General features: G+C 39.8%; 57 protein-coding genes, 1 tRNA gene and 2 pseudogenes (1 of these 60 running past the window's edge). 25 read left to right on the top strand and 35 right to left on the bottom strand.

Going from position 1 to position 57,671, the window contains the following annotated elements:
- The 20 genes from UNSWCS_RS00795 to obgE form a co-directional block, all read right to left on the bottom strand.
- Positions 1-808, bottom strand: the 5' portion of a protein-coding gene (locus UNSWCS_RS00795; protein ID WP_021086867.1) for a tetratricopeptide repeat protein. Its footprint begins 35 nt before the window's first position; 808 of the gene's 843 nt are visible here — the first part of the coding sequence; it begins with the start codon at positions 806-808; its stop codon lies beyond the left edge, outside the window.
- A gap of 13 nt (positions 809-821) precedes the next feature.
- Entirely contained in the window at positions 822-1,328 is a 507-nt protein-coding gene (locus UNSWCS_RS00790; RefSeq protein WP_002939415.1) for an OmpA family protein, read from the bottom strand.
- A gap of 64 nt (positions 1,329-1,392) precedes the next feature.
- Positions 1,393-2,649, bottom strand: coding sequence for a Tol-Pal system protein TolB (gene tolB / locus UNSWCS_RS00785; RefSeq protein ID WP_021086864.1), 1,257 nt, complete (start codon positions 2,647-2,649; stop codon positions 1,393-1,395).
- A gap of 25 nt (positions 2,650-2,674) precedes the next feature.
- The gene (locus tag UNSWCS_RS00780; RefSeq protein WP_021086874.1) at positions 2,675-3,619 is read right to left on the bottom strand and encodes a TonB C-terminal domain-containing protein; all 945 of its coding nucleotides are present in this window, start codon (positions 3,617-3,619) and stop codon (positions 2,675-2,677) included.
- 1 nt (position 3,620) lies between these two features.
- A complete protein-coding gene (locus UNSWCS_RS00775) occupies positions 3,621-4,019 on the bottom strand; it encodes a biopolymer transporter ExbD (RefSeq protein ID WP_002939405.1) in 399 nt (132 codons plus the stop codon).
- Complete coding sequence (locus UNSWCS_RS00770; RefSeq protein WP_009294341.1) at positions 4,020-4,604, bottom strand: MotA/TolQ/ExbB proton channel family protein; 585 nt, start codon at positions 4,602-4,604, stop codon at positions 4,020-4,022. It abuts the gene before it with no gap.
- On the bottom strand, positions 4,605-4,994 hold the full coding sequence (atpC, locus tag UNSWCS_RS00765; protein WP_002939398.1) for an ATP synthase F1 subunit epsilon: 390 nt from the start codon (positions 4,992-4,994) through the stop codon (positions 4,605-4,607).
- Between the two features lie 18 nt (positions 4,995-5,012).
- On the bottom strand, positions 5,013-6,410 hold the full coding sequence (gene atpD, locus UNSWCS_RS00760; RefSeq protein ID WP_002939420.1) for a F0F1 ATP synthase subunit beta: 1,398 nt from the start codon (positions 6,408-6,410) through the stop codon (positions 5,013-5,015).
- Between the two features lie 11 nt (positions 6,411-6,421).
- On the bottom strand, positions 6,422-7,309 hold the full coding sequence (atpG, locus tag UNSWCS_RS00755; protein ID WP_021086861.1) for an ATP synthase F1 subunit gamma: 888 nt from the start codon (positions 7,307-7,309) through the stop codon (positions 6,422-6,424).
- Positions 7,310-7,318: 9 nt separating this feature from the next.
- Positions 7,319-8,836 carry a F0F1 ATP synthase subunit alpha gene (gene atpA / locus UNSWCS_RS00750; protein ID WP_021086865.1) on the bottom strand — a complete coding sequence of 506 codons (1,518 nt, stop codon included), beginning with the start codon at positions 8,834-8,836 and terminating at the stop codon, positions 7,319-7,321.
- A gap of 14 nt (positions 8,837-8,850) precedes the next feature.
- Positions 8,851-9,381 (bottom strand): F0F1 ATP synthase subunit delta, encoded by a 531-nt coding sequence (locus UNSWCS_RS00745; protein WP_021086853.1) that lies wholly within the window; start codon positions 9,379-9,381, stop codon positions 8,851-8,853.
- Positions 9,381-9,893 carry a F0F1 ATP synthase subunit B gene (locus tag UNSWCS_RS00740; protein WP_021086879.1) on the bottom strand — a complete coding sequence of 171 codons (513 nt, stop codon included), beginning with the start codon at positions 9,891-9,893 and terminating at the stop codon, positions 9,381-9,383. Before UNSWCS_RS00740 ends, UNSWCS_RS00745 begins: the two co-directional genes overlap by 1 nt.
- A 9-nt stretch (positions 9,894-9,902) precedes the next feature.
- The gene (locus UNSWCS_RS00735; protein WP_009294346.1) at positions 9,903-10,325 is read right to left on the bottom strand and encodes a FoF1 ATP synthase subunit B'; all 423 of its coding nucleotides are present in this window, start codon (positions 10,323-10,325) and stop codon (positions 9,903-9,905) included.
- A gap of 95 nt (positions 10,326-10,420) precedes the next feature.
- Positions 10,421-11,281, bottom strand: a complete 861-nt coding sequence (locus UNSWCS_RS00730; protein ID WP_021086870.1) for a ParB/RepB/Spo0J family partition protein — start codon at positions 11,279-11,281, stop codon at positions 10,421-10,423.
- A gap of 15 nt (positions 11,282-11,296) precedes the next feature.
- Positions 11,297-12,079, bottom strand: coding sequence for a ParA family protein (locus tag UNSWCS_RS00725; protein WP_002939402.1), 783 nt, complete (start codon positions 12,077-12,079; stop codon positions 11,297-11,299).
- Positions 12,076-12,711 carry a biotin--[acetyl-CoA-carboxylase] ligase gene (locus UNSWCS_RS00720; RefSeq protein WP_021086856.1) on the bottom strand — a complete coding sequence of 212 codons (636 nt, stop codon included), beginning with the start codon at positions 12,709-12,711 and terminating at the stop codon, positions 12,076-12,078. Before UNSWCS_RS00720 ends, UNSWCS_RS00725 begins: the two co-directional genes overlap by 4 nt.
- Before the next feature lies 1 nt (position 12,712).
- Complete coding sequence (gene thiD, locus UNSWCS_RS00715; RefSeq protein ID WP_021086868.1) at positions 12,713-13,501, bottom strand: bifunctional hydroxymethylpyrimidine kinase/phosphomethylpyrimidine kinase; 789 nt, start codon at positions 13,499-13,501, stop codon at positions 12,713-12,715.
- Between the two features lie 24 nt (positions 13,502-13,525).
- Positions 13,526-14,431 (bottom strand): methionyl-tRNA formyltransferase, encoded by a 906-nt coding sequence (fmt, locus tag UNSWCS_RS00710; protein ID WP_021086885.1) that lies wholly within the window; start codon positions 14,429-14,431, stop codon positions 13,526-13,528.
- Positions 14,432-14,447: 16 nt separating this feature from the next.
- The gene (locus UNSWCS_RS00705; protein ID WP_035143312.1) at positions 14,448-14,783 is read right to left on the bottom strand and encodes a GDP-mannose dehydrogenase; all 336 of its coding nucleotides are present in this window, start codon (positions 14,781-14,783) and stop codon (positions 14,448-14,450) included.
- Positions 14,784-14,806: 23 nt separating this feature from the next.
- Positions 14,807-15,865, bottom strand: coding sequence for a GTPase ObgE (obgE, locus tag UNSWCS_RS00700; RefSeq protein WP_021086876.1), 1,059 nt, complete (start codon positions 15,863-15,865; stop codon positions 14,807-14,809).
- Between the two features lie 175 nt (positions 15,866-16,040).
- On the opposite strand from obgE, the gene polA reads away from it, so the two are divergent.
- Entirely contained in the window at positions 16,041-18,677 is a 2,637-nt protein-coding gene (polA, locus tag UNSWCS_RS00695; protein WP_021086872.1) for a DNA polymerase I, read from the top strand.
- A gap of 88 nt (positions 18,678-18,765) precedes the next feature.
- On the opposite strand, the gene UNSWCS_RS00690 is transcribed toward polA, so the two are convergent.
- Positions 18,766-19,200: a DUF2809 domain-containing protein gene (locus tag UNSWCS_RS00690; protein WP_021086883.1), complete on the bottom strand. Its 435-nt coding sequence runs from the start codon at positions 19,198-19,200 to the stop codon at positions 18,766-18,768.
- Positions 19,201-19,532: 332 nt separating this feature from the next.
- Here UNSWCS_RS00690 and UNSWCS_RS00685 point away from each other — a divergent pair, with 332 nt between their 5' ends.
- Complete coding sequence (locus UNSWCS_RS00685) at positions 19,533-21,200, top strand: anaerobic C4-dicarboxylate transporter (RefSeq protein ID WP_035143311.1); 1,668 nt, start codon at positions 19,533-19,535, stop codon at positions 21,198-21,200.
- Between the two features lie 44 nt (positions 21,201-21,244).
- Here the strand turns inward: UNSWCS_RS00685 and flhB are convergent, their stop codons facing one another.
- On the bottom strand, positions 21,245-22,318 hold the full coding sequence (flhB, locus tag UNSWCS_RS00680; protein ID WP_035143308.1) for a flagellar biosynthesis protein FlhB: 1,074 nt from the start codon (positions 22,316-22,318) through the stop codon (positions 21,245-21,247).
- A 145-nt stretch (positions 22,319-22,463) separates the two neighbouring features.
- Here flhB and UNSWCS_RS00675 point away from each other — a divergent pair, with 145 nt between their 5' ends.
- From UNSWCS_RS00675 to rpmA, 3 genes are all read left to right on the top strand, one after another.
- Positions 22,464-23,426, top strand: a complete 963-nt coding sequence (locus UNSWCS_RS00675; RefSeq protein WP_021086847.1) for a hypothetical protein — start codon at positions 22,464-22,466, stop codon at positions 23,424-23,426.
- A gap of 107 nt (positions 23,427-23,533) precedes the next feature.
- Positions 23,534-23,848 (top strand): 50S ribosomal protein L21, encoded by a 315-nt coding sequence (gene rplU / locus UNSWCS_RS00670; protein WP_002942523.1) that lies wholly within the window; start codon positions 23,534-23,536, stop codon positions 23,846-23,848.
- Between the two features lie 11 nt (positions 23,849-23,859).
- A complete protein-coding gene (gene rpmA / locus UNSWCS_RS00665; RefSeq protein WP_002942569.1) occupies positions 23,860-24,117 on the top strand; it encodes a 50S ribosomal protein L27 in 258 nt (85 codons plus the stop codon).
- Between the two features lie 120 nt (positions 24,118-24,237).
- On the opposite strand, the gene uvrA is transcribed toward rpmA, so the two are convergent.
- Positions 24,238-27,066 (bottom strand): excinuclease ABC subunit UvrA, encoded by a 2,829-nt coding sequence (gene uvrA, locus UNSWCS_RS00660; RefSeq protein ID WP_021086843.1) that lies wholly within the window; start codon positions 27,064-27,066, stop codon positions 24,238-24,240.
- Between the two features lie 173 nt (positions 27,067-27,239).
- Here uvrA and UNSWCS_RS00655 point away from each other — a divergent pair, with 173 nt between their 5' ends.
- From UNSWCS_RS00655 to UNSWCS_RS00590, 14 genes are all read left to right on the top strand, one after another.
- Positions 27,240-27,524: an NADH-quinone oxidoreductase subunit I gene (locus UNSWCS_RS00655; protein ID WP_002942606.1), complete on the top strand. Its 285-nt coding sequence runs from the start codon at positions 27,240-27,242 to the stop codon at positions 27,522-27,524.
- A gap of 102 nt (positions 27,525-27,626) precedes the next feature.
- Positions 27,627-28,040 carry a nucleoside-diphosphate kinase gene (gene ndk, locus UNSWCS_RS00650; RefSeq protein WP_002942517.1) on the top strand — a complete coding sequence of 138 codons (414 nt, stop codon included), beginning with the start codon at positions 27,627-27,629 and terminating at the stop codon, positions 28,038-28,040.
- 14 nt (positions 28,041-28,054) lie between these two features.
- Positions 28,055-28,414: a hypothetical protein gene (locus UNSWCS_RS00645; RefSeq protein WP_002942543.1), complete on the top strand. Its 360-nt coding sequence runs from the start codon at positions 28,055-28,057 to the stop codon at positions 28,412-28,414.
- Between the two features lie 11 nt (positions 28,415-28,425).
- Complete coding sequence (rpmF, locus tag UNSWCS_RS00640) at positions 28,426-28,572, top strand: 50S ribosomal protein L32 (RefSeq protein ID WP_002942540.1); 147 nt, start codon at positions 28,426-28,428, stop codon at positions 28,570-28,572.
- Positions 28,573-28,575: 3 nt separating this feature from the next.
- Complete coding sequence (gene plsX, locus UNSWCS_RS00635) at positions 28,576-29,565, top strand: phosphate acyltransferase PlsX (RefSeq protein WP_021086880.1); 990 nt, start codon at positions 28,576-28,578, stop codon at positions 29,563-29,565.
- Positions 29,566-29,568: 3 nt separating this feature from the next.
- Complete coding sequence (locus UNSWCS_RS00630; protein WP_021086846.1) at positions 29,569-30,573, top strand: beta-ketoacyl-ACP synthase III; 1,005 nt, start codon at positions 29,569-29,571, stop codon at positions 30,571-30,573.
- A 174-nt stretch (positions 30,574-30,747) separates the two neighbouring features.
- Complete coding sequence (locus UNSWCS_RS00625) at positions 30,748-31,347, top strand: peroxiredoxin (protein WP_021086863.1); 600 nt, start codon at positions 30,748-30,750, stop codon at positions 31,345-31,347.
- Positions 31,348-31,469: 122 nt separating this feature from the next.
- On the top strand, positions 31,470-32,552 hold the full coding sequence (locus UNSWCS_RS00620) for a PilZ domain-containing protein (RefSeq protein WP_021086858.1): 1,083 nt from the start codon (positions 31,470-31,472) through the stop codon (positions 32,550-32,552).
- Positions 32,553-32,560: 8 nt separating this feature from the next.
- Positions 32,561-34,849, top strand: coding sequence for an ATP-binding protein (locus UNSWCS_RS00615; RefSeq protein WP_021086844.1), 2,289 nt, complete (start codon positions 32,561-32,563; stop codon positions 34,847-34,849).
- A 59-nt stretch (positions 34,850-34,908) separates the two neighbouring features.
- Positions 34,909-35,520 (top strand): glycerol-3-phosphate 1-O-acyltransferase PlsY, encoded by a 612-nt coding sequence (gene plsY, locus UNSWCS_RS00610; RefSeq protein ID WP_021086848.1) that lies wholly within the window; start codon positions 34,909-34,911, stop codon positions 35,518-35,520.
- Positions 35,517-35,843, top strand: a complete 327-nt coding sequence (locus tag UNSWCS_RS00605; RefSeq protein ID WP_021086851.1) for a dihydroneopterin aldolase — start codon at positions 35,517-35,519, stop codon at positions 35,841-35,843. The genes plsY and UNSWCS_RS00605 overlap by 4 nt, the downstream gene beginning before the upstream one ends.
- Positions 35,844-35,919: 76 nt before the next feature.
- Positions 35,920-36,591, top strand: a complete 672-nt coding sequence (gene hsrA / locus UNSWCS_RS00600) for a homeostatic response regulator transcription factor HsrA (RefSeq protein WP_002942555.1) — start codon at positions 35,920-35,922, stop codon at positions 36,589-36,591.
- Between the two features lie 35 nt (positions 36,592-36,626).
- Positions 36,627-37,847: a sensor histidine kinase gene (locus UNSWCS_RS00595; RefSeq protein ID WP_021086866.1), complete on the top strand. Its 1,221-nt coding sequence runs from the start codon at positions 36,627-36,629 to the stop codon at positions 37,845-37,847.
- Between the two features lie 3 nt (positions 37,848-37,850).
- The gene (locus UNSWCS_RS00590) at positions 37,851-39,299 is read left to right on the top strand and encodes a Ppx/GppA phosphatase family protein (RefSeq protein ID WP_021086875.1); all 1,449 of its coding nucleotides are present in this window, start codon (positions 37,851-37,853) and stop codon (positions 39,297-39,299) included.
- Between the two features lie 1,124 nt (positions 39,300-40,423).
- Here the strand turns inward: UNSWCS_RS00590 and UNSWCS_RS00585 are convergent.
- The 10 genes from UNSWCS_RS00585 to UNSWCS_RS00540 form a co-directional block, all read right to left on the bottom strand.
- Positions 40,424-41,302 carry a hypothetical protein gene (locus tag UNSWCS_RS00585; RefSeq protein ID WP_021086871.1) on the bottom strand — a complete coding sequence of 293 codons (879 nt, stop codon included), beginning with the start codon at positions 41,300-41,302 and terminating at the stop codon, positions 40,424-40,426.
- Complete coding sequence (fliN, locus tag UNSWCS_RS00580; RefSeq protein ID WP_002942551.1) at positions 41,299-41,616, bottom strand: flagellar motor switch protein FliN; 318 nt, start codon at positions 41,614-41,616, stop codon at positions 41,299-41,301. Before fliN ends, UNSWCS_RS00585 begins: the two co-directional genes overlap by 4 nt.
- Positions 41,613-42,032, bottom strand: coding sequence for a chemotaxis protein CheX (locus tag UNSWCS_RS00575; protein ID WP_002942548.1), 420 nt, complete (start codon positions 42,030-42,032; stop codon positions 41,613-41,615). Before UNSWCS_RS00575 ends, fliN begins: the two co-directional genes overlap by 4 nt.
- 77 nt (positions 42,033-42,109) lie before the next feature.
- The gene (trpA, locus tag UNSWCS_RS00570; RefSeq protein ID WP_021086862.1) at positions 42,110-42,859 is read right to left on the bottom strand and encodes a tryptophan synthase subunit alpha; all 750 of its coding nucleotides are present in this window, start codon (positions 42,857-42,859) and stop codon (positions 42,110-42,112) included.
- On the bottom strand, positions 42,852-44,033 hold the full coding sequence (trpB, locus tag UNSWCS_RS00565) for a tryptophan synthase subunit beta (RefSeq protein WP_021086845.1): 1,182 nt from the start codon (positions 44,031-44,033) through the stop codon (positions 42,852-42,854). The genes trpA and trpB overlap by 8 nt, the downstream gene beginning before the upstream one ends.
- Positions 44,023-44,637, bottom strand: a complete 615-nt coding sequence (locus UNSWCS_RS00560; protein ID WP_021086859.1) for a phosphoribosylanthranilate isomerase — start codon at positions 44,635-44,637, stop codon at positions 44,023-44,025. The genes trpB and UNSWCS_RS00560 overlap by 11 nt, the downstream gene beginning before the upstream one ends.
- Positions 44,624-46,240, bottom strand: a complete 1,617-nt coding sequence (gene trpD, locus UNSWCS_RS00555; protein WP_021086850.1) for an anthranilate phosphoribosyltransferase — start codon at positions 46,238-46,240, stop codon at positions 44,624-44,626. The genes UNSWCS_RS00560 and trpD overlap by 14 nt, the downstream gene beginning before the upstream one ends.
- 83 nt (positions 46,241-46,323) lie before the next feature.
- On the bottom strand, positions 46,324-46,896 hold the full coding sequence (gene recR, locus UNSWCS_RS00550) for a recombination mediator RecR (RefSeq protein WP_021086860.1): 573 nt from the start codon (positions 46,894-46,896) through the stop codon (positions 46,324-46,326).
- Positions 46,893-48,149, bottom strand: a complete 1,257-nt coding sequence (locus UNSWCS_RS00545) for an ArsS family sensor histidine kinase (RefSeq protein ID WP_021086841.1) — start codon at positions 48,147-48,149, stop codon at positions 46,893-46,895. Before UNSWCS_RS00545 ends, recR begins: the two co-directional genes overlap by 4 nt.
- Positions 48,146-48,817: a response regulator transcription factor gene (locus UNSWCS_RS00540; RefSeq protein ID WP_009294394.1), complete on the bottom strand. Its 672-nt coding sequence runs from the start codon at positions 48,815-48,817 to the stop codon at positions 48,146-48,148. The genes UNSWCS_RS00545 and UNSWCS_RS00540 overlap by 4 nt, the downstream gene beginning before the upstream one ends.
- A gap of 123 nt (positions 48,818-48,940) precedes the next feature.
- On the opposite strand from UNSWCS_RS00540, the gene dnaJ reads away from it, so the two are divergent.
- From dnaJ to UNSWCS_RS12705, 3 genes and pseudogenes are all read left to right on the top strand, one after another.
- A complete protein-coding gene (dnaJ, locus tag UNSWCS_RS00535) occupies positions 48,941-50,083 on the top strand; it encodes a molecular chaperone DnaJ (RefSeq protein WP_021086869.1) in 1,143 nt (380 codons plus the stop codon).
- 160 nt (positions 50,084-50,243) lie between these two features.
- A pseudogene (locus UNSWCS_RS12710) lies at positions 50,244-50,978 on the top strand (HAMP domain-containing protein); the annotation flags it as partial.
- A gap of 348 nt (positions 50,979-51,326) precedes the next feature.
- Positions 51,327-51,836: pseudogene (locus UNSWCS_RS12705) on the top strand (methyl-accepting chemotaxis protein); the annotation flags it as partial.
- 272 nt (positions 51,837-52,108) lie between these two features.
- On the opposite strand, the gene pyk reads toward UNSWCS_RS12705, so the two are convergent.
- Positions 52,109-53,560 (bottom strand): pyruvate kinase, encoded by a 1,452-nt coding sequence (gene pyk / locus UNSWCS_RS00525; protein WP_021086840.1) that lies wholly within the window; start codon positions 53,558-53,560, stop codon positions 52,109-52,111.
- A 92-nt stretch (positions 53,561-53,652) separates the two neighbouring features.
- Here pyk and UNSWCS_RS00520 point away from each other — a divergent pair, with 92 nt between their 5' ends.
- Entirely contained in the window at positions 53,653-54,714 is a 1,062-nt protein-coding gene (locus tag UNSWCS_RS00520; protein ID WP_021086852.1) for a TRAP transporter substrate-binding protein, read from the top strand.
- 76 nt (positions 54,715-54,790) lie between these two features.
- On the opposite strand, the gene UNSWCS_RS00515 is transcribed toward UNSWCS_RS00520, so the two are convergent.
- A complete protein-coding gene (locus UNSWCS_RS00515; protein ID WP_021086842.1) occupies positions 54,791-55,990 on the bottom strand; it encodes a molybdopterin molybdotransferase MoeA in 1,200 nt (399 codons plus the stop codon).
- A gap of 136 nt (positions 55,991-56,126) precedes the next feature.
- On the opposite strand from UNSWCS_RS00515, the gene yedE reads away from it, so the two are divergent.
- Positions 56,127-57,185, top strand: coding sequence for a YedE family putative selenium transporter (gene yedE / locus UNSWCS_RS00510; RefSeq protein ID WP_021086855.1), 1,059 nt, complete (start codon positions 56,127-56,129; stop codon positions 57,183-57,185).
- Positions 57,186-57,300: 115 nt separating this feature from the next.
- Positions 57,301-57,377: transfer RNA gene (locus tag UNSWCS_RS00505), tRNA-Met, on the top strand.
- Positions 57,378-57,671 lie beyond the last annotated feature (294 nt).

Raw genomic sequence — 57,671 nt, 5'->3', positions numbered from 1 at the left:
TATCTGGATAGCCTACTTTTAAAGCCTTATAAAACCTGTTGGCACTTTGAGTATCACCGATCTTATCAAAGCTTATAGCTGTGTGATACAAAAGTTTTGGAGTGTAGTCAGCTTTATCTTCACTTTGTATACTTTTTTTATAGTATTGTATGGCTGTACTGTATGATTTTTGACTATAAGCAACTTCACCTAGATAATAATTTGAAGCACCAGTTTTATAGCCTTTTTTATTTAAATATTCAAAATATTCAGCTGCTTCTGTGCTATTGCCAGAATTTAAAAGTTTAATGCCATCAGCTAAAACATCTTTGTCGCTTTTGCCACTAAAATTTGAAGTTGGCTTATTTTGTTGTTTTGGATTTGCATTTTGCTTTGGTTGAGCAGCATTTTTATCCATTATTGCACCTAATTTATTTAAGGCTGCAGTAATATTTTTATAGTTTTTATCTTGTATATCTCTAGTCTCATCAACATAAGCTTTTAATGATGTCAAACTTACACCAGAATCGCTTATACCGCCATTGACTTTGGTTTCGATATCGTTCATTCTTTGCTCAAGCTTGTTCATCCTAGCACTCATGCTCTCGATCAAGCTTTGCAAACCTTGAAGTTGTTCTGAAACATTATCCATGTTTTCTTCAATATTTTGAACGCTTCTTTTGTTGCTTAGAGTTGCCTTTTCATCATCTGTTAGTCCGTATGGATTTGCGCTATCCATATTACCTGCGTCAAATGCTGAAACTTCTTGAGCTGAACCTATAGAGAAAGCGGCTCCAAGAAGAGCCGCAATGATTATTTTTTTATTCATTATTACTTACAGATTAAGGAAGTACTTTGAAATCTGCACGTCTGTTTTGAGCGTCGCAAGCTTTTGTTTTGTCTGTACAAACTGGGTTGCTTTCGCCAAAGCTTACTACAGCGATTCTATCAGCGCTAACGCCATTTCTTACAAGAGCGTCTTTAGCACTTTTAGCACGTTTTAGACCAAGAGCATAGTTATACTCATCTGTACCCCACTCGTCGCAGTTACCTTCTACTTTTATAGAAAGAGCTTGAGCGTCAGCTTGGTTAAATACTGATGCATTTGAGCTAACAACACCTTGTTGGTCAGCTTTGATATTAAATTTATCAAAGTCAAAGTATACACTTTTAACTTGGCTCTCGATGTTAGCGATAAGAGCTGCTAATCTATCAGCATCACTCATGCTACCTGAGTTATCTGCAGATTGATTTGAATTTGCATTCATATCAACTTCAGGGTTTTTAGAGCTACAACCGCTCAACAATAAAGTTGCAACTGCAACACTTGCTAGAACTACTTTTTTCATTCCTTATCCTTTTTGAAAAATTTGGTCGAATTATAACATATTTTTTTTAAATATTACCATAATATTACCAATCAATAGATTGAATTTTACCTACTTTTAGTGGAAATTGGAAACTTCTGTTCTCATTTAATCTAACAACGCCAAGCGAGCTTTGACCGCCAAGTTCTTTGATAAAAACAACACTTTGACCATCACTTGAAAATCTTGGATAGTTATTTTTACCATTTGCTGTAAGCTGGCGAATAAAATCTGTTTGAGTTGAGATTAGATAGATATTAAAGCCACCACTAGCCTCTCTGCTTGAATAAACTACATAGTTTTCAAAAGTGCTTACTGAGTTGTTGTTTTTGCCATGAAATACCATTTGCTCAACACTTCCGCCTGAAGTTGCAGGTGTTGCAAAGATGTTTGGATATCCAAGTCTATCTGAGACAAAAACTATTCTGCTGTCATTATCTACGAAATTTCCATTTACATCAATGCCTGGATAGTTTGTGATCTGAGTTAATTTTTTGCTACCTGTATTATAGATGAAAATATCTGGCTGATCTTTTGGAGCCATAGTTAATAGAATTTTACTTCCATCTTTACTAACATCAGATGCTATAAGCATACCCATACTATCTATTATCTTTGTTTTAGTGCCTGAATTTAGATCATATCTAAACAAAGTCGGCTTATTATTTACATAAGATGTATAGTAAAATTTACTCTGATCAGCGCCTGCCCACTTAGGGAAGATATTTAGACCGCCACTTACTATTGTCTTTTGATACGTAAGTGTGTAATCAGCTACTATAATAGAGCTTTGGCGAGCTGAAGTGTATTTTGCTAGGATGATAAATTTCTCCATCCAGCCAACTGGTGGTAAATTTAGCTCATTTGTTAGCTCAACTATACTCTTGTGTGCCAAAAACGGATACTTTGCGCCATCAGGCATGTTATATACTCTCTCATACCTTGTAGTTGCAGTTTTTGCATCGATGAGTTTTACTCTTAAAGTAAGAGGTGAGCCCATAGAACCTTCAAGAGCATATCTAAAGATAAGCTCAACACCTTTGTCGCTCATTGTATTTGTAGCTGCTGTTCCCTCGTAGGTTGAAGGCACGTGATCTTCGATAACCTCAAAGTCTGAGCTAACTTTCAAGTCGCCTAGCATGATCTTAAAGAATTTATCTTTAAAGCCAGCATCACTAACGGCTGTAGTTGCATCTTGCAAAGCTATCTTTGGCAAAGCAACACCTTGGTTTATAACAGATATCGTTGCATCAGCAGCATAAAGCCCTAGAGCAACGCACAAAAAAAGAAAAATTTTCTTCATCTCTACTCCGTAAATTTATAAATTTTTAGTTTATTTTATCTTCTAAATTTAAATTAAAAGTAGTACTTTTGTCTGGATTAAATGGAAATTTCTCTGCAGTAAGCTTTTCCAAGCACTCTTTTACCTTTGCATTAAACTCTTCATTATATGATAGCTCTAAAATTTCATAGCTAAAATTTCCACTCTGATCTATCATGACTTTTACTTTGGCAAGGTTTGCAGAGTCAGCTTTATAGCTTTGCCATCTTCTTTGAATTTGCTTTGTTATAGCACCCATCAATGGATCATAAGTGCCAGTCATTTGTGACTTTGGTGCAGTTGGGTTTTGATCTATTTTTAGGCTCTTTATAATATCGCTAGCCTCTTTTGCAGCTTTTGAGCTAGAAGCCTCGCTTTTTTTGCGGCTTTGCACTTTATTTTCAGCCTTTTTTATACCATCATCTTTTTTAAGTTTAGTCGAGTCTATATCACTAAAGAGATCTTTTATATTTGGCTCTTTTGGTTTTGGCTTTTCAACTGGCTTTGGCGTAGGTTTAGGCTCAGGCTTTGGCTCTGGCTTGACATCCTCTTTAGGCTCTTCACTAGGTTTTGGGATTTCAGGCTTTGGCGTAGGTTTAGGCTCAGGCTTTGGCTCTTCTTTTGGAGGAGTTGGCAAGCTTGGGGTTGGTAATGGCTCATCTGGCACAACAGGTTTATTTGTAGTCTCTTGTTTATCTTCTTCTGACTCTTTTTTAGGTTCTGGTTTTGTCTCTTTTACGACCTCTTTTGCTTGTTTTGGCGCTTTTATGGTTTGATCAACTTCTCTATCAACCATAACTACGTCCATAATAGCATCTTTGTCATCGGTATATTTTTTAGGAGGTTCGCTAAAAAAAGTAAGCTTTATAAACAAAGCAAGCACAATGATAATGTAAATGCAAAACGCTACAAAAAACGAACTAAGCGTTGGAAATTTAACTTTATTAGGCATCTTAACCGTTTGTCTCTAAAGCTACTTTATTAAAACCAGCACCTTTTAAAGTCTTTAATACAAACATAACATCATCGTATTTTAAATTTTTATCAGCCTTTATGTATATAGGCGAGGTTTTGTCATATTTTGCACTCATTAGTGCAATGTTATCTGGAAGTTCAGCAAGGCTCATTGTACTTTGATCTATTCTAACTTGTCCTTGTGCATTTATAGACACTATAAGATCTTTTTGTTTAGACGTAGATGTTTTTGCCTTTGAGCCATCTGGCAATGTTATATCTTCTTGATATGTTATAGTTGGCATTGTAACCATTAAAATAGCCAACAAAACAAGCATGATGTCAACAAGAGGCGTTATGTTTAACTCTGGTGTTTCGTCGTCAAATTTAAGAGCCATCTATAACGTCTCGTCATCTTTTTTAAGTGCTATCATAACGTCAGCTTGACGCTCGATAACGCTCATTAATTCGTAAGCTTTTCTTTTTATAAGCAAGTTAAATGTATATGCTGGGATCGCAACAAAAATTCCGCATCCAGTAGCGACAAGCGCTTCAGAGATAGCTGGGGCTATAACTCCAAGAGATGAGCCTGCACCATTTCCTAGCTGTGAAAATGTCTCCAAGATAGATACGACTGTTCCAAAAAGACCGATAAATGGAGAAGTAGAAGCTATTACACTAAGCCATGTAAGCCCACTTGTAGCATTTTTTTCGGCAATGCTTATGCAAACATTTAGCTTTTCTTTCGAAATTCTACCACTTGCACACTTCTTTAAAGATGAGTCATTTGGTATATTTTTCGCGCCCATAAGCAATGCTTCAAGCGCATTTTGCTCGCGTTTTTGCCAAGCCCCTATGCCAGCCATTCTTGAAAAAAGAATTGTAAAACTAACTATAAAATATATTGACAACCAAGTTAAAACTATAATTGTAATAAAACTACTTCTTTGAATGTAATTTAAAAATATATCTATTCCGCCCACTTATCTTGCTCTCACTACATTTTCCATTTTTGATATAGTTGCTGCAAAAGCATTTGTATCACTGCTCATACTCTCTATCAAATTTCTAGCAGCTTCTAATGAATTTGCAAGCTCGCTTTCACTATTGCCAGAGACATAGACCGCACCGTCAGCTAGTATAACTACTTTGCCCTCATCGATCTTTGCATAGCCCCAGTTAATAGCAACTACATCATGCTTTTTATGCTTATCTTCTATATCTATAATACCTGCTTTTAAAAGAGATATTAATGAGGCGTGGTTTGGCAAAACACCAAACTCACCCTCGCTACCTGGAAGCACTACACTACTCACGTCATCATTAAATATCTGACCTTGAGGAGTTACGATCTCTAAATGTAATTTATCCATTACGCTTCCTTTTTAAATTTAAGCCTTAAGTTTCTCAGCTTTAGCTAAAGCCTCATCTATATTTCCGACCATATAAAATGCTGCTTCTGGCAAATGATCATATTTACCTTCTAAAATTCCCTTAAAGCCAGCGATATTTTCGTCAAGACTTACATACTTACCAGGGCTACCTGTAAATACTTCAGCAACGAAGAATGGCTGAGATAAGAATCTCTCTATCTTTCTTGCTCTATCAACTGTTAGCTTATCTTCTTCGCTAAGCTCGTCCATACCAAGGATAGCGATGATATCTTGAAGGTCTTTATATTTTTGAAGCACAGCTTGAACGCCGCGAGCTACTTTATAGTGATCTGCTCCTAAAATTTGAGGATCGAGCATTCTTGATGTTGAATCAAGTGGATCAACAGCTGGATAGATACCTTTTTCTGCGATCGATCTGTTAAGAACTGTCGTAGCATCAAGGTGAGCGAAAACAGTTGCAGGAGCTGGGTCTGTAAGGTCGTCAGCTGGAACATAAACAGCTTGAACAGAGGTAATCGAACCTTTTTTGGTTGATGTGATCCTCTCTTGGAATTTACCCATCTCACTTGCAAGAGTTGGCTGATAACCAACAGCTGACGGGATACGTCCAAGTAGAGCTGACATCTCTGCACCTGATTGAGAAAAACGGAAGATGTTATCAATAAACATCAAAACGTCAAGTCCCATCTCATCACGGAAGTACTCAGCCATTGTAAGACCAGTTAGCGCGATACGGTTTCTTGCTCCTGGTGGCTCGTTCATTTGGCCGTAGCACAAGGCAACTTTATCCAAAACGTTACTTTCTTTCATTTCGTGATAAAGGTCATTTCCTTCACGAGTTCTCTCACCAACGCCTGCAAATACAGAGTAACCGCTATGTTTAAACGCAACGTTGTGGATAAGCTCCATAATAATAACCGTTTTACCAACACCAGCACCACCAAATAGACCAACTTTACCACCCTTGGCATAAGGAGCTAGAAGATCAACTACCTTGATACCAGTTTCAAAAATTTCACTTTTCGTGCTTTGCTCTTCAAATGGAGGAGGATCGCGGTGGATAGACCAGTGTTTATCAAAATTTATACCCTCGCCCTCGTCGATCAAATCACCAACTACGTTAAAAATTCTACCCAAAACTTTTTCGCCAACTGGCACACTTATAGGTGCACCAAGCGCTTTAGCCTCTAAGCCACGAGTCAGACCCTCACTCATATCCATAGCGATCGTTCTAACTCTATTATCACCTAGGTGAGCAGCAACTTCTAATATTAGTTTATGTTTCTTGCCCTCAACCTCAAAGAAAACTTCGATAGCTTCATTGATCTTCGGCAAGTAGTCATTAAAGTCAACATCGACCACAGGGCCCATAACTTGACTAATAACACCCTTCATTCATACTCCTTTTATTTCATTGATTCAACACCACTGATGATCTCGATAAGCTCAGTGGTAATAGACTCTTGTCTTGCTTTATTGTAAGCAAGATTTAACTGTTTGACGCGTTGTTTAGCATTGTTTGTTGCATTATCCATAGCTTGCATTCTAGCGCTGTGCTCAGCTGCCAAAGAGTCAACTAAAGCATAATACATACTATACTCAAAATATTTATTGAGCAATTCATCCATAATCTTAGTATAGTTGTCCTCTGGCTCAAATTCCATCAAAGAATTTGTCTCAACCGCAACTATCTTAGACGGCTCAATAGGCACAATATCATTTACTCTGATCTCTTGAGAAATCATATTTTTATAGCCATTGTGTATTAGCACAACCTTATCTGTTATGCCGTTTGTAAAGTCATCAATAGCATCTTTTATGATCTTTTGAGCTTTTTCATATGTAGGTGATGAGCTAGCCCCGACATAAGTCTCAAGTAGTTCAACGCCTTGGAAATTGAAAAATTCTATGCCTTTTTTACCAACAGCTCTTAGTCTAACTTTGATCTTTTTGGCTTTTAGCTCATCGATCATGCGTCTAACTGTCTTTATGGTTTGGACGTTAAAGCCACCGCAAAGTCCTTTATCAGCTGTCACAAATATAATATCAACTTTCTCAACACTCTTTTCAGTGTTAAAAAATTTGCTCTCAGTCATAACTGAAGCGTATTGATTGATCTTATAAGCTATCTCTGATAAAACCTCGTTGATCTTAAGTGCATAAACCCTAGAGTAGCGTGCAGCTTCTTCAGCTTTGCGAAGCTTTGCTGTTGAGACAAGCTTCATTGCACGCGTCGTCTTTTGAGTGTTCTGGACGCTCTTGATCTTTCGTTTTATATCTTTTAAATTTGACATATCTTAGCCCTAGTTAGCGGCAAAAGTCGCTTTAAAATCTTTCAACGCTTTATGTAAAATTTCTTCTACTTCTTTATCAAGAACCTTTTTAGTTCTGATCTGCTCAAAAATTTCAGGGTATTTTGCCTCGATATATGGATATAGCTCTGCTTCAAATTTTGTTACATTTGCAGTCGCAATGTCATCTAAATAACCCTTAGCACCAGCAAATATAATAACTACTTGATTCTCAACTGGAAGCGGAGAATATGGAGGTTGTTTTAGTACTTCAACCATCTTTTGACCACGCTCTAGTTGTTTTCTTGAGCTCTCGTCAAGGTCGCTTGCAAACTGAGCAAAGGCTTGTAGTTCGCGGTACTGAGCAAGGTCTAGTCTTAACGTACCAGAAACTTGTTTGATAGCTTTGATCTGAGCTGCACCACCGACACGAGATACAGAAAGACCAACGTTGATCGCTGGGCGGATACCTGAGTTAAATAGGTCACTCTCAAGGAAAATTTGACCATCTGTAATAGAAATAACGTTTGTTGGAATATAAGCTGAAACGTCACCTGCTTGAGTTTCGATGATAGGCAGAGCTGTCAAAGATCCAGCACCTAGCGCGTCATTTAGCTTACTTGCTCTTTCTAAAAGTCTTGAGTGAAGGTAGAAAACGTCACCAGGATAAGCTTCACGACCCGGTGGTCTTCTTAAGATCAAAGACATCTCACGGTAAGCAACCGCATGTTTTGATAAGTCATCATAGATGATTAGCGCGTGGCGAGAGTTATCTCTAAAGTATTCGCCCATTGTTACGCCAGCGTATGGGGCAAGGTATTGAAGCGCAGCTGCGTCACTAGCTCCAGCATTTACAACTATTGTATAGTCCATAGCGCCATATTCTTCAAGTTTTTTAACGACTTGAGCAACGGTTGATTGTTTTTGACCGATAGCTACGTAGATACAAATGACATCTTGACCTTTTTGGTTAATGATAGTATCGATAGCAACTGTTGTTTTACCAGTTTGGCGGTCGCCGATGATCAGCTCTCTTTGGCCTCTACCGATTGGCACAAGTGCGTCGATAGCTTTGATACCTGTTTGAAGTGGCTCATGAACGCTTTTTCTAGCCATGATACCTTTTGCTTTTTCTTCGACGAAGCGAGATTCAGTAGCTTCGATTGGACCTTTTGCATCGATTGGCTCACCGAGTGAATTTACAACACGGCCGATCAATGCGTCGCCAACTGGCACACGTAGAAGTTTTTTAAGTCTTTTTACAGAGCTTCCTTCTGTAATACCGCTAGTTTTTCCAAGGATAACTATACCAACACTGCTCTCTTCAAGGTTAAGAGCCATACCCTTTTCGCCGCTTTCAAACTCTACCATCTCACCAGCCATAACGTTTTTCAAACCATAAACGTTAGCAACGCCATCAGCGACTGAGATGACTTTACCGGTCTCTTCTACATCAACACTTAAATCAAAATTTTCGATACGCTCTTTGATTATCGTGCTAATTTCGTCAGCTTTAATTTTTGCACTCACGCTTTCACTCCTTTTTAAATTGCTTTTAATATATATTCACTCATTTGACTTTTTAGTCTGTCGATAGAGAAATTTACCTCGACACCTAAATCATCTAACTCAACTTTTACACCGTTGTAATCGCTCTTTGAACCATCAAGCTTGATCTTAGAGTTAAATTTCTTAGAGAAATTCTCTTCCAAAGCTTTTAGCTGCTCAGCGCTTAGATCAAAATTTCCAATGACCTCGCCGCGATATGTATTTTCAAGCAAAGATTGCTCTATCTTCATCTCGTTTAAGATCGCTGGGATAAGCTCTAGTCTTTTGTTTGCACCAAGAAGCTTTATAAAATTTGCAAATTTAGTATCTTGATTTTTAACCAAAGATAGTACAAATTCAACCTTTTGTGAAGCCTTTAGTGTTGGCAAACTTATAATGCTTTTAAATTTATCGCTAGCAAAAGCAGCAGCTAGCTCTGATAAATTTTCAACAAATGCATTAAGTTCATTGGATTTTACGTCGCTTAAGATCGCCTTTACGTATTTTTTAGCTACTACTTCATTCATTAGCTAACCTTTTTAAGTATGATATTTACAAGCTCTTTTTGATCGACTTTTAGGCTATCACTTGAGAAAATGTCGCTCAAAATTTCATTTACAACGCCCTTTGTCATCTTGCGCTCTTCAAATTCTTTTTGCTCTTTGTAGCCTTTTTCGATATTTGCGATATCGTTTTGAGCCTCTTTTTTAACTTTGGCAGCTAAATTTACAGCCTCTTTTTTCGCAGTCTCGATTAGAGCATTTGCATTTTGCTTAGCCTCTTCTACACGCTTTAAAACGTCATCTTTTTTAGCTTTTGACTCACGAAGCTTCTCTTGGATACTCTCAAGCTTATTTGCGATCCTGTCGATCCTGCTTTGATAAAGAGCTTTTAGTGGCTTAGCAGCAAAATAGACCAAAATAGCAAAGAAAAGTAAGAAGTTTAGCGTTCTCTCGACTATGTCGTAGTTTGTTTCACCATGCTCGCTAGCGTATGCTAGAAATGGAAGTGCTAGAAAAAATAAAATTTTTATCTTCATAAATTTCCTTTAAATTTTAGAGAGCTTAGCGTTTAAAGCTGCTCTAAGCTCAGGTAGTTTAGCTGATAGATCTGCCTTTAGGCTATCTTTTTGAGAGCTTAAAGCGTTTAAAAACTCATTATAATCAGCCTCTAAACTACTTTTTACCGCATTTATCTCTTTTAAAGACTCTTCTTTTGCCAAATTTAAGGCTTCTTGTCTTATTTTGTTAGCCTCGGATCTTGCATTTTGTATGATCTCTTCGATCTCTTTTTCATGAACGCTTAAGTCGCTTGCATTTTTGCTAGTGCTCTCTTCGTCATTTTTTATAGAGGCATTTCTGTCATCTATAAATTTAAGCATTGGCTTGTATAGCAAAGGATTTAAAATGGCGATCAAGACAAAGAGAACGATAGCCGTTAAAAGCATCAATGGCACATCTATTTCTAACATCCACTCTCCTTATTTTGTTATTAAGTTTTATTTAATATTCAAATCAAAGTCTGATTTTACAATAAATTACTAAAAATAAAAATAAATTTGTAATTCTATTTTAGCTTAGCGATAAATTCTTCTACCTGCGAAATATCGCTAAATTCTAATATTAAATTTTTAGATTTTACTTTTGTTTTTATCTTCAAATTTTTAAAAATTTCTTGTAAATTTGATAATTTTTTGCTCATCTCCTCTGAAATTTGAGGCTTTGGCTCTTTTACTTCTTCTTTATTTTTTATCTTTTTTACTAAAATTTCTGTATCTCTAACACTTAGCTTTTGCCCAATGATCGTATCAACGACCATTCTTTCTTCTTCGCTACTAAGTCCTACGATGACTTTAGCGTGACCTTGCGTGAGCTTGTCTTCTTGTAAAAGTCTTTGCGTGTAGTCGCTAAGTAGCAAAAGTCTCATCGTATTTGTTATCTGAGTTCTGCTCTTGTGGATAATGTTTGCTAGGCCATCTTGCGTGATCTTATACTCGTTTATAAGCTCTTTATATGACTTTGCAAGTTCGATTGGATTTAAATTTTCACGTTGTATGTTTTCGATAAGCGCAAGCTCTCTTAAATTTTGAGACTTGATATCAGCGATGATCGCCTTTATCTTGCTTGCTCCGAGCATCTTTGTGGCGCGGTATCTACGCTCACCAGCTATTAGCATATAGCCGTCATCTTTTTTGATGACGATTATTGGTTGTATTAGTCCGTGCCTTTTGATGCTGGCACTTAGCTCTTTTAAAGCCTCTTCGTCAAAATGCGTCCTTGGCTGGTAAGGGTTTGGTAAAATTTTATCTATATTTATCTCTTCGACTATCTCAGAGTCGTTTAAATTTGCGATCTCTTTGCTGTAGGCCTGCTCTACATCTTCAAGTATCGCGCTAAGTCCGCGCCCTAATCCACCTTTTTTCGCCATTTTTTTCCTTATTTTTTAGTTTAAAATACAATATGCCAAATTTTGATATGCGATCGAGCCTGGTGATTTTATATCATAAAGTATCACCGGCTTGCCAAAACTTGGGCTTTCTGCAAGTTTTACATTTCTTGGAACGACTACAAATTCCTCTTTACCGTCCTTGCTCTTAAAGAGCTTATTTTCAAAATGCTGCTTTAAATTTGCAATAGTCTCTTTTGAGAGATTATTTTGCGAGCTAAACATAGTCGGCAAAAAGCCCTTTATATTTAGCTTTGGATTTATCGTTTTTTTGATGATCTTGACTGTGTTTAGGATCTGCGCCAAGCCCTCAAGTGCGTAAAATTCGCACTGGATCGGGATGATCACACTATCGCTTGCGCTAAGAGCATTTATCGTGATGCTGCCAAGTGCCGGAGGACTATCGATGATGATAAAATCATAGTCATCTACAACTTCTGAAATTTTGTTTTTAAGGATTAGTTTATAGTCTTTGCTTTGATCGTTAAATTCTTGCTCGATGCCGACAAGTCCGATGTTTGACGGAGCTAGAAAAAGCGTTGGGATCTCAGTTTTTAGCACGATTTGTGAGAGTTTTTTCCTATCTGTTAAGACATGGTAGATGTTAAACTCGTAGTCGCTTCTGCTAAAACCAAGTCCGGTCGTCGCATTTGCCTGCGGATCGATGTCTATTAATAATACTTTTTTCTCAGCAACCGCCAGTGATGCGGCTAAATTTACGGCCGTTGTGGTCTTGCCAACGCCGCCTTTTTGGTTAGCTATTGTTATTATCTCGCTCATCTTAAAGAATATACCTTTTCCCCGTTTAATAATATCGCTCCATCCTCGCAAATTTCAGCATCCTGAAGCGAAACAGCTCTATTTGCAATATGCGTAATAAAACTTTTTGACTTGCAAAAGTCTATCCTAAATTTGCTAAAAATTGGCTTCCATAAAATCTTTTTATCAAGCATGCTAACAAAGCCCCAAACTAGCTCATCTACGCTAGCTTTTATGTCTAAAATGCCCGCATTTTCGGGCGCACTAGCTAAATTTATCCCCATGCCACAAATGTAAATTTCATCCACTTTATTTGTCAAAGTGCCACCTATTTTACGCTCGTCCACGTAAAAATCATTTGGCCATTTTAGCCAGCACTTTGAGCCAAGCTCACTCAAGACTTCACGCATCAACATAGAAAAATATATCGAGATCGAGGGCGGAGGTATGTCGCTTGGCAGCTCATCTTCGCTTACACAAAATGACATAAATAAATTTCCACCAAGCCCCTCCCAGCTGTTGCCGCGGCTGCCGACCCCTTTTGTTTGATTGTATGCCACGACCATGTGCGGTGGCTTTATCTCGCCGTTTTTTAGGACGTCTATCAAAAATTCCTGCGTCGAAGGCAGACTTTGGATAAACTCAACCTTCAAATCACACCTTAAATTTATAAAAGTGATTTACCGGATTTTGTCCGCCGCCGATAATAACTGCGTTTTTGATAGCGTTAAAGATATAATCATGCGCTTTTTTCACGCTCTCTTTTAAACTATGTCCATTTGCTAAATTTGATGCGATCGCGCTTGATAGCGAACAGCCTGAGCCGTGTGTCGCAGTCGTATTTATGCGCTCGTCGCTAAAGATTTCATACTCGCTGCCATCATAAAATATATCAAGCGACTTGCCTTCTATCTCGCCACATTTTAGATAGACGCTCTTTGTGCCAAATTTCAAAAGCTCCTTGCAAGCCTCTTTCAGCTCGCTCTCGCCCTTTAGCTCACGCTTTAAAATTTCACGTGCTTCAAAGATATTTGGCGTGATCACGCTTGCAAGTGGAAAAAGCTCCTCCACGATCGCGTCTTTTGCAGCGCCCTCTAGCCAGATGTCGCCATTTTTACAGCTCATGACTGGGTCAAGCACGACTGGCGGTAAATTTTTGATCTCTCTTAGCGTTTTTGCGACGCTTTTGATGATCTCAACGCTTGGGACGACGCCTATTTTTATCACATCAACTCTTATATCATCAAATATCGCCTTGATCTGATCCTCGATGAGCTTGGTCTCAACTAGCTGCATGCCAAATATGCCCTTTGTATTTTGAGCAGTGACCGCCGTGATCGCTCCCATCGCATATACGCCGTGTGCTATAAAGACCTTTATATCAGCTAAAACCCCAGCTCCGCCGCTTGGATCAACACCTGCTATACTTAGCGCATTTTTCATATTTTCTCCTATTAAATTTGATTATTACTCTATCTTGTCGCCAACACTAAGACGCTTACCATTTATATATGCTTTTGCGTTTGTTGGCTTTTTACTTGGCTCTTGAAGCTCGTAAATTTTGACCGCTCCGCCCTTACAAGCAACCACAACGTGATCTTTTTCTACGCTTAAAATTTCTCCACTTTTGCCACTTTTTTCGCTTAGCTCAAGCGATAAAATTTTTAGCCCACTTGCTAAATAAAGCCCCGGCCAAGGTGTGAGCGCACGAAATTTATTATAAATTTGCCCCGCCTCTTCATCAAAGCTAAAAAGTCCGTCGCTCTTGCTTATCTTTTTGCAGTGCGTAGCCTTGCTCTCATCTTGCTTTTGTGGCTTTAAATTTTCAAAATTTTTAAGCACTTTTACGATGAGCTCACCACCAAGCTCGCCTAGCTCACTAAAAAGCTCGCTTGACATCTTGCTCTCGCAAGGTGTGTAGATGAAATCCAGCATATCGCCAGTGTCAAGACCAGCGTCCATTAGCATAGCTGTGACACCAGTTTGCTTCTCGCCTGCTAGGATCGCGCTTTGAATGGGGCTTGCACCTCTATATTTTGGCAAGATCGAAGCGTGTAAATTTATACAGGTGGCGACGTCAAGCACACTTTGTGGCAAAATTTTGCCATAAGCTGCCACCACGATAAAATCAGGTTCAAATACCTTTAGCTCGGCAACCACCGCCTCATCTTTTAGCGTATGTGGAGTAAAGACTGGCACGCCATTTAGCTCATTTTGAGCGTAAATTTTGACCTCACTTGGGGTTAAAATTTGCTTTCTGCCAACTGGCTTATCAGGCTGGGTAAAGACCGCTTTTATATTAAAGCCAGCTTCTTTTAGGTGCCTAAGTATCCTAACAGCATAATCAGGCGTCCCCATAAAAACTACATTCATCACTTTCCTTTAAATTTCAACGACTTTTATTTTGATCTGCGTTTTGCCTGCTTGGCGGCCAAGAGGCGCATGGATCTTTCTGCCAGCTAATCTTTTGAAATACTAAATTTCTTAGCTCATTAACGCTAACTTTGCCACTACGATCAAGATCCAGCCTTTTAAATTCATCACTAGTGCATAGATCTGGCGCTATTTTTAGTTCAGATGGCGCCTTACATGCTCTCCACTCATCTAAATTTAGCATGCCGTCGCGATCTATGTCATTAAAATCTAAAAACATATATGCTGGATCCGCTGGATCACAGCTATATGCACCAAGACAAAATAGCATAATGCAAAAAACTTTCTTCATTTTATCTTCTTAATTTTTTAAGTTTAAAGCTCTTTTTTTAGCAGCTCAAGCAGTGCAAATTTAAGCTCATCGATGTTCTCGTTTGCCGCTGATGAGACCCGCAAAACAAAGTATGGCTTTTTCGCGTCAAAGCTGTATAGGTCTTGCTTATAGACAAATTTACCAACTTGATTTGGTTCTAAATTTATGCTTTTCATAAATTCTTTTATATTTTCATCTAAATTTTCAGCCGCATCGACTCTGGTGATCGCGATAGCATAGTCCCTGCTGGCAAGCACATTTGAAAATTTAGCGACCTCTTCTTTTAGCACGCTAAACTGCTCGCTCATGCTTCTGTAATTTGCACTATCTATCATAAAAAGCAAAATTTTATTTCTCTCGATATGCTTTAAAAACTGCACGCCAAGGCCGCGTCCGTCGCTAGCGCCCTCGATGATACCAGGGATGTCAGCCATGACAAAGCCGCTAAACTGATCGACCTCGACAAGTCCGAGCTTTGGCGTAAGCGTGGTAAATTCATAGTTTGCGATCTGTGGTTTGGCGTTTGAGACGGCTGAAATTAGGGTTGATTTGCCAACATTTGGAAAGCCAACAAGGCCCACGTCAGCGATTAGCTTTAGCTCGAGCCTGACCTCTACGCTCTCTTCTGGCATGCCCTTTTGAGCATACTCTGGGGCTTGGTTGATAGAGTTTTTAAAGTGGAAATTTCCAAGTCCGCCCTTGCCACCTTTTAAAAATAGCGTCCTTTGCCCCTCTTCTACCATGTCACAAAGCAGCTCATTACTCTGCGCATCATAGACCGCCGTTCCTGGTGGCACGATGAGCTCTAAGCTCTCGCCCTTTTTACCAGTCATTCTTTTGCCCATGCCAGCCTCGCCGTCGCTTGCTCTCATCGCCTTTTTGCCCTTGTAGTTTGCTAGTGTGTGGGTGTTGTTATCGCAGACAAAATATACATCACCGCCGTCACCGCCGTCACCGCCGTCTGGACCGCCTAAAATAACATGCTTTTCGCGGCGAAAGCTTACTGCACCAGCTCCGCCATGGCCTGAGCTTAGGGTTAATTTCACGCTATCTATAAACATTTTTTACCTTAAATTTATCTATTATTTAGTTTGAATTTTAGGCGAGATTATATCTTTTAAATGATTAAAATTTGTTTTGCGTTTAAAATCTCACTTTGTTTTTAGCATCTTATAAATTTAGAAAATCAGCCAAATTTTTGCCTAAATTTCATAAAATGGCGCAAAAGGATAGAGAATGAAAACACTTACGATTATTGATACTTTTGGCTTCTTTTTTAGGCTTTACTACGCTATGAGCGGGCTTAAAAACAGAGATGGCAAACCAAGTGGCATGATAAGTGGCTTTGCAAATTTCATAGCAAGCCTAAAAGATGAGTACCAAAGCGACTACCTCATCTTCGCACTTGATAGCAAGGGCAAGACCTTGCGCCATGAAATTTTGGGCGAATATAAAGCAAACAGAAGCGAGCCACCAGCACAGCTAAAAGAGCAGCTGCCAGTTTGTATAGATATGATAGAAAAAATGGGGCTTTACAGCCTTAGCCGCGAGGGCTACGAGGCTGATGATATCATCGCAAGTGCGGTTAAAATTTGCAAAGATAAAGATATATTTGTGCGAATAGTCACGCACGATAAAGACCTTTACCAGCTCATAGAAGACGGCAAAGTGAGCATCTACAGCCCACAAAGCAAGATCGACCACGATAGTGCTAGCTGCTTTGAAAAGTATGGCGTCTATCCAGCGCAAGTGAGGGACTTTTTAGCGATCGCAGGAGATAGCTCAGATAACATCCCAGGCGTCAAAGGTATCGGCGCAGTAGGAGCTAAGAAGCTTTTGGCCGAGTATGGCAACTTAGAGGGAATTTATGAAAATTTAGCCCTTGTTAGAAACGAGCGCACCAAAAATATGCTTGCAGCCGCAAAAGACGAGGCGTTTTTGAGCAAAAAACTAGCCACGCTCTTTGATGACGCTATAACTTCGCTTGATCTTGAGCACTCTAAATTTCCAGAGCAAAATCCTCTGATAAACATCTCAGAAATTTTACAAGAGTACGATCTAAACAGGCTTCTTAAGAGCTTACAAAAAGAGGAAAATGCTGAATTTAAGCTTGGCTTTAGAGCAAATTTACTACTTGATGAGGCAAGCATCGAAAAACTGCTCTCTAGTGTTACGCCAGAGACTATCGTCGCCTTTGACACCGAGACCACGAGCGTTGATAGCAAGAGCGCAAAGATCGTTGGTTTTAGCTTTTGCTTTAACGACGAGGACGCATACTACGTGCCAGTAGCTCACAACTACCTAGGCGCGCCAAAGCAAATAGACCTAAAATTTGCCACTTGGGCGGTAGGGCAGATTTATAAAGGCTACGTGATCGGACAAAATTTAAAATATGACTTTGAGATCGTGAAAAACAACCTTGGGCTCAACCCTCCAGCAAATTTTAAAGATACGATGATACTTGCTTGGCTTAGCGATCCAAACTCGAGCGTTGGCATGGACGCGCTAGCAAAGAGGCTCTATGACTACGACACGATCAAATTTGAAGATGTGGTCAAAAAGGGGCAGACTTTTGGCGATGTGCCGCTAGAAAATGCCGCTAAATACGCGAGCGAGGATGCTTGGATAACGCTTAAATTTTATAAAACTTTTCAAAATACGCTTGATAAAAATTTACTGACCCTTGCCGACACACACGAGTTTCCTTTTATCCTTACGCTCTTTGACATGGAGCAAAATGGCATCAAGATAAATGAAGCCAAAATGCAAAAGCTCATCCTTGAAAACGACACCAAACTAAAGGCGCTAACAAGTGAAATTTACGAGCTAAGCGGCGAAAATTTTAATATAAACTCAGTAAAACAGCTTGGTGTCATACTTTTTGAGCATCTAAAACTTCCAAGCAAAAAGAAGACAAAAACAGGATATAGCACCGATGAGAGCGTGCTAGCTGAGCTCGTAGACGCCCACCCAGTGATAGAGAAAATTTTGGCTTACAGAGAGCTATATAAACTGCAAAGCACCTACTGCGAGCCACTTTTAGCGCTTGCGAAAAAGGATGAGGGCTCACGAATTTACACGAGTTTTTTGCAAACTGGCACGAGCACTGGCAGGCTTTCAAGCAAAAATCCAAATTTACAAAATATCCCAGCTCGCGGCAGTCTCGCAAAAGATGTCAGAGAGTGCTTTGAGGCGCGCGAAGGATATAGCTTTGTGGGGCTTGACTACAGCCAGATCGAGCTTAGGCTGCTAGCTCACTTTAGCCGTGATCCTGCGCTGCTTGAGGCGTTTAAAAATGACGAGGATATCCACGCAAGGACGGCTATTAGCATATTTGGTAGCAGCGACGGACAAAATAGAGCCGTGGCAAAGAGTATAAATTTTGGCCTAATTTACGGCATGGGCTCAAGCAAACTGGCAAATCAAGTAAATATCACAAGAGCCGAGGCAAAAGAGTATATAGAGCGCTATTTTAAGGCGTTTGAGACGATCAAAGAGTTTTTAGAGAGCATAAAAATTTCAGCCAAAAACGACGGCTTTGTGCAGACACTACTTGGCAGAAGGCGTTACTTTGACTTTAAAAGCGCTACGCCTATGCAAATAGCTATGTTTGAGCGCGAGGCGGTAAATACGGTCTTTCAAGGCTCAGCGGCAGATCTAGTTAAGATGGCGATGGTAAAAGTTAGAGCAAATTTAGATGAAAACGCAAAAATGTTGCTTCAGATCCACGACGAGCTGATCTTTGAAGTAAAAGACGAATTTGCGCAGGAATTTGGCAGGGCAACGCAAAAGACGATGGAGGAAATTTACACGTTAAATGTGCCACTTAAAACATCGCTAAATATCGCGAAAAACTGGGGCGAGTTAAAATAGAGCAAATTTTGGCTAGCTCGTTTAAATTTGATCGAGCTAGTCAAATTTGATTTTAAAATAAAAAGCATATATGAATAGGTATCTAAATTTACCAAGCTTTGCTTTTTTGCATAGATAAATTTTCAAACAGAAAAGCTAAAATGCAGCCAGCCAAGTAACAAATAATGTCCGTCCAGTCAAAGGTCCCACCAAAAATTATCCGTAATATTGAGCTTTTCACACCTAAAATTTCAAGAATTTTGAGGTATTGCGCGGCTTCTATAAAAAGCGAAATGACAAAGACGCAAATGGCTAAATTTATAGGAGCCACCCTAAATACAGCTCGCCCAAACGCATAAAGCATCGCAGTAGCTAACACATCGCCAATATAATGTCTTATAAAACCACCTTTAATAAAAATCGCAATATAAATTTCCATCACCAAAACAATAATGCCGATCACCGACCAGACTACTCTTTTATTTTGGCTAAATCTGCTTTTGTTTATAGATAAAGGTATCGCTTCTTTAGTATTTTCTCTCAAATTTATCCCTTTAAATTTATCTCGTGGATTTTAACACAGATGATAGCGCCTCGCAACTTTTTACAAGCATATAAAAAACTTAAATTTTTATATTAATAATTTTTAAAAATAAAGCATGAAAAATTTAGATTTTATAGTTTATACAAAGTAAAATTTATAAATTTATAAAGAGTGGCGATGATACAAAAAAAATAGACCAAGATGACCTATCAACAAGCTTTTAACTAATGCAAAACTCTCGCTTTTGTCAAATTAATCTTAAAATATAAGTTTAATCTCAATTCATAAGAGATATAATCAACATTAAATTTACATTTAACTTAGGAGGTTTCATGGATTTTCTCATGAATTTAAGTGAAGGCGTGCAGTTTGCTATCCAGCTTCTCATCGTCCTTATCTGTTTGTTCTACGGAGCTAAAAAAGGCGGTATAGCGCTTGGTATGCTGGGCGGTATCGGTCTTGTAGTTCTCGTTTTTGGATTTAACATCGAACCTGGTAAGCCTGCCATCGATGTTATGCTAACCATCCTTGCTGTCGTTGTGGCAAGTGCTACACTTCAAGCTAGTGGCGGTCTTGACGTTATGCTTCAAATAGCAGAAACCATACTTAGAAAAAATCCAAAATATGTAAGTATCTTAGCTCCATTTGTAACATGTACGCTTACTATTTTATGCGGAACTGGACACGTTGTTTATACCGTGCTTCCTATCGTTTATGATATCGCTATCAAAAACGGCATCCGCCCAGAGCGTCCAATGGCTGCAAGCTCTATCGCTTCACAAATGGGTATCATCGCTAGCCCAGTTTCAGTCGCTGTTGTAACCCTTACTAGCTTTCTTATCAATGCTAAAACTCACTTAGCTGGCTTTGATGGATACTTGGACCTTTTAAAGATCACTATCCCATCAACATTTTGTGGCGTTCTGGCGATAGGAATTTTTAGTTGGTTTAGAGGCAAAGACCTTGATAAAGATGAAGTCTTTCAAGCAAAGCTTCAAGACCCTGAGTTTAAAAAATACGTTTATGGCGACAGCGCAACACTTCTAGGCAAAAAACTTCCTATGCACCAATGGGCTGCAATGTGGATATTTTTAGGATCTATCCTTGTAGTCGCACTTCTTGGATACTTTAAAGATCTTCGCCCAAGCTGGCCTACCTATAAAGACGCAACAGTCGTTCAAATAGTAGCAAACCTTCCAACTGAGCAAAAAGTCTTAAAAACCTTAAAAATAAAAGACGCCAGCATCCAAACTGAAGCTGCTGAGTTAAAAGTTTCAAACGACAAGCTAAACTCAAATCAAAAAGCTCAATCAGTCAAAATCATCGGCAAAGATGCAAATCAAACTCTTACTCGCACAGCTGATGGTGCAGTAACATATATAAATGAAAAAGGCGCAAAAGAGGAATTTCAAGGTGCTTATATCAACATAAGCAACAAACTAGCCTCTTCAAAGAGCCTAAGCATGGTTCATGTTATCCAAATTTTCATGCTTTTAACAGGTGCAATCATCTTGATATTCACTCCAACAGATGCTAGCAAGATCGGTAAAAACGAGATCTTTAGATCAGGTATGATCGCTCTTGTTGCGGTATTTGGTATCTCTTGGATGGCTGAGACAATGTTTGCAGTGCATACTCCGATGATGAAAGAAGCACTAGGTGGCATCGTAAAAGAACACCCTTGGACCTATGCGGTTATGCTACTTATCATCTCTAAATTTGTTAACTCTCAAGCTGCAGCTTTGGTTGCATTCGTGCCATTAGCACTAAACATCGACGTTAATCCTGCTGTAATCCTAGCCTTTGCACCAGCTTGCTATGGATACTACATCCTACCAACATACCCAAGCGACCTTGCGGCCATTCAGTTTGATAGAAGTGGCACAACACACATTGGTAAATTTGTTATCAACCACAGCTTCATCTTCCCAGGCCTTATCGGCGTTATAGTCTCTTGTATATTTGGCTATATCTTCGCTACTGCGTTTGGCTATCTATAATAGATAAATTTCTTGCTGCCCTTTGGTGGCAAGAAATTTCTTCATCAAAGTTTATCTTTAAATTTCTGCTTATTGCTCATATAAACAAAGCTTAGCACTTCAGCCACAGCTCTAAAAAGATGTGCTGGTATCGTATCATCGACCTCACAAACTCTATAAAGCTCCCTTGCAAGAGGTGGATTTTCATAAATTTGCACTCCGTTTTCAACCGCTACCTTTTTTATCTGAAGCGCCAAGAAATCAACCCCTTTAGCAAGTATTATCGGTGCTTCGTCGCGGCTTTTGTCGTATCTGATCGCCACGGCATAGTGAGTTGGGTTTGTGATGACGACGTCAGCTTGTGGGATATTTTGCATCATTCGCCGCTTAGCTGCACGCATTTGTGCTTGGCGGATCCTGCCTTTTACCTGTGGGTCGCCCTCCATCTGCTTATACTCATCCTTGATCTCTTGCTTGCTCATGCGAAGGTCTTTAAAATACTGAAAACGCACGATAAGCAGGTCAGCAAGGCCGATCACAAAAAGTATAAAAAGCATGACGCTAACTAAGATGATGAGCTTCTCTTTTAGCCACGCAAGCTGGTCAAACATCGACAAAAATAGCGTGTGTGGAAGCTCTTTGATAAACTGCAAGAAAAAGTAAAATCCAACTCCAAAGACGATGCTTACTTTAACGACGATCTTGACGCTCTCGATCGCCTTTTTCATAGAAAATAAATTTTTTAGCCCTTTTAGTGGATTTATCTTGCCAAAATTTGGTGTTATGGGCTTTGTGGTAAATATAAAACCAAACTGCATTACATTTGCGATTATGCCAGCGACCGCGACGCAGATACAAACTGGCAATATCATCAGAAGTGCCCTGCCAAAGGTATTTACGACGATCATTTTTACCGTTGGCAATGTCAGTGGCTGACCGATAAATTTAGAGTAGTAGATATAAAGCGAGATGATCTGATCTTTCATGAAATTTAGCATCGCAAGCAACACACCAATAGCAATAACTAGGGTCACAAAGCCTGATAGGTCCTGACTTTTGGGGACGTTGCCGTCCTTTTTGGCGTCTTCTATCTTTTTGGGGGTCGCTTCTTCGGTTTTTTCCTGATCTTCGCCTGCCATTTTTGTCCTAGGGTTGCTTAAATTTGGGCGATTATAGCCAAAATGCGGTTAAAATATCCGCTAAAATTAACTTTTTGTGAGCCAAAAAAACTAAGCCATTTTAGGCGTTTTTGGCTAAAATTAGCAAAATTAAGGAGCACGCAAAATGTCATTTTTAGAAAGCTTATTTAACATTTTCAAAACCAAAAAACCACCAAAAAGCGATGAAGAGCTACTTTTAGACGAGTATGCAAGCATTTACGCCGAGATAAAAGAGAAAAATTTAAACGATTACGACTTTTTATGTGAGCTCATACGATTACTCTCTTTTTCAAGAGCCAGACGCTACGACTTTTGCCTTGAGAAGTGCCTAGCTGATGGCGACGCTGAGGCACTAAATGATCTTATCTTTCAATACGCTAAGCTAAATTTACTCCCAGGATGTAGCGGCGGATATGACCAGTGTGAGAAGCTGATCCCTGCGTTTTTTGCTATCGCTTGTGGCGACACAGATAGTATGGCAAGGATCTTTCCAAAAGGCTTGCCACCTAGCAAAAACGGCTATAAATTTCTATGTGTTATGCATGATCTGCTCACGGCGATACTTTGGCAAGATGAAAATTTGCTTGCCCCAGCCCTAGAAAAGGCTCACACTTTTGCAGAGTCCAAAAAGCCAGCAAATGAAAGAGAAGCAGTTAAATTTGTACTTGCCTTGCATGAAAAGGACACGGCTGCCATGAGCGAGCATTTGCAGAAATTTTGCTCCACTTTTGGCAGGACAGATGCACCTAAATTTGAAAAACGCCTCTACATCTTCGCGCACGGACTTCACGCACTAGCGCGCTACTTTTTACCGCTTGAACTCTTTAAAGAGATAAAGCTACCAAAAAATGAAAATTTCAGTAAATTTTACGCACAAAGGCTCTTTCAAAATGAAATTCCTAAGCCAAAACTCTATTTTACTTTTCCGCCTGAGCTTGAACTGATAAATGTGATCTTAAGCGCACCAGTAGCCAAAACACTGTTGTATCAGCCACATTTACCAAATGACAAAACCTTCTTTCTAGATCATACATCTATGATAAGAAATTTAGCGGATGAGATCATAAGATCAGGGGCATTAAAGTAGAATTTATAAACTTTTAGCTAATATTCACACCTTACAACCAACAAAGCTCCATAAATCTTTTGCAAAAAAGTGCTTTTTGGTCTTACCAAATTTTAGAAAGGTAGAGTATGTCAAAATACGCTATATTTAAGCATGGCGGTAAGCAATATCGTGTTAGCGAGGGCGAGTTCCTTAAGCTAGATCACTTTAGTGCTGAAGCTAAATCAACCGTTGAGATTACAGAAGTTTTAGCTGTAAACGACGGCGAAGTAAAGGTAGGTGCGCCATTTGTTAAGGGTGCAAAAGTTGTTCTTGAGGTCGTTAATGAAGGCAAAGACAAAAAAGTAGTTATCTACAAAAAACGCAGACGTAAAGACTCAAAACTAAAACGCGGCTTTAGAAGACAATTTACACGTGTAAAAGTCGTAAGTATCGCAGCTTAAGGAGATAAGATATGGCACACAAAAAAGGTCAAGGTTCAACCCAAAATAACCGTGATAGTATCGGACGCCGATTAGGTGTTAAGAAATTTGGTGGCGAGTTCGTTCGTGCTGGAAATATAATCATCCGCCAAAGAGGAACAGCAACTCACGCTGGAAATAACGTAGGTCTTGGCAAAGATCACACTATTTTTGCATTAGTCGATGGCTTTGTAAAATTTGAAAGACTTGATAAAAACAGAAAAAAAGTATCTGTTTATCCAGCTGCATAATCCCAGGGGCGTTCGCCCCTTTTTCTTTTAAATACACTTAGAATTTAGCAATTTTAATTTATCTTACTTATTATATATAGCTTGGCATTTTAGACAAATACCAAACCATATAAATTTATTTTATTTCGCTTTTAACAAAGCAAGCTCTTGCGCTAGAAATTCCCCTGTGTAGCTGCCAGTTTTTTTGTAGTTTTTAGCCACCTCTTTGACGCTGCCGCACGCTATTACTTTACCGCCTTTTGCGCCGCCCTCTGGCCCCATATCGACGATATAGTCGCAGTTTTTGATGACATCCATATTATGCTCGATCACAAAAACAGAATTTCCAAGATCGACCAGGTGATTTAGCACCTTCACAAGCCTATCTACGTCAGCAAAATGAAGCCCTGTCGTTGGCTCATCAAGGATATAAAGGGTATTTCCAGTGTCGCTTCTGCTAAGCTCTTTTGCTAGCTTTACGCGCTGCGCCTCGCCACCACTAAGTGTGACTGCGTTTTGTCCAAGCGTGATGTAGCCAAGCCCCACGTCTTGCAGCGTGGTGAGCTTTGAAGCAATCTTTGGCACAGCCTTAAAGAACTCAACCGCCTCATCTATGCTCATATTTAGCACCTCGGCGATATTTTTGCCTTTGTATAAAATTTCCAAGGTCTGAGCGTTATATCTAGCACCATTACAAACGTCACAAACCACGTTGATATCAGGCAAAAAGTGCATCTCGATCGTGATCTCGCCCTCGCCTTGGCACTTCTCGCAGCGCCCGCCCTTGACGTTGAAGCTAAAGCGCCCTATTTTATAGCCTCTAAGCTTGGCCTCTTTAGTCTGCGCGAACAAATTTCTTATCTCATCCATCACGCCAGTATAAGTCGCTGGATTTGAGCGTGGGGTGCGGCCTATCGGGCTTTGATCGAGGTATATGACCTTGTCTAAATTCTCAAGTCCGCTTAAATTTACCCCAGCTATTTTTTTTACTTTTTTGGCTCTATTTAGCTGCTCCTGCGCCTCTGGGAGCAAGGTCTGAAGCACTAGCGAGCTCTTGCCAGATCCTGAGACACCAGTGATACCAACTAAATTTCTAAGTGGAAATTTAGCGGTTAAATTTGAGATGTTGTTGATATTTACATTTGAAATTTCGAGCCACTTCTCGGCTTTCCTATTTTTTTGATAGTCGATCCTTTTCTTACCATTTATGTATTGTGCAGTCTGAGTGTCCGAGCTTAAAAGCTCTTTTGCCGTGCCTGCAAAGACCACGCTACCACCAAATTTACCAGCTCCAGGGCCGATATCTACGATAAAATCAGCCTCTTCTATCGTCTTTTTATCATGCTCGACGACGATTACAGAGTTGCCTTTAGCTTGTAAATTTCTAAGTGTCTTTATGAGTTTTAACGTATCTCGCTCGTGAAGGCCGATACTTGGCTCATCAAGCACATACATGACGCCACTGAGCCCACTTCCTATCTGGCTTGCGATCCTGATGCGCTGTGCCTCGCCACCGCTGATCGTCCTAGCATCACGCCCAAGTGATAAATAGCCAAGCCCCACGTCATACAAAAAGAAAAGCCTTTCGTTGATCTCTTTTAAGATAGGCTTTGCGATCGCCTTGTCGTAGTCGCTTAGGTAAGCAAAATTTTTCTCATTTGAGAAAAAAGCGGTGCAGTTTTCTATACTCATATCTAAAATTTCACCAAGCCCAAGGCCAGCGACCTTGACCGCTAAGCTTTGAGGCTTTAGTCTGTGGCCATTACAAGCGTCACAAATTTTCTCACTCATATACTCGTCAAAATCTTTATAATCCTTCAAAAGCCCGTGTGAAATTTTGACCACACCATCAAATTTTCTAAGCAGTTTATTTCGCTTCCAAAAGAACGAAACCTCCTTGACATTGCCGTATAAAACGAGCCTCTTTTCATCTTCGCTAAGCTCGTAATATGGCTTTTTGATATCGATGCCATTTTGCTCGCAAAAAGCAAGTAAAAATTTATAGTAATAGCTCATGTTATAGCCGTAAAGTAGCTTGATAGCGCCGTTTTCTATCGATTTTTCCTCGTCGATGATCTTGCTCATATCTAGGCTATATCTTATGCCAAGTCCGTCGCAGTGCTCGCAAGCGCCCTTTGGTGAGTTAAAGCTAAAGCTTAGCGGCTCAAGCGGCGTAAATGAAATTTTGCAGTCAAAACAAGCCATGTGCTCGCTGTAATGTATAAAACTCTCTTTTAAGCCAAGCTCGTCAGCATTTGCGATCTCTATTTCGACCTCGCCAAAGCTCTCATTTAGCGCCTTTTCAACGTCGCTTGCAAGGCGCTCGTGATTTTGCTCGTCGATGGCGATCCTATCAACGATGACCTTTATCGTATGTTTTTTCGTTTTTGCAAGCTCGATCTCCTCATCAAGCCTCACCACCACGCCGTCTATCTGCGCCCTTACAAAGCCTTTTTGGCGTAAATTTTCGATCAAGTCTGCCCATGTGCCCTTTTTCTCACGAACTAGCGGCGCATAGATGATCACTTTTGCGCCAAGCGGGAGCTTTGAAATTTCATTTATGATGTCGCTTGCACTCATTTTTGAGATAGGTTTGCCGCATTTATGGCAGTGCTGCACGCCGACTCTTGCGTATAAAAGCCTTAGATAATCATAAATTTCAGTGATCGTACCAACCGTTGAGCGAGGGTTTTTTGAAGTTGTCTTTTGATCTATCGCGATAGCAGGCGTTAAACCCTCAATCTTATCGACATCAGGCTTACCCACGCGGTCTAAAAACTGCCTAGCATAGCTGCTAAGGCTCTCCATATACCTGCGCTGCCCCTCAGCATAGAGCGTGTCAAAGGCTAGTGTGCTCTTGCCACTGCCGCTAAGACCGGTAAAAACTACTAATTTATTTTTGGGAATTTCAAGGTTTAAATTTTTAAGATTGTGCTCGCGAGCGCCAGTTATTTTTATAGTATCATTCATTAAATTTATACGACCTTTTTAAAATTTTAATCTGTAAATTTAGTCTAAAAGTGATAAAAACTTTATAAAGTAGTTTAGAGAAATTAAGCGTGTTATGAAAATTTAAGAGTATATTTATATCATTTTCAGTTTTTTTTGATATTCTACGCCAAAATTTTATTTAAGGAGAAAAAATGTCTGTAAAAATAACCGATATATGCATAAGCTGTGGTTCATGCATCGATGAGTGCCCAGTTTCAGCTATTGTTGATGATAGCGACAACCCAACTGGAGCAGATACATACTATGTTTATTCAAACAAATGCGTTGAGTGCGTAGGCTATAACGACGAGCCAGCCTGTGCATCTGCCTGTCCAACTGATGGTTGCATCGTTTGGGATGCCGTAGTAGCAGGACAACCTTCACGTGATCAAATCGGCGCTGACGCTCGCACTGGCAGCACTCCAGTTATCCAATAAATTTACAAATTTTAGGCTCAAATTTGAGCCTATTTTATTTTTAAGCTTTATTTGATATAATTGCCAACTTCATTTAAATAACCTAAATTTTAAGGAAAATTTATGCAAAGAACACTTTCTATTATTAAGCCTGACGCTGTTAAGAAAAATGTTGTTGGAAAGATTATAGATAGATTTGAAAGCAATGGCTTAAGAATCGCAGCTGCAAAGAAAATCAAACTTAGCAAATGTGATGCAAAAGCATTTTATGCAGTTCATAAAGATAGACCTTTCTTCAACGATCTAGTTGATTTTATGGTAAGCGGACCAGTTGTAGTTATGGTTTTAGAGGGCGAAAATGCAGTTGCTAAAAACCGCGAGCTAATGGGTGCAACTAACCCAAAAGAAGCAGCTCCTGGCACAATTAGAGCTGATTTTGCTGATAGCATTGACGCAAACGCAGTCCACGGAAGCGACAGCCTAGAAAACGCTGTAAATGAGATAAATTTCTTCTTTGCTTCAAGAGAAATTTGCTAACTTTGGACTAAAATTTGATTATTCCGTTTTCTAAAATAGCAAACAAAGAGATAAACTTTGAGCTAGTAAGAAACAATGATCTAGTTTTTAGTGGAATTTTAAAAAGAAAAGACCCTTTTTTGGTAAAATGCCAAGGCACTATAAAGGGTGAGATAAAATATATTTGCGATCGATGCGGTGATGAATTTATGCTACCTATCGATCAAGACGTAGAGCTAAATTTAAGTGACGGTGTCTATAAAGACAGAGAAAATGAGCTTAGCGATACGGTTGAATTTTTTGATGGCAATATTGATTTAAAAGAAGTTTTTGAAAGTGAGCTAGAAGCTTTTAAGAGCGATTATTTTTATTGTGAAAAATGTAAAAATTTATAAAGGAGAATAAAATGGCAGTACCAAAGCGAAGAGTGAGTCATTCTCGTGCAGCAAAACGTAGAACACATTACAAAGTTACACTTCCAGTGCCTGTAAAAGACAAAGATGGTTCTTGGAAAATGCCTCACCGCATAAACAAAACAACAGGTGAATACTAAAATATGATTCGCATTGCTATTGATGCTATGGGTGGTGATTTTGGTGCAGATCCTATAATATCTGGCGTTATTGAAGCACTAAAAGAGACAGAATTTAAAGCTGTATTAGTTGGCGATAGCAATGCCATAAAACCACTCATCCCACAACCCTATTTAAAAAATATAGAATTTATAGAAGCTACTGAAGTCATCTCTATGGCTGACGGAGCGACAGACGCGCTAAAAAGAAAAGATAGCACGATCTACAAAGCTGTTGAGCTTTTAAAAGATAAAAATGTCGATGCTGTCGTTTCTGCTGGTCACAGCGGTGCGACTATGAGCTTAGCTACATTAAGAGTTGGTAGACTAAAAAATGTTTCTCGTCCAGCGATCGCAACACTTATGCCAAATTCAAAAGAGACAGCTACTTTGGTTTTGGATGTTGGCGCAAATGTTGATTGCAGAAGCGAACACTTGTTTCAATTTGCCATAATGGGTGAAGCCTATGCAAAAGAAATTTTAGGCAGAAAAGAGCCAAAAGTAGGTCTTTTGTCAAATGGTGAAGAAGAGAGTAAAGGCAATGAAGTCAGCAAAGAGGCTTTTAAACTAGTTTCTAGACTTGATAGCTTTGTTGGCAATGCAGAAGGTAATCAAATTTTTGATGGTAGCATTGATGTCATGGTCTGCGACGGTTTTATGGGAAATATCCTACTAAAAACGAGCGAAGGCGTCGCTGATGCCATAGGCAAGATCATCAAAAAGCAAGTAAAAAAATCACCCCTTGCTATGGCTGGATCGGTGCTTATGAGAAAAGTTTTCAAAACTCTAAAAAAACAAGTCAGTTACGATGAGTATGGCGGTGCTCCGCTTCTTGGTGTAAATGGCTGCGTCATCATAAGTCACGGCAAAAGCAACTCAAAAGCTATAAAAAATGCAATCTTTCAAGCAATTAAATTTGCTAACTCAAATATAAATAAAGTTATAGAAGAAGAACTTTCACACTTTGCAAGGTAAAATATGCCAAAAGCTTCATTGATCTCCATTGCGTCATATGTCCCAGAAAAAATTTTAACAAATTTTGATTTTGAAAAAATGGTCGATACGAGCGATGAGTGGATAGTAAAGCGAACTGGCATAGAGCAAAGACACATTGCAACGACTGAGATAACAAGCGACCTTGGCACAAAAGCTGCCGAGCTAGCTATAAAACGCTCAGGCCTTGAAAAATCACAAATCGATGCAGTGATATGCGCTACGATATCTCCGGATCATCTTTGCATGCCTTCAACTGCTTGCAAAATAGCTGCAAATTTAGGTTTAAATTTTGGCATCACAGCTTTTGATATAAGCGCGGCTTGCACGGGTTTTATCTATCTTTTAGAGCTTGCAAATTCCCTTGTTACAAGTGGTGCTAAGAAAAATGTTTTGATCATAGGAGCTGAAAAACTAAGCTCGATGATCGACTACACAGATAGAAGCACTTGCATACTTTTTGGTGACGGAGCTGGTGCTGCTGTGATAAGTGCGAGCGAAGAAAACGAGATCATTGACATTCACACTGCAAGCGACGGCAGACAGGCTGAGCTTTTGATAACTCCAGGATGTGGCAGTGCATTTCCAGCTAGCGAAGAGACGCTAAAAAATAGACTAAATTTCATCCACATGAGCGGAAATGAGGTCTTTAAGATAGCAGTTCAAACACTTAGCAAAAGCGTTATAGAAATTTTACACGCAAACAAAATGCAAAGCGAAGATATCGACTTTTTCATACCTCATCAAGCAAATATCAGGATAATAGACGCTGTAAAAAATAGGCTAAATTTCACCGACGAGCAGTGCGTTTTGACAGTTGCAAAATATGGTAACACAAGCTCTGCTTCTATCCCAATGGCAATGAATGATGCTTACGAGGATGGACGCATCAAAAATGGTTCAGTTTTGCTTCTTGATGCATTTGGCGGTGGCTTTACTTGGGGTTCGGCGATACTAAAATTTGGCGGAAAAAATTTTAGCGATCTATAATTAACCGCTTCTATACCCAAAACTTTAAATTTAATAAATTTTTAAAAATTTCCATTCATTTTCAAATGCATATTAAAATTACAATGTTTTAAATTTTCAGATCTATTTAATTAGAATTTAAATTTTTATGGATATAATTTCGCAATCAATAAAATTTATTATTAAGGAGAAAATATGTTAGTAACAAAAAAAGCACCTGACTTTACAGCTGCAGCAGTTTTAGGAAACAATCAAATCGTAAATGATTTCAACCTTTACAAAAATATCGGCGAAAAGGGCGCTGTTGTGTTCTTCTATCCAATGGACTTTACATTTGTTTGCCCAAGTGAGATCATCGCGTTTGATAAAAGATATGACGAGTTCAAGTCACGCGGTATCGAAGTTATCGCAGTTTCTTGCGACAACCAGTTCTCACACTTTGCATGGAAAGAGACTCCAGTAAATAAAGGCGGTATCGGCAAAGTTCGCTTCCCAATCGTAGCTGACATGACAAAATCAATCGCTCGTGGCTTTGACGTACTTCTAGAAGACGCTGGCGTAGCACTTCGCGGTTCATTCCTACTTGACAAAGATGGCACAGTTCGCCACGCAGTTATAAATGACCTACCACTTGGCAGAAACATCGACGAGATGATCAGAATGGTAGATACTATGCTATTTACAAATGAGCACGGCGAAGTTTGCCCAGCTGGCTGGCACAAAGGTGATTCTGGTATGAAACCAAGCACTGAAGGTGTTGCTGACTACCTTTCACACAACGAAAGCAAACTATAATTATTCAAATTTCTAGGCAGCTTTGCCTAGAAATTCCCTCTCTACACAAATTTAAATATTTTTTTAATATAACTTTATATATGATAGCAATGTTTTAATAAATAACCTTTTTTGGAGACCCCATGGAGTTTAAGGGCAGGCAAGAACTTGTCGAAAATTGCGAGGATTGCATACTTGGTTTAAGAGCTAAATTTATAGATGAGGGCATCAAATTTTGCAGACAATTAACCCTTGTGGTGCCGCACGAGCAGATGAAAATTTGCCTTGAGAGCATCTTTGACGCTCTACTCATCCAAAAACCAAATGCCACACAAATTCGCGACGACTTAAACAGCCTAATACCAAAACTAAACGCAAAAGACGAGCTGATAAATTTCTTGCTCTTAAATTTGACACTAAATTTTAGTCATGCCTGCAAAGATGCAGTCTATGTGGGCTACTTTGTAAATGCCGTCTCAAGGTTGAAAGAAATTTTATATAACGCCGAAAATCATCAAGAGACAACAGTAAAAGAGATGATCGATACTGGCTCATTTTTCTACGAAGATCCGATCAACACATTTACACGCATGAAAAACGCCAAGGCCCGCCCTGAGTTTTTAAATTTATATGACGGCCTAAATATAAAATACGAAGCAGAAATTTTAGAAGTTAGAGAAGATAGCGTCGTATTTCGCGTAGATATGATGCAAATTTTAGCTATGAAGCAAGACGGCAAGGGCTTTATCCTGCCAAATAGCTTTTTCTCAAAGCAGCTTCGTGCCGATATCGTTGACTACAATATCGCCGATAAAAGCGTCACCCTTTCAAATTTCTCACGCACAGCGACCATGCACGCAAACAAGAGAAAATTCCAGCGCGTCTTACCAAACCGCTTTACCAAAATTTCTCTAAAAGGAGAGCAAGGCAAGCTTGAAGGCAGCCTTTATGACATCTCAGAAGGCGGCATGAGCATATTAAGCTCGCAAGCTACAAATTTTAAAGACGGAGAAGAGTTAGAGGCAAATTTTGACATCATGCTCTCACCAAATGAAGTAAAAAACGTCTCTTTAAAGCTAAGGCTAGTCACTGAGCTAGCATACAAGGGCTACATCAGATACTGCATGCAGCTAGTTGATGATGACAAAACGATAAAAGACTTCACGCAAAAACGCGTCAAAGAGACACTTGACGAACTTCGCTCACGCATAAATTTATACGAATAAGGCAACCAGTGAAAACCATACAAGAGAACTTAAAACTTTTTTACATCGGACTAAAAGATAAAGAGCCATTTTTTTATAAAAATAAGGACCTAACCACCCACGCAGCCATTATCGGCATGACAGGCAGCGGTAAAACAGGCCTTGGTATCACGCTTTTAGAAGAGGCCTGCATAGATAACATCCCCTCTATCATCATCGATCCAAAGGGCGATATCACAAATTTAGCCCTCACCTTTCCGCAGATGAGAGCGGAGGATTTTTTACCATACGTCGATGAAACAGAGGCTGCAAATAAAGGACAAAGCGTAGAGGAATTTGCCGCCGCTCAGGCCGAGCTTTGGAGAAACGGCATAGAGTCGAGCTTTCAAGACCTTGAACGCGTAAAAATTTTAAAAGATAGCGCTAACTTTAATATCTATACGCCAAAAAGCTCAGCTGGTATAGGCGTGGCGCTACTTAGCGACTTTGCCTGCCCAAATATTAGTGACGAAGAAATTTTTAGCAACTATATAAACTCGCTTGCGGCGTCGGTGCTATCGCTTATTGGCATGAGTTCAGAGGATATGAGCTCAAAAGAGCAGCTGCTAATATCCACTATATTTGAGAGCAAATTTAAAGAGCAAAAAGACGTCAGCATCGAGGAGCTTATAAATTTCATAGCAAATCCGCCGTTTAAAAAGATAGGCGTTTTTGATGTGGATACCTTTTATCCAAGCAGTGAGCGCCTAAAGCTTGCCATGAAGATAAACGCACTCATCGCAAGCCCAAGCTTTAAGGGCTGGACGCAGGGCGTTAGACTTGAAATTTCAAAGATGCTTTTTGACGAAAATGGCAAAGCAAAGTGCAATATCTTTACGATCTCACACCTAAATGACGCTGAGAGGATGTTTTTTGTCACCCTTTTACTAAACGAGATCATCGCGTGGATGCGCGGCACAGAGGGCACTAGCTCACTTAGAGCGATCTTATATATGGATGAAATTTTTGGCTTTTTCCCGCCAAACGCAAACCCTCCGTCAAAAACGCCTATGCTCACGCTTTTAAAACAAGCCCGTGCATTTGGTCTTGGCTGCGTCTTAAGCACGCAAAACCCAGTCGATCTTGACTACAAAGGCCTTAGCAACATCGGCACTTGGTTCATCGGCCGTCTCCAAACAGCGCAGGATAAAGCTCGCGTGATCGATGGACTAAGCGGCATCGCAGGCTCAAGCTTAGACAAAGCCTCGCTTGAAAATCTCATATCAAATTTAGCCAAAAGAAATTTCTTACTCAAAAATATAAACGAGGACGGCTTAAACGTTATCTCCACGCGCTGGGCACTTAGCTATCTAAAAGGTCCGCTAAGCCGTGAGCAAATTTCAAATTTGATGAAAGATAAAAAAGAGAATTTAAACAGCCAAAATGTAGATAAAAGCGAGATGAAATTTAGCGCAAAACCTATCATCTCAAGTGCGATCACGCAGCTTTATGCTAGCTCAAAAAGCCTCACACCAAATTTACTAGCAAACGCAAAAGTGAGAATTTACGACGCTAAAAAGGGCATAGACAGCGTTTGTGAGGTAAGCTACCTTTACGAGCTTAGTGAAAACGACAAAGAGCCAAACTGGAGTGAGGCTAGCGAAGGCATGCACGTTGATGCGAGCGAAAATGAACCAAGCGGTGCAAGCTATGCAGCTGTGCCAAATTTCGTAACGAGCGCTAAAAATTTTGACGCTTTAGAGAAAGATTTTAAAGAGTTTTTGTATAGAAATTTCAAATTTAACACCTTTGAGGCGATGGGAATTTACTCAAAAGAAAATGAGTCAAAAGAGGAGTTTTTCATAAGACTTCAAGATAAGTGCAATGAAATTTTAGAAGAGCAAACCGCAAAACTCACGGCTAAATTTGAAAAAGAGCAAAAGAGCTTGCAAGATAAGCTAAATAAAGCCCTTGCAAAGCTTGATAAAGAGCAAAAAGAGATGACCACAAGCGGTCTTGATGCAGCTATAAATATAGGCGCAAGCATATTTGGAGCGATATTTGGCAACAAGCTCTTATCTCGCCAAAACGCTGGCAAGATCGCTTCTAGTGCAAGAAGTGCAAACAAGGTATTAAAAGAGCGAAGTGACGTCAAGCTTAGCGAGCAAAGCGTAAATGATATAAATTTGGCCATAAGCGAGCTTGAGGAGAAATTTGCACAAGAGTGCGATGCACTAAAAGAGGCGAATGATGTTAAAAACATCACGATAAACGAAACGCAAATTTCACCAAAGAAAAGCGACATCTACGACGAAAAAGTCGTGCTTTTGTGGAGATGATTTATAAAAAAATTAGTATTTTTTTATTATCATTTCTCTTTAAATTTAAAAGGTAAAATATGCAAAATTTAATACTTTATGCCGTTAGCTACCTGCTTGGTAGCATCCCATCAGGGCTCATACTAGCAAAAATTTTTGGTCATGTTGATATAAAAAAAGAGGGCAGCAAAAGCATAGGCGCGACAAATGTTTTAAGGGTTTTAAAGCAAACAAACCCAAAACTCGCCAAAAAATTAGCCATTTTAACAGTAGTTTGTGACGTTTTAAAGGGCGTTTTGCCACTCATCATAGCCTCTTTGCTTGGAGTTAGCCAAAGCGTGCTTTGGACGATGGCAGTTTTAAGCGTTGTGGGGCATTGTTTTTCTATTTTTTTAGGCTTTCAAGGTGGCAAAGGTGTGGCAACCGGAGCTGGCGTACTCGCATTTTTCTTGCCAGTTGAGATAATAATCGCTCTTGTCGTTTGGTTTTTGGTTGGTAAATTTTTAAAGATAAGCTCTCTAGCCTCGCTATGCGCGCTAATAGCTCTCATCGCATCAAGCTTTATCATCCACCCAGAGCTTGATGAGATTTACACTCACGCGCCGATCCTTATCATCGCATTTTTGGTAGTTTATAAACACATACCAAATATCGTTCGCCTGCTTTCAGGCAAGGAGCAAAAAGTCGTATGAAAAGCGAAATAACAACGATCATTAAAGATTATAAATTTCAAACCGTTATCGGGATGTTTGACTTTGAGCGAGTTGCAAAGCAAGAGGTAAAAGTAAGCTTAGAATTTCGCTCGACTAGCTTGATTGATTATGTTTTGGTGGCTGATTTTATAAAAGAATTTTACAATGAGATGAAATTTCAAAGCGTAGAAGAGTCACTAGAAGTAACCTGCAAAGCGCTAAAAGAGAGGTTTAGCTCGCTTACTAGCTTGGATATGGAGATTTTAAAAACCGAGATTTTACCAAATGCAATTGTCGGTGCAAAAATCAGCACTGTTTTTTAAAAATTTATTAAAGTATCTTGAAATATTTCTTAATTTATGATACAATCGACCATAAATTTTAGTTTAAGGAAAAGAAATGCGTATTTTAATAGTAGAAGACGAAGTAACGCTAAATAAGACGATTGCTGAGGGGTTGCAAGAGTTTGGTTATCAGACAGATAGCTCTGAAAATTTTAAAGACGCTGAGTACTACATCGGCATCAGAAACTACGACCTAGTTTTGACTGACTGGATGCTTCAAGATGGCGACGGCGTTGATCTTATAAACATCATAAAACATAAATCTCCACGCACCTCAGTCGTAGTTCTTTCTGCAAAAGACGACAAAGAGAGCGAGATAAAAGCACTTAGAGCTGGCGCTGATGACTACATCAAAAAGCCATTTGATTTTGACATTTTAGTAGCTAGACTAGAGGCTAGACTACGCTTTGGTGGCACAAATATCATCAAAATAGACGAGCTTATCATCAACCCTGACGAAGAGAAGATCACATATCTTGGTCGCGATATCGAGCTAAAAGGTAAGCCATTTGAGGTATTAACTCACCTTGCAAGACACTCAGATCAGATCGTATCTAAAGAGCAACTACTTGACGCTATCTGGGAAGAGCCAGAGCTCGTAACTCCAAACGTTATCGAGGTTGCTATCAACCAAATCCGCCAAAAAATGGACAAACCGCTAAATATTTCGACAATAGAAACTGTTAGAAGACGCGGATATAGATTTTGCTTTCCCAAAAAAGCTTAAGAAATAGATTTATACTGCAATTAGCATCTGGCGCGATGATACTAATTGCCGTTGTTTCGGTGATGCTCTATCACTACATAAGAGTCACCGTTTTTCAAAGTGTGGTTAGCGAGCTAAACCAGCAAGCCACAGCCTACAAGAACAATCCTCAAAATTTTAATCCAAACAATCTAAAAACTTTTACTATAGAAACCCCAAACAAAACTCTAGCCACCATAAAAGCAGGCGAGCTTAAAGGCGAAAAACCCTACCTCGTGATGCAAAAGATCAAAGATGAGAGCACAACCACGCTAACAACAAGGCTAGATGAAAGCAACTACTTAGTCCTCGAAAAGGATACCACTCTTCAAAGCAAGATAGTAGAAGAAATTTTTATAGATATTATAATCGTAAACGTCACAGCGATACTTTTGGTGCTATTTTATGCACTATTTTTATCAAGAATGCTTTTAATACCTATAAAAATTTTAAGTCACAAGCTTACAAATTTGGATGAGAAATTTCTAAAAGAGATCGATATCAAAAGCCTGCCAGATGAGTTTTTGCCACTTGGCAATAGCATAAATAGGCTGATCTCTAGCATACAAACTTTCGTTTTATACCAAAAAGAGCTCTTTGTGGGCGTGGCGCATGAGCTAAAAACGCCACTTGCTGTTATGAAAACAAAGAACGAGGTGACGCTTTTAAAGCCAAGAGATAGCGAAAAGTATATCGAAGCGCTAAAGTCAAACAATGAGGCGATAAACGGCATGAATGCTATGATAGGCTCTGTTCTTGAGATAGGCCGTCAAGAGGGCGCGCAGTTTGAAGAGCCAGTAAATACCGATGTGATCGCATTTTTAAAAAAACTAGGTAAAAACTACGAAGTGCTGGCAAAAGGTGAAGAAAAAAATCTCACACTTGATCTAAAACCTGAAATTTTTAATCTAAACATCCAAACCAGCCTGCTAACTCACATCGTGCAAAATTTCGTCCAAAATGCTATCAAATTTTCTCCAAAAAATAGCACGATTACGATTAGCTCAAGGCTTGAAAAGAGCAAATTTATCATCGAAGTAACCGATGAAGGCGTGGGCATAGATGAGAGCAAGGACTTGTTTGCTCCATTTAAAAGATACGGCAACAAAGGCGGTGCTGGACTTGGACTATTTCTCGCAAAAGGTGCAGCACAGGCACTTGTCGCTGAGATATCTATTAAAAATAGAGAGGGTGCAAACGGAGCAGTTGCAAGCCTCGTTTTAAATTTAAAAGGATAAAAAATGGCAAAGAGAACCGCAGTGATCGATCTTGGCTCAAACTCTATGCGTATGGCAATATTTGAGCGCACATCACGCTTAGCATTTTTTATACTAGCTGAATACAAAACCAAAGTGCGACTAGGCGAAGGTGGATACGGCTCAAACAATGAAATTTCAGAAGCTTCAATGCAAAAAGCCATCAAAGCTTTTAGCGAATTTGATAACATCATAAAAAGCTATAAATGCTCCAAGGTCCTATGTGTCGGCACTTCAGCGCTTAGAGATGCTCCAAACTCAGGCGTTTTAATCTCGCTTTTAAGAAAAAAACTTGGCATAAATTTAAAAGTTATTGACGGCAAGGAAGAGGCCACTTTTGGAGCGATAGCAGCTAAAAATTTGCTTCATAATCTAGCCGAGTGCGTCACTATCGACATCGGTGGAGGCTCAACTGAGCTTGCTAGGATAAGTAACGGCAAGATAGTCGATGTCCTCTCGCTTAATATAGGCACAGTGAGGCTAAAAGAGCTATTTTTTGATAAGAAAAATTTAAACAAACTACCTAAATTTCTGTCGCAGATCACAGCAAAGATAGACGAGCGCTTTAAATGCCAAAATTTAATCGCGATCGGCGGCTCACTAAGAGCGATCTCAACGGCTATAATGAGCAAAAACTCATATCCGCTCTCATCACTACATGGCTTTTGCTACAAGCTTGGTGACGAGCAAGCCTACATCGAGAGCATCGCAAACGTTAGCGTGCTTGAGCTAAATAAATTCCCTATAAAAAAAGATAGATATGACACCATCAGAGAGGGTGCGCATATATTTTTAGCCCTTGCCAAGGCTCTAAACGCCAAAAACGTCATCACAAGTGGCGTTGGTGTAAGAGAAGGGGTCTTTTTAAAAGACTTTTTGCGTCCAAGTCTTAAATTTCCAGAAAATTTTAACCCAAGCGTCAAAAGCCTGCAAGATCGCTTCATCCTCTCTTGCAACAAAGCCGTGGCAAGATACGCAAAGGACATCTTTATGGCGCTTAGAAAGCTTCACGGGCTAAATGATGACTATCTTAAGACGCTACTAATTGCCGCAAAACTCCACAACATCGGTCAAGAGATAGGCTTTTACGGCGATCACAAAAACTCAGCCTATATCATATTAAATGCCCTAAACTACGGCTTTTCACACGAGCAAAAGGCACTAATAGCCGTAGTCATCGGAACAAATGGCAAGAAAAATATTTATGAGTTTGAAAAGTATAAAAATTTATTACCAAAGGCTGAGTATGTAAGGTGGCTAAGCTTCATCCTTGCGCTAGCCAAGGCACTTGATATAACCTGTGAGAAGCTAAATTTAAGCTTTGAGTTTAGCGGCCACACACTAAAAATAGAGGGAGCAAAAGAATTTGCCATGGCAAAAGAAGAGATAAAAAAGATCGCAAAGCCTGAAATTTTTGCCATTTCGTTTGTATAGTTCAAAAGTAGCTGATATTTTTAAAAAATGCTAGTGTATTTGGGCAAATTTTAAATTTAGTTTTTTCTAAAAATGAGACCTGGGACTATTTGCTTGATATTACTAGCCTGAAAGAAAACTCTATTCAATGTGTTGTAAGTCGCATTAGTGTTAGCACACACAGCATAAGATTAAAAAGCTACAGCAAATTTTAAAATTTCATGAACAAGTAATTGCGGCTCTAAAATTTGAGCTAAGCTGTAAGCGAAGCCAAATTTTAGTAGTCAATTCTTGCGAGTGAATGGAATTTTAAAATTTGCAAAGACAGCTTGACTAAATTTGTAAATTTCTTTTTATTCAGAATGGAGACAAGGGGACTTGAATTTTGCTTCGCAGGCTCACAACTGCATGGCAGAAACGAGGCCGTCCCATTATCCCCCTTTTTAAATCCCCTGTCTGCTTGCAGTTACGAGACGAAGTCGAAGTAAAAACCCCTCGCACGTTCAAGGGGCATGCGATAGCGTTTTGCGCCGCATGCGTTTTATCATCATGCAAGTGTCAGGCAAATTTTAAAATTTATGAGCGAGCATATCACGGCTCTAAATTTAGTGCTAAACGAAGTGCAGCCTAAATTTAGTAGTCTGCTAAGGCGAGTGAGTAAGATTTTAAAATTTACAAAATTGCTTTATTAAATCAAGTAAGGTGTCAAGCAAATTTTAAAATTTCATGAACGAGTAATTTCGGCTCTAAAATTTGAGCTAAGCTGTAAGCGAAGCTAAATTTTAGTAGTCAATTCTTGCGAGTGAATGGAATTTTAAAATTTGTAAATTAAAGTTTTTAAAAATTTAAAGTTTTATTTCTTTGTTAAGGGGGAAGAGGCTTGAATTACGGTCTGCTTGCAGTTACGAGACGAAGTCCGAGTAAAACACCCTCGCGCGTTAGAAGTGTATGCAATGGTGCTTCGCACTGCATGCGGTTAGAAACTCAAGCAAATTTTAAAATTAGAGCTGACATATCATGGCTCTAAATTTAGTGGCGAGTGACTACGAGACCTAAATTTAGTAGTCTGCTAAGGCAAGTGAGTAAAGATTTTAAAATTTGCGAAATCACTCTTCTAAATTTTTAAATTTAGTAGCGAAGCGCAACTAAAATTCCCCGCTCATTTTATCTTTGTAGTTATTTAAGCTATTTTGACGCTCTTGCAAAAATGAGCCAAGTTTTTTCTTATTTTCTTCAAAAAATACCGCAAAGTCCTGTTCACTTTGGATCTTCTCCTCGCCAAAGCTATCAAGCATGACGTTTGAGCTGCCAACTATCACTAGATAGCGCCTATTTTCGTAGCTTAGAAGCATTAGTTTGTTTGTGCGGTCAAGATATTTTTCATAGATGATATTGACGCCGCTATTTTGATTTTTAAGTAGCCAGTTCATCGACTTTGTGTCGTTTTGTGGCTGATTTTGTGGCGTTTTAAACCCGCCAAAGTCACTACTTTTTGAAGTGATATATCTTTTAAAAATATATAAAAATATAAGAAGCGCGATGAGCACGCTTAGGACGATAAAGTATCTCGAATCAATATTAACCATAGGTTCATTTTCTGTCTTTGGCGTGCTAGCAGTTTCTATCTTTGCGCTAGCTTGTGGCATATTTTGCACCTGCGTTTTTGTATTTTTTAGTGTTACACGGATGCGAAGTCCGAAGCTGTCAGTTGTCTTTGAAGCATTTACGATGATCGCATCGTTTGAGCGCAAATTTAAAACTAAAGAGTTTTGCTTTGGCTCTATCTCAAGCTCTTGAATGATCTTTGAGTTTATATCCTTGCTCGCGCTTTGATCGTAGCTTAAAGAATTTAGTATCAAAGAGGTCGTATCTTTTTCTCGCTTTTGAAAGATGTTGCCCTCGTAAGGCGCATCAAAGCTAAGCATGATATCGACCCTGTCGGTGCGCTCATAGATGTTGTATGTTAGCAAGTTAGAAGCTAAAATTTGTGTCGCGAAAAGCAGAAAAAATAGTATAAACTTCATAAAAGTTCTTTTTTGAAGTACTGAATAACTGACTTTGAGTCCAAAATTTCATTTATCCTGATGGCTAAATTTTTCTCATAAACCATTACTTCGCCTTTTCCAAAAATTCTATTATTTATATATAGCTCCACACTCTCGCCAGCTGGTTTTTCGAGGTCTATGACCGAGCCAGCTTCAAATTTCAAAAGCTCATTTATGCTAACTGTGGTAGTTCCTAGCTCAGCTATAAAATCAACGCTTATATCCATAAGCTCGTCATAGCTCTTAAAAAGCCCTAGCTGTTCTAGTGTCTCTATCGCACCTTCGTCGTTCATTGTATCTTGTAGCCTATTTGAAATGTTCTATTTTTTATCTTATATATAAATTTCTCTTTTAGCTTTATGCCAAAATTCTCAACCTCACCCAAAAACTCAGGCGTTCCAAGCTTATAAGCATTTGGCTCTTTTTCATTTAGTAGATTTTTAGCCTTGCCGATGATCTGATTAGCTATCTCTTTGCAAAGATCGTCCAGATCGCCACCATCAACATCTTCGTGACCAAAAAAGGCATTCATGAAAATTTTTAAAGTATCTTTTTTAAAAAATAGATAAAACTGATACTCGCTTTTGCCCTTATAAACTGGTATGCTAGCCCCGTAAAATCCTTTACCAAGGCTCTTGCCAAACTCTAAATCCAACCCCAAAGTATCCTTGCAAAGATAGCTCGTGGCTTCATCTATAACTTTTCTCATATCTCTTCCTTAAGACTTGAAATGCGCGTTAATTATACTTTGGCTTTACTAAATTAGCTATAAATTTATTAAACATTTTAAAAGAGTTTATCGACCTCTTTAACTAACACTTTTCCACTAAATTTGGCGCAAAGTTTGACTATTTGCGTGCCTATGATCGCAGCATCAGCATATTTTTTCACTTCACTAACATCATCTTTGTTTTTGATGCCAAAGCCCACAGCCACTGGTAGATCGCTCTTTTTCTTAAGCTCTAGGACTAAATTTTTTATCCTATCTTCATCAGCTCTTTTTGAACCGCTAACGCCGATAGCACCTAGCACGTAGATAAATCCTGAGCCAAATTTTAATATCTCATCCGCCCTGCCCCCAGAAGTGACACTGATAAGTGGCACAAGGCACAAATTTAGCTCCTTGCACTTTATAGCAAACTCCTCGCACTCCTCACAAGGCAGATCCGGCACGATAAAGCCGCTCACTCCAGCTTCACATGATCTTTTTAGAAATTTATCCACGCCATAAGCAAAGATGATGTTGTAATAAACTAGAAAAACAAGTGGTTTTGTCACTTTTGCTTTGCAGCCCTCAAGCATATCAAAGACAACGTCGGTATTTACGCCACTTTGAGCTGTCTCAAAGCTAGCTTGCGCGATGAGTTTACCATCAGCTAGCGGATCAGAGTAAGGGATACCGATCTCGACTAGATCAAGCGTGCTCTCATCTAAATTTTCTAAAAATTCCTTCGTTTTTTCTAGGCTTGGATATCCAGCCACGATGTAGCCGATGTTTGCCTTTTTGCCGTTAAATGCGCTTCTAACCTTATCCATAAATTTTTCCTTTTTCGTAGCCGATAACTGTGTTTATGTCCTTATCGCCCCTGCCTGAGATATTTACGACTATGACGCTTTTTTTATCAAGTTTTGGGCAGAGTTTCTCCAGATATGCCACCGCGTGCGCGCTCTCGATGGCTGGGATGATGCCCTCCATCTTGCTTAGAAAATACAAGGCATTTATGCACTCATCGTCGGTTACAGCTTCATATCTTACCCTTTTGATGTCGTTTAGGTGGGCGTGCTCTGGACCGATACCTGGGTAGTCAAGGCCTGCTGAGATGCTATGCACTGGTGAGATCATGCCGTACTCATCTTGTAAGACCGTCGTTTTCATGCCGTGAATGATGCCAGTTTTGCCTTTGCTAAGCGTAGCTGCGTGATAAGGCGTATCTATGCCAAGGCCACCAGCCTCAATACCAACTAAATTTACGCTCTCATCCTCTAAAAACGCGCTAAAAATGCCAATAGCATTACTGCCGCCACCAACGCAGGCGATGACGTAGTCGGCCTTTTTGCCGTAGTCTGTTAGCTGGGATTTTGCCTCTGTGCCGATGACACTTTGAAAGTCACGCACAATCTTTGGATATGGGTGTGGGCCAACGGCTGAGCCGATGACATAAAACGCGCTTTCTATCTCATTTACCCACGCTTGTATGGCTGCTGTAGTCGCCTCTTTTAGCGTTTTTAAGCCATCCTCTACGCTCACCACCTTTGCACCAAGAAGCTGCATGCGAAAGGCATTTAGCTGCTGTCTAGCAACGTCTGTTGCACCCATATAGACATCACACTCTAAGCCAAGAAGTGCCGCTGCAGTCGCTGTTGCCACGCCGTGCTGACCAGCTCCAGTCTCAGCTAAAATTTTCTTTTTACCCATTTTTTTAGCAAGCAACGCTTGAGCAAGAGCGTTATTTATCTTATGTGCGCCCGTGTGGTTTAGATCCTCTCTTTTTAGGTAAATTTCATGTCCGTAGTGCTCGCTTAAGCGCTTTGCAAAAAAGAGCGGACTAGGCCTGCCAACGTAGTTTTTCAAAAGATCATCAAGCTCGTCTTTAAACTCTTTTGTCTTTGCGATGCTCTCATAAGCATTTTCTAGCTCATCAAGGGCAAACATCACCGTCTCAGGCACGAACTGCCCGCCAAATTTTCCAAAATATGCTTTAGTGTTCATCTTCTACCTCACCTATGATCTTTAAAATTCTCTCTATCTTTTGCGCATCTTTCACGCCGTTTTCGTCCTCGACTTTTGAGTTGATATCAACCAGACATGGCTTAAATTTGAGCGCCTCTTTTATGTTGTGCTCGCCTATGCCCCCAGCCATGCCAAATTTAAACTTGACCTCTTTTAAAATTTCCCACTCAAAGCTAGTGCCGTTTCCGCCAGCATTTTCGCCCTTGCAGTCAAAAAGCGCTATGTCAAAATGCTTAAAATCAACCTCTGGCAAGCTGTCTTTCACGCTAAAAACCTGCCAAATCTCAAGCCCCATATCTTTTAAATTTGCACCTAAATTTTCACTCACCACCCCATGCACTTGAGCCACGTCAAGGCCAGCAAACTGGCAAATTTCCATTATCTCACAATCACTTTGCAAAGCAAAAACGCCAACTACTTTTTTGCCCTTGCTGTGAGCAAATTTCACTATCTGCCTAGCTAAATTTGGCTCGACCCTTCTTTTACTTTTGGCAAATATCAGCCCGATAAAATCAACATCCAAAGCACAAACCGCACTCGCCTCATCTAGCGTTTTGATGCCACAAATTTTAACTAGCGCCATTAGCCCCAGCCTTTATAAACTCTTCATAAAATTTATACGCTTTGCCTGAATTTATCGCTTCAAGTACCATTTTTTTGGCCTCGTCTGGGCTCTTTGCGCCATCAGCTGCGTAGAGGGCAAACATCGCATTAAAGACCACGATGTCAAATTTCGCCCCCTGCTCCTCGCCTTTTAGCGTGCGTATCAAGGTTTTGGCGTTTTCTTCAGGTGTGCCGCCCTCGATGTCGCTGTGAAGCGCTCTTTTAAAACCAAACTGCTCTGGCGTGATGCTGTACTCAAAAATTTCGCCATTTTTTAGCTCCACAACACTTGTTTCACTGCAAAGTGTGATCTCGTCTAGTCCGTCATCGCCGCGGACGACCAAAGCGTGCTTTCTGCCAAGGATCTTAAGCGTCTGGGCGTAGAGTTTTAAAACAGGCTTATGATAGACGCCAACTAGCTGGTTTGTGAGATTTAAATTTGGATTTAAAAGCGGTCCAAGCACGTTAAAGACGGTTCTTATGCCAAGTCTTTGGCGCACTTCTCGCACTTCGCCAACAAGTGGGTGGAAAAATGGCGCATGGAAAAAGGCCAAATTTTTATTTGCTAAATTTTCGCGCTGTTTTGCCAGTGATTTTTCACTTTTTACGCCTAAAATTTCAAGCACATCAGAGCTGCCTGACTTGCTTGAAACTGCCTTGTTGCCGTGTTTTGCGACCTTTATACCAAGGCTTGCAAGGATAAATGCCACCGTAGTTGAAATATTTATCGTCTTAAAGCCATCGCCGCCAGTGCCGCAAAGATCGATCATAGGTGTATCATCGCGGTAAGTTTGCGAGTATTTTAGGATATTTTTTGCAAGTGCAGCGAGGCTTTTTGGATAGAGGCTCTTTTCGCTAATTAGCACTAAAAGGGCTGAGAGCTGCACGATCTCGTACTCTTTGCTAGCTATTATCTCGCAAATTTGCTCAAAGTCGCTATCATCAAGTGGGATGTTCTCTTGAAGCTTGATAAGATATGGCTTGAGTGAGCGAATTTTTGGCTCTTTTACCTCTTCTTTTGCCTTGTAATTTACAAAATTTTCAACGATCTTTTTGCCGTATTGCGTGAAGTAGCTCTCAGGATGAAACTGGATGCCAAATATCGGCTTATCTTTAACGCTAAGTGCCATGACTACGCCATCATCGCTCACCGCATCAGCGCTTAAGCTAGCTGGGAGCTCATCGACATAGAGCGAGTGGTAGCGCATAACCTCAAAGCGCTCAGGCAGCCCTGCAAAGAGCGGCTCTTTGTTTTTCACATCAATAAATGAGGTCTTGCCGTGAAGCGGATCGTCTAGCCTTTTTATCTTTGCGCCAAAACTAAGCCCTATGGCTTGGTGTCCAAGGCAGATGCCAAGCACCGGCACACCAAGGCCCGCTTTTAAAATTTCTAAGCAAACTCCGCTATCTTTTGGGTGTTTTGGCCCTGGGCTTAGGATGATCTTACTTGGGTTTAGTTTTTTTATCTCTTCAAGCGTTATCTTGTCGTTCCTAACGCATCTAACCTCTTCATTAGTGAGCTCTTTTACGTACTGCTCGACATTGAAGACAAAACTATCGTAGTTATCTATAAGTAAAATCAATCTCTATCCTTTTAAATTTAGCGGCGGCTACGCGGACTAAATATTATAAATTTAGGTGAGATTATAACTAAAAGAAATTTTAATTAGGCTTTTGTGCGGCTCTCGTAGGCTTTTAGGAGTGAGAGCATATCGACATTTTCTAAATTTACGCCAGTTGGCACGCCCTGAGCGATCTTACTAAATGAAATTTCACTCATGCCAAGCTTATCCTCGACGTAAAGCATGAGTGCGTCTGAATTTAGCCCCGGCGTAAAGGCAAAGACGACCTCTTTTGAGCCATTTTGCGTGATAGCACTTCGCAGCCTCTCTATGGCGTCCTCGTCAATCTCGTCAAGCACGAAGTAAAGGCCATTATAGATGCCATTTTGCTCAAAAACCAAGATATCTTTTGGACTCTCAACCAGCAAGATGACTTCGCCGTCCCTGCTCTCGTCGCTGCAAATGTCGCAAATTTCATTTTCACTTAGCCCACCGCAACGCTCACAGCGCTTGATAAACCTCACCGCATCTTCGATATTTTGCGCCAGCCTTAGCCCTGCAAAGCTATCTTGCATGCAGACAAAGTAGGCAAATCTTGCGGCTGATTTTTTACCGACACCTGGCAGCTTAGCAAATGACTCAGTTAGCTCATTAAATTTCTCTAAGCCCCTTTTCATGCGCGTTTTGCCTTTGCACGAAGTAAAATTTTAAAGACATGATAGCCGTCCTCGTAGTCGTAAGCAAGCTCAAATTTTTGCATCTGGCAAATTTGCTCGATGATGTAAAGTCCAAGCCCCATGCCGCTTCCCGCACTCACTTTATCGCCTCTAACAAAGGCTTGTTTGTAGTAGTCAATCGGGTGATTTAGCTTTTTACCTAAATTTTTAACTGCTATAAATTCGCTATCGCAGATCAAAATAGCCTTTTTATCCTCTGCGTATTTTAGGGCGTTATCTATCAAATTTTTAATCGCCAAACTAAAAAGCTGAAAATCCACTCTTAGTATGACGTCATCTCTGATATCACAGCTCACTCGCTCTTCAAATTTATCAAGCATGAGCATATCTTGCACCTGCTCTAAAATGAGCGAAAAATGGCACTCTTGATAGTTTAGTGCATAGCTTTTTGAAAGAAGCTGCTCGACCTTGCTAAATTCATTTATAAGCATCTCAAGGCGTTCAAAAACGTTTATGAGCCTCATCTTTTGAGTGTCGTTTGCCACCATTTCAGAGACGATCCTGCCCTTTCCAATCGGAGTCTTTAGCTCATGCATGATCGCACGCAAAAATAGCTGCCTTGAGCGGATGAGCTCTCTGATCTTGCAAACGGCGTTGTCAAATTCAACTGCGACTTGCCCTATCTCGTCTTGCTCGTTTTCATTTAGCCTAGCAGTCATCGCCATCTCCATATTTCCGCTGGCAAATTTTCTGATATCTTTGCTAAGTCTTCTAAGCGGCAAAAGGCTTCTAAGCACCGAGACATAAAGCGAGATAAGTAGAGCCGAGATGATCAAAAATGCCACCCAAAGCGGGTCATTTACGTGTCTTGCGTCGTTACTCTCAAGTAGCAGCTGAAAAGATGGATTTTTGATGAGCAGATACAAATCGCCTTTGTAATTAACCGACTGCATCATGCCAAGAGGCGTGTGCTGCGTAAAAATGGCGTTTCCGCTTGTAGTAACTGAGGTGGCTAAATTTTTGTTGCCGACATATTCTAGGTTGAAATTTTTAAAGTAGTGCTCCAAATCTCTTGGAGGATTACCACGCTCGTAAAGCGCCACAAGATAGTTCATGGCGCTTATTTGCTTATCTTTTAGCTTCTCAAGCGCACTTTCTTGCTGAATGTTTGCAAATGTTACAAAAAGCAAGCACATCAGCGAGAAAGCGATAGCAAAGATAATAGTTATCTTGGTGGTTATGGAGTATTTCATCCGATAAGCTTATATCCTATGCCTCTAACTGAAAATATATGTTTTGGCGCTTTTGAGCTATCGCCGATCTTTGTTCTAAGGCGTCCAATGATGACATCTAGGCTCTTTGAGTCCTTGTCTTTTAGGCTCTTGCAGTTATAAACTAGCTGCTCGCGAGATACTGAAAAGCTGTGCTGTTTGATGAGATAGGTTAAAATTTCATACTCAGCTGGTGTTAGAGCAAGGGCTTCATTATTAAAGTAAATTTCATGACGCTTGTCATCTATCCTAAATGCGCTATCAACGACCTCTTCTTGAACTTCATTTGTCTTTTTATATCTTCTAATAAGACTTGTGATGCGAGCATACATCTCTTTTGGATCGTATGGTTTTGGCAAATAATCATCCGCGCCAAGCTGAAGCCCAACGACCTTGTCGCTGATGTCACTGCGAGCTGAGCTTATGATGATAGGGATGTCGTATTTTTGGCGAATTTCTTTACAAACTTCAAGACCGTCAATGCCAGGCAAAGTAAGGTCAAGTATGAGCAGGTCATAGTTTTTTATCCCTGCGCTTAGGCCTAGATATGGGTCTTCAAAGTTAGTCACTTTTATATTAAAGCTATCAAGATATTCAGATAAAATTTGAGCAAATTCTGGATCGTCTTCTATCATTAAAACGTTAATCATAAATCATCCTTTTCATTGAAAAATAGTAGAGATTATACGGCAAAAATGTAAATTTTTTTTTAAATTTAAACTTTTTTGGATAAAATCTCACATTTAAAATAAGCTTAATAAACAAGGAAAAATGTGGAGTTTGATTATTACGAGATCCTTGAAATTTCAAGAAATGCAAGTGGCGACGAGATAAAAAAAGCCTTTAGAAAGCTCGCTTTAAAGTACCACCCAGACAGAAATGCTGGCGACAAAGAGGCTGAGCAGAAATTTAAACAGATAAACGAAGCCTATCAGGTCTTAAGCGATGAGCAAAAGCGCTCAATATACGACAGATACGGCAAAGAAGGGCTTGAGGGTAGATTTGGCAGTGGCGGTGGCTTTAGCGCTGATTTTGACCTTTCAGACATTTTTGACTCGTTTTTTGGAGGCGGTTTTGGCGGTGGCTCTAGACAGAGAAAAAGACGAAGCGAAAAATACTCAGCCGACCTTGAAATTCCTATAAATTTAGAGTTTAATGAAGCTGTTTTTGGCTGCGAAAAAGAGATCAAATTTGATCAAAAAGTGCCTTGCCCAACATGCAACGCAACAGGCAGCAAAGATGGCAAAAACAAAACTTGCCAGCACTGTGGCGGAAGCGGCAGGATCACACGTGGCAATGGCTTTATGAATATCGTTCAAGAGTGCCCATACTGCCACGGATCTGGCGAAGTGATAAGCGAGCCATGTCCTGATTGCAACGCAAAAGCCTATAAAATCCAGCAACAAAGCGTCAAGATCACGATCCCAGAGGGCGTTGATAGTGGCATGAGGATGAGGGTCGCTGGCAAAGGCAACATCGGTGCAAACGGCGTTCAAGGCGATCTTTACGTGAGCATAAATGTAAAAGAGGACAAGCATTTCATCCGCCACAATGACGACGTTTATATAGAAATTCCAGTCTTTTTCACCCAAGCTGTTCTTGGCGAGAGCATAAAAATCCCAACACTTCGCGGTGAAGCTGAGCTAAAACTGCCAGTTGGCGCGAAAGATAAACAGCAATTTATCTTTGAAAATGAGGGCATCAAGGGCGTAAATTCACGCAAAAAAGGCAGACTTGTAGCTCAAATTTCTATCCAAACGCCTGATAAGCTAAGCGACGAGCAAAAAGAGCTTTTAAACAAACTTCAAGCTAGCTTTGGCATAGTTTCAGGCAAGTCAAGCACCGATGAGAGCGTCTTTGATAAGATAAAAAGCTGGTTTAAAGGCTACGAGCCAAAAGGCAAAAAGAAAAAATAAATTTAGATTTGTGACGTTAAATTTGGCGTCACAAATTTAAACATAAATAACAAATAATTTTGTATATAAAGCATTAATAATTATATAACTTAATTTAATAAGTTATAATCACATTTTTCAATTATTTAATAGTCTTAATCATAATGTAATAGGAGGAATTATGAAGAAAAATACGGTCAGCAAAAAAATAGCTATAAGTATGATTTTAGTCTTATTTGTCAGCTTTGCCATAATACAGTCCATCATAAGCAAAGAGTTTAAAGATACTACTTTAAATTTAAGTGAAGAAAATTTAAATATGTTAAGCCTATCAATAGCTCAAACTATCCAAGCTACGATGAACTCTGGTGATTCTGCGATGATAAATAAATCCATACAAGAAGCAGCTAAGATAAATGGTGTAAATACAATAGACATCTACCGCGCTAATAGTGTTAGTGAGATATTTGGCTTAGAACAATTAAATATAAAAGATCAAATTATAGCTGATCAATTCAATAACCCAAAAGATTTAAATTTAAATATCGAAAATGATAATGGACATTTTTTACGACTAATTAGACAATTTAAAGCCAAAAACGAATGCATTACTTGCCATGCAAATGCTAAAGAAGGTGATGTATTGGGAGTAATGGATTTAACGTATTCTTACCAATGGATAGATGAAGATCTTAGTGAAAAAAGAAATATATTTATAGCCACATTTGTCCTTGCTTTGCTAATCACCACCGTAGTTGTGCTCTTAATGCTTAGAAGCATAGTAGGTAAGCCTATTTCTGAACTGTCCAAAAAGACAAAGGATCTATCACAGGGCGAAGGTGATCTAACCGCTAGAATACAAGTAAAAAGTAATGACGAAATCGGACAAGTATGCCACGATGTAAATAAATTTATCGAAAAGACCCAAGATACTATAAAAACAGTCAAGGACATAGCACATAATGTAGAAATGCAGACTAAAGACCTAGGACAAAGTGCTAAAAATCTATTTGAATCTTCAAAAGAAGATAAAAAACAGGCTAAAACCTCAAATGAATTGACAAAAAGTGTTGGTAAAACTCTAGAAATATCAAAGAATATCTCAATACAAGCATCGTCATCAAATAAAGAATCTTATATTGAGCTTGAAGAGATGATAACAAATCTAAAAGACGTGGTTTCAAAAGTAAATACCGCAAGTTCAAAAGAACAAGAGATGGTTTATGGTATAAAATCAGTAGTAACTCAAACAGAAGAGATACGTAAAGTTTTGGAGATGATACAAGATGTATCAGACCAAACAAATCTCCTTGCTTTAAATGCAGGCATAGAGGCTGCACGAGCAGGAGAGAATGGGCGTGGCTTTGCCGTGGTAGCAGAAGAGATACGCATTCTAGCAGAGAAGTCAGAAAATTCTCTTGATGAGATAGGCTCTATCACTAAAAAAATAGTGGAAAGTATAAACGAACTTAGTAAAGATTTAAATGCTAATGCGGCTAGTATCGTAACGTTAAGCACTGATGCAAACAACCTAATGAGTAAAGCCGAAAGCACTAAAGAGCGGACACTAAAATCTATAGAAATGTCAAACGATGTTGAGCATAAAGCTATCGAGATAGGTGAAAGTCTAGAAAAACTATTAGACGAAATGGATAGCCTTGTGACACTTTCTGATAGAAATGAAGAAATTTCAAATAGTCTTATGCAAGTCGTTGAAAATTTAAAAAATGCTTCAATGACACTTGAGAAGGATCTAAGTAAATTTAAAGTTTAAAATTCAAAATTTGAGCTAAGCGATAAGCGAACCCAAATTTTAGTAGTCAATTCTTGCGAGCGAGTGGAATTTTAAAATTTGCAAAAAAATAGTAGTTTTATTTTAAAGCACATAGTTTAAATTTCAAATTTAGATTTGGCATATCACGGCTCTAAATTTAGTGGCAAAATGAAAAATTTAAATTCGGTAGATTTTCAAGGCGAGTGCATAAAAGCGCATAAATTTAAAAGAAATTCTAGTGCCCAAAATATCAGGCACTAAAATCCATAAATTTACTCAGTTGCAAGGTCTAGGTAATAATCAAGCTGGTCGCGTCTGATGATACGTATGAGGTTTGTGCTGCCCTCTACGCCTGTTGGGTGGCCAGCCGTGACGAGATAGGTCTTATCATGCTCGACATATCCAGCATCATAAGCCTTTTTGATGACATTTGCAAGAAGGACATTTAGCTTTGTCTTTTCAAGCACGAGCGCTGGCGTCACGCCCCAAGCAAGGGTCAGCATGTGAGCTGTCTGCTCGTCGTGCGCGATGGCGATGATGTCGATGTTTGTGCGATTTCTAGCTAGTTTTATGGCTGATTTGCCAGAGCCTGTGATAGAGAGTATCGCATTTGCCTTGATGCGAACGGCTAGCGAAGCTGCGCTATTTGCGACCATATCTGTCTCGTCTAAAAAGTCAAATTCGTCAAATTTATTGTATGGATAGATGCTTTGCGTTTGTATGATCGTTTTGCTCATCGCCTCTACGACTGCGACTGGGTTTTTGCCTATCGCACTCTCTTCGCTTAGCATAACTGCGTCAGTGCCGTCTAGCACGGCGTTTGCCACGTCGCTGATCTCCGCTCTTGTGGCAGTTTCATGCTCAGCCATGCTTAGCATCATCTGAGTTGCTGTGATGACTGGCTTGCTGGCTGCATTTGCCTTTTTGATGATGAGCTTTTGTATGGTTGGGACCTTGTAAAATGGCACTTCTATGCCAAGATCACCACGAGCTACCATGATACCGTCGCTTTTAGCGATGATGTCGTCTATATTTTCGACCGCGTCAAATTTCTCTATCTTAGATAAGATAGCCGCTTTGGAGCCAAATTCTTTTAAGATATTTCTTGCTTTTATCACGTCATTTGCGTCTTGTACGAAGCTAATGGCGACGAAATTTACGCCGTGTTTTGCGCCAAATTCCATATCCTCTTTATCTTTTGGCGTGATGATCTCGATACCAAGGGTAGTATTTGGGAAATTTACTCCTTTGTTTGAGTTTAAAATTCCGTCATTTTCGATGATGGTTTTTACCACATCTTTGCCCTCGCCTACAACTCTTGCTCTGATCGAGCCATCATAGAAATAGACGTACTCGCCAGCCTTTAGCATAGGTAAAATTTGAGGCTGATTTAGGCTCACTCTATAAACGCCCTTTTCGATCTTTTCGCCCACTATATCCTCTGCGTATATGCTAAGCTCATCGCCAGCTTTTAAGTAAAATGGCTCGCTAAGCTTGCCAACTCTGATCTTTGGACCGCAGATATCTTGCAAGATGCCTATGCGTTTGTTTAGTCTTTTTTCGATGTTTCTGATCTTGTCGATGTTTGATTTGTGGTATTCGTGTGTTCCGTGGCTAAAATTTAAACGAAAAACATTAACACCTGCTTTAACCATCGCTTCCATCGTCTCTTTGTTGTCACTTGCTGGCCCTAAAGTCGCTACAATTTTCGTCTTTTTTATCATTTTTATGCCCTGTAATTTAATTTTTGCGATTATAACACAATTTAATAATGTAAATTTTTTGTATAATAGGCAAAATTTTTAAAGGAGAGAGTATGAATAAATTTTTATTAGCATCTCTTGGCCTAGCAGCTCTTGCTTGCGCTGCTATGGGAGATGACAAAGTCTATAAGCTCAAGCTTGCAACCTCATGGGAGAGCACTATGCCAGTGCTTGGTGAAGTGCCAAAAGAGCTAAAAGAGAAGGTCGAAAAGATGAGTAACGGCCGCATCGAGATCAGGATCGACTACCCGTCAAAACACAAGTCACCTTTTGCGATGCTTGACTTTGCAAAAAGCGGTCAGTACGACATCGGCTACACAGCTAGCTACTACTACAAAGGCAAAGACCCTAAGACTATGTTCTTTACAGCGACACCATTTATGATGAATACCGACGAGCAAACAGCTTGGTATGAATTTGGCGGTGGCAAAGAGCTAGAGGCAAAAGTTTTTGATCCGTATAACATCAAAATTTTTAGAGCTGGCAACACTGGCATGCAAATGGGCGGCTGGTTTAAAAAAGAGATCAAGTCAGTTGATGATATCAAAGGCTTAAAGATCAGAATTCCAGGCTTTGGCGGTGAAATTTACGCTAAACTTGGCGCAAATATCAACACTATCCCAACTGGCGAGCTTTACATGGCTCTTGAGATGGGCACTATCGATGCGGTCGAGTGGGTTAGCCCGGCTTATGACATGGCGCTTGGCTTTCACAAAGTGGCAAAATACTACTACACAGGCTGGCAAGAGCCAGATGGCGAAACTCAGTTTTTCTTCAACAAAAATGCGTATGAAAAACTTCCAGATGACCTAAAAGCCATCTTTGAAGCGGCTGCTGCTGAGGTGGCAAGAGATGTGAATACTAAGGTATTTTACGCAAACGTAGAGTACTGGGACAAGATGAAGGCTGAATACCCAGACATCCAAGTAAAATCTTTCCCTCCAGAGGTCATCGCAGCTCTTAAAAAGGCTACAAATGAGCTACTTGATGAAGAGAGCGCAAAAGATCCACTATTTAAAGAGATCGTCGAGTCTCAAAGAGCTTTCCTCAAAAAAGCAAGAGAATGGACTAAAATTTCTGACTACGCTTACATCAAAACAAACGAAGAGAAATAACCACAGCAGGGAGCTCTCCCTGCTTTTTACTCTAAATTTGCCAAAGCGCCTCTGGCAAATTTAAATTTCACCCACTTTAGCAGGGCATCTTTAAAACTTCTACCACTTCGCCTTTTGCGATAAATTCTGTCTCTTTAGGGATGATAAGCAGTGCCGCTTCGTTTGTTAGGTTATTTACGATCGCTGAGCTGCCTAGCTTTTTGCCGTCTAAATTTACGAAAATTTTGCCATCTCTGTTTTCTAAATTTACCGCTGTAAATTCCAAAAATGGCGAGCGTTTTTTGTAGTCTTCGTCCATTATCGCCGTGATCTTTGGCTCTTCTTGGCTAAACCAAGTGTTTATCAAAACCCTCACGTAAAGCACGCACATAACCATCGCCGAATACGGAAATCCAGGTAACGCAAAGATATATTTGTCACCTGATTTTGCCACTCTGATATGGCGGCCTGGTTTTATCGCAGCGCCCTCGATGATAAGGCTAAAATTTTCATTTAAAGCGCCCTTTACAAAGTCATAGTCTCCCATGCTGATGCCACCAGTCGTCACCAAGATATCGGCTGATTTTAGCGCATTTATGATCGCTTTTTCGACAAGCTCGGCCTTATCTCTTACGATCTCGCAGATGATCGGCTCTGCGCCCATTTTACGTATCTGCATAGCGATACCTACGTGGTTTGAGCTGTGAATTTGCGCTGGACTATCAAGCGGTTCGCCAAGGTCTTTTATCTCGCTGCCAGTTGCTAGTATCGCCACCCTTGGGCGGATAAAGACGCTTACGTGAAAGACGCCAAGCTCCGCAAGAAGCGCGATCTCAGAGTATGTTAGACGTGTGCCTTTTTTTATTAAAATTTCGCCTTTTTTGTAGCTCTCGCCGACTGCACGCACGGCAAAGCCCTTTGGCACGCTCTTTTTGATGATTATTTTCGAGCCGCTTACCTCGACATTTTCGACTGGCACAAGAGTGTCGGTACCTTCGCTCATTAGCGAGCCGGTGAAGGTTTTGACGCATTTGCTGCCCTCTACATGTAGCCCTTTGTCACTACCTGCTGGAAGGTCTGTGATGAGCTCAAGCTCGTTTAGGCCATCTTTAAAGGCAAAAGCGTAGCCGTCCATCGCCGAAACTGGCTTTGCTGGGTAGTTCTCAGTAGCTTTCACATCGTAGGCGATATTTCTATCAAGCGCATCTGTGATAGCTACTTTTTCGACCTTCTCCCACGCATTTATCGTATCTTTTAGAATTTTCAGGCTATCTGCATAGCTCATAAAATCTTTCATCATTTGTCCTTTTTATGAAATTTTTGCATATTTTAGCCACTTCTGTTTTACAAAAAATTAATCTTTGTTTTATTTAATGATTATTAAAATATCGTTTAAGAAACCAGTCTGGTTTTACTCTTACACAGGAATTTACATGAACAAAACACTACTTTACATCATCGCAGGTGCGAGCCTTGGCATACTTGGTCCGGTGCTCGTTCATTTTGGCAACCCAGCAAACATGGGCGTTTGTGCGGCTTGCTTTTTACGAGATAGCATGGGTGCGCTTGGCTTTCACCAGGCCAAAGTCGTGCAGTATCTAAGGCCTGAAATTTTAGGGCTTATCATCGGAGGCTTTCTAGCTAGCATGCTTTGGAGTAGAAATTTCACTCCAATATCTGGCAGTGCGGCATTTTCTAGGTTTTTCTTAGGCGTGTTTGCGATGATAGGCTGCCTCATATTTTTAGGCTGCCCTTGGAGAGCGTTTTTACGTCTTGGAGGCGGAGATATGACTGCCATAGCTGGCGTTGTTGGCTTGTTTGCTGGCGTCTTTGTGGGACGAGCTTTTAAGAAAAATGGCTACGTTTTGCCTGAAAATGAAACCACTGCAAAAGCTATCGCGTTTTTGCCACTAATTATTGCCATTTTACTTTTACTGGCACTTATCTTTGGTCTAAAACTTGGCGAAAATGGCGCATTATTTAGCTCAGAAAAAGGTCCAGGCTCACAGCATGCAAATTTATTTATCTCACTTATTTGTGCCATTATCATCGGTGCATTTATGCAAAGAAGTAAATTTTGCTCAGTGGGAGCTATCAGTAAAATTTTCGAGCGTGACTTTTCGATGTTTTATGGCGTTGCCTCTATCATCGTCTGCGCAAGCATCACAAATTTAGTGCTAAATCAATACAAATTTGGCTTTGAAGGACAACCTATCGCTCACAATGATATGCTTTGGAGTTTCCTTGGCATGACGCTCGCTGGCCTTTGCTTTAGCCTAAGCTACGGCTGCCCTGGCAAACATCTAGTGCAAATGGGAGCTGGAAATTTAAGCTCAGCCGTATTTGTTTTAGGCATGGGAGCTGGAGCTGCGATAAGTCATAACTTTATCTTAGCAAGCTCAGGAGCTGGCATCACACCTTTTGCCCCGTATGCCGTGGCTATAGGTTTCATATACGCTATTTACGTTGGATTTTTCACTAAAAAAGCTTAATAAATTTGGCTGCTTTTGCAGTCAAATTTGCTTTTTTATCTATAAAATTTGAGTGAGATAAATTTTAGCTAAAAATAAGTTCTTAGGTTGTATAATCCAAAACTTATTTTAAGTTGTCACGGTAGCTCAGCTGGTTAGAGCGCTGGTCTCATAAGCCGGAGGTCGGGAGTTCAAGTCTCCCCCGTGACACCATAGATGTCCTACTTATCGATACTTTAACTGCCCTTTTTGCAGTTTCCCTTTCTTTAAAATTTCCTAAAAGTATGGTACAGTTTTTATAAAAAGCGGTACATTTTTTTAGGATTGATTTATTTTACAAGATGCTTTCTATAAATTTGCTTTTATTTTTGCCCATAGGTAAAATTTTATTTCAAAGCGAGCAAACATAAATTTATCTCGCTTAAATTTTCGGCACAACTTTTGCTTACTCTTTGAAGCTAAATTTCAAGGAGTAAGCTATGAAAGTCTCTTATAACTCCATCTTAA

Source organism: Campylobacter concisus UNSWCS (assembly GCF_000466685.1).
GTDB classification, from domain to species: domain Bacteria; phylum Campylobacterota; class Campylobacteria; order Campylobacterales; family Campylobacteraceae; genus Campylobacter_A; species Campylobacter_A concisus_A.
This window is presented reverse-complemented; position numbering and strand designations above follow the sequence as displayed.

Coding starts and splice junctions, on each gene's coding strand:
- UNSWCS_RS00725 (WP_002939402.1), bottom strand. CDS start 12,079: ATGAGCGAGATAATAACAATAGCTAACCAAAAAGGCGGCGTTGGCAAG.
- UNSWCS_RS00605 (WP_021086851.1), top strand. CDS start 35,517: ATGAAAAGCGAAATAACAACGATCATTAAAGATTATAAATTTCAAACC.
- rplU (WP_002942523.1), top strand. CDS start 23,534: ATGTCAAAATACGCTATATTTAAGCATGGCGGTAAGCAATATCGTGTT.
- UNSWCS_RS00705 (WP_035143312.1), bottom strand. CDS start 14,783: ATGAAGAAAGTTTTTTGCATTATGCTATTTTGTCTTGGTGCATATAGC.
- UNSWCS_RS00595 (WP_021086866.1), top strand. CDS start 36,627: ATGATACTAATTGCCGTTGTTTCGGTGATGCTCTATCACTACATAAGA.
- UNSWCS_RS00590 (WP_021086875.1), top strand. CDS start 37,851: ATGGCAAAGAGAACCGCAGTGATCGATCTTGGCTCAAACTCTATGCGT.
- recR (WP_021086860.1), bottom strand. CDS start 46,896: ATGAAAAGGGGCTTAGAGAAATTTAATGAGCTAACTGAGTCATTTGCT.
- thiD (WP_021086868.1), bottom strand. CDS start 13,501: ATGAAAAATGCGCTAAGTATAGCAGGTGTTGATCCAAGCGGCGGAGCT.
- ndk (WP_002942517.1), top strand. CDS start 27,627: ATGCAAAGAACACTTTCTATTATTAAGCCTGACGCTGTTAAGAAAAAT.
- UNSWCS_RS00775 (WP_002939405.1), bottom strand. CDS start 4,019: ATGGCTCTTAAATTTGACGACGAAACACCAGAGTTAAACATAACGCCT.
- UNSWCS_RS00620 (WP_021086858.1), top strand. CDS start 31,470: ATGGAGTTTAAGGGCAGGCAAGAACTTGTCGAAAATTGCGAGGATTGC.
- UNSWCS_RS00735 (WP_009294346.1), bottom strand. CDS start 10,325: ATGTTAGAAATAGATGTGCCATTGATGCTTTTAACGGCTATCGTTCTC.
- UNSWCS_RS00740 (WP_021086879.1), bottom strand. CDS start 9,893: ATGAAGATAAAAATTTTATTTTTTCTAGCACTTCCATTTCTAGCATAC.
- UNSWCS_RS00745 (WP_021086853.1), bottom strand. CDS start 9,381: ATGAATGAAGTAGTAGCTAAAAAATACGTAAAGGCGATCTTAAGCGAC.
- uvrA (WP_021086843.1), bottom strand. CDS start 27,066: ATGAATGATACTATAAAAATAACTGGCGCTCGCGAGCACAATCTTAAA.
- UNSWCS_RS00780 (WP_021086874.1), bottom strand. CDS start 3,619: ATGCCTAATAAAGTTAAATTTCCAACGCTTAGTTCGTTTTTTGTAGCG.
- UNSWCS_RS00625 (WP_021086863.1), top strand. CDS start 30,748: ATGTTAGTAACAAAAAAAGCACCTGACTTTACAGCTGCAGCAGTTTTA.
- rpmA (WP_002942569.1), top strand. CDS start 23,860: ATGGCACACAAAAAAGGTCAAGGTTCAACCCAAAATAACCGTGATAGT.
- yedE (WP_021086855.1), top strand. CDS start 56,127: ATGAACAAAACACTACTTTACATCATCGCAGGTGCGAGCCTTGGCATA.
- plsY (WP_021086848.1), top strand. CDS start 34,909: ATGCAAAATTTAATACTTTATGCCGTTAGCTACCTGCTTGGTAGCATC.
- UNSWCS_RS00515 (WP_021086842.1), bottom strand. CDS start 55,990: ATGAAAGATTTTATGAGCTATGCAGATAGCCTGAAAATTCTAAAAGAT.
- flhB (WP_035143308.1), bottom strand. CDS start 22,318: ATGGCAGGCGAAGATCAGGAAAAAACCGAAGAAGCGACCCCCAAAAAG.
- hsrA (WP_002942555.1), top strand. CDS start 35,920: ATGCGTATTTTAATAGTAGAAGACGAAGTAACGCTAAATAAGACGATT.
- obgE (WP_021086876.1), bottom strand. CDS start 15,865: ATGTTTATAGATAGCGTGAAATTAACCCTAAGCTCAGGCCATGGCGGA.
- atpD (WP_002939420.1), bottom strand. CDS start 6,410: ATGAAGGGTGTTATTAGTCAAGTTATGGGCCCTGTGGTCGATGTTGAC.
- UNSWCS_RS00730 (WP_021086870.1), bottom strand. CDS start 11,281: ATGGCGAAAAAAGGTGGATTAGGGCGCGGACTTAGCGCGATACTTGAA.
- UNSWCS_RS00545 (WP_021086841.1), bottom strand. CDS start 48,149: ATGAAATACTCCATAACCACCAAGATAACTATTATCTTTGCTATCGCT.
- UNSWCS_RS00540 (WP_009294394.1), bottom strand. CDS start 48,817: ATGATTAACGTTTTAATGATAGAAGACGATCCAGAATTTGCTCAAATT.
- pyk (WP_021086840.1), bottom strand. CDS start 53,560: ATGATAAAAAAGACGAAAATTGTAGCGACTTTAGGGCCAGCAAGTGAC.
- trpB (WP_021086845.1), bottom strand. CDS start 44,033: ATGAACACTAAAGCATATTTTGGAAAATTTGGCGGGCAGTTCGTGCCT.
- trpA (WP_021086862.1), bottom strand. CDS start 42,859: ATGGATAAGGTTAGAAGCGCATTTAACGGCAAAAAGGCAAACATCGGC.
- rpmF (WP_002942540.1), top strand. CDS start 28,426: ATGGCAGTACCAAAGCGAAGAGTGAGTCATTCTCGTGCAGCAAAACGT.
- UNSWCS_RS00520 (WP_021086852.1), top strand. CDS start 53,653: ATGAATAAATTTTTATTAGCATCTCTTGGCCTAGCAGCTCTTGCTTGC.
- tolB (WP_021086864.1), bottom strand. CDS start 2,649: ATGAAGAAAATTTTTCTTTTTTTGTGCGTTGCTCTAGGGCTTTATGCT.
- plsX (WP_021086880.1), top strand. CDS start 28,576: ATGATTCGCATTGCTATTGATGCTATGGGTGGTGATTTTGGTGCAGAT.
- UNSWCS_RS00630 (WP_021086846.1), top strand. CDS start 29,569: ATGCCAAAAGCTTCATTGATCTCCATTGCGTCATATGTCCCAGAAAAA.
- UNSWCS_RS00685 (WP_035143311.1), top strand. CDS start 19,533: ATGGATTTTCTCATGAATTTAAGTGAAGGCGTGCAGTTTGCTATCCAG.
- UNSWCS_RS00575 (WP_002942548.1), bottom strand. CDS start 42,032: ATGAGAAAAGTTATAGATGAAGCCACGAGCTATCTTTGCAAGGATACT.
- polA (WP_021086872.1), top strand. CDS start 16,041: ATGAAAACACTTACGATTATTGATACTTTTGGCTTCTTTTTTAGGCTT.
- atpG (WP_021086861.1), bottom strand. CDS start 7,309: ATGTCAAATTTAAAAGATATAAAACGAAAGATCAAGAGCGTCCAGAAC.
- atpC (WP_002939398.1), bottom strand. CDS start 4,994: ATGGATAAATTACATTTAGAGATCGTAACTCCTCAAGGTCAGATATTT.
- UNSWCS_RS00560 (WP_021086859.1), bottom strand. CDS start 44,637: ATGGCGCTAGTTAAAATTTGTGGCATCAAAACGCTAGATGAGGCGAGT.
- UNSWCS_RS00655 (WP_002942606.1), top strand. CDS start 27,240: ATGTCTGTAAAAATAACCGATATATGCATAAGCTGTGGTTCATGCATC.
- fmt (WP_021086885.1), bottom strand. CDS start 14,431: ATGAATGTAGTTTTTATGGGGACGCCTGATTATGCTGTTAGGATACTT.
- UNSWCS_RS00675 (WP_021086847.1), top strand. CDS start 22,464: ATGTCATTTTTAGAAAGCTTATTTAACATTTTCAAAACCAAAAAACCA.
- UNSWCS_RS00585 (WP_021086871.1), bottom strand. CDS start 41,302: ATGAAGTTTATACTATTTTTTCTGCTTTTCGCGACACAAATTTTAGCT.
- fliN (WP_002942551.1), bottom strand. CDS start 41,616: ATGAACGACGAAGGTGCGATAGAGACACTAGAACAGCTAGGGCTTTTT.
- UNSWCS_RS00790 (WP_002939415.1), bottom strand. CDS start 1,328: ATGAAAAAAGTAGTTCTAGCAAGTGTTGCAGTTGCAACTTTATTGTTG.